This is a genomic window from Klebsiella sp. HMSC16A12 (genome assembly GCF_001808265.1).
Taxonomy (GTDB): domain Bacteria; phylum Pseudomonadota; class Gammaproteobacteria; order Enterobacterales; family Enterobacteriaceae; genus Klebsiella; species Klebsiella pneumoniae.
Genome location: NZ_KV792561.1, coordinates 57672 through 103131, shown reverse-complemented (window position 1 = coordinate 103131; position 45460 = coordinate 57672). Strand labels below are relative to the sequence as shown.

The window sequence follows — 45460 nt, the reverse complement described above, 5'->3', positions numbered from 1 at the left end:
AGGCCGACCGGGTCAATCTGCCAGCCCCAGTCCGACTTTTTGACGTACGGGTTGGAGACCAGGCTGGTGGTTTCATCATAATCAAGCAAGGGGTTGTCTTCGGTGGCTTTGGTAGCGAACGACATATAGTAGCTAAAGCCAATGTAGTCGACACAGCCCTCGGTTAACGCCTGACGATCGGCTTCGGTGATATCCAGAGTAAAGCCGCGGCGGGCAAAATAGTTGAGCAGATGCTGCGGATAGCGACCGCGCACGTGGACGTCGGTAAACCAGTAACGGCGGTGCATGGCGTTCATCGCCATCATCATATCGTCCGGGGCGCAGGTCAGCGGATAGATGGGGCACATAGCGATCATGCAGCCAATCTGCAGCGCCGGGTTGATCTCGCGCGCCGCTTTCACCGCCAGGGCGCTGGCCACCAGCTCATAGTGCGCGGCCTGGTACATCACCGGTTCCCGGTCTTCATCCGGCAAATATTTCAAACCGGAGTTGGTGAAGGGGGCAAAGTCCTCATGGAAGTTGGCCTGGTTGTTGATCTCGTTAAAGGTCATCCAGTACTTCACTTTATGTTGATAGCGGGTGAAGACGACCCTGGCAAAGCGCACGAAAAAGTCGATTAGCTTGCGGTTGCGCCAGCCGCCGTACTCGGTGACCAGGTGATAAGGCATTTCAAAATGCGACAGCGTAATGACTGGCTCAATGCCGTGTTTCAGGCATTCGTCGAACAGATCATCATAAAACTGCAGGCCAGCCTCGTTGGGCTCCAGCTCATCGCCCTGCGGGAAAATACGCGTCCAGGCAATCGAGGTGCGAAAACATTTGAAGCCCATCTCGGCAAACAGCGCCAGGTCTTGTGGATAACGATGATAAAAATCGATCGCCTCATGGTTCGGGTAGTTTTTCCCGGCCACCACGCCGTCGGTAATTTCCCGCGGCACGCCGTGGGCGCCGGCGGTCATCACATCCGCCACGCTGATCCCCTTGCCGCCCTCCTGCCAGCCGCCCTCTAACTGATGCGCTGCGACCGCGCCGCCCCACAGAAAACCTGCTTTAAATCCGGACATAGTCTCTCCCTAATGTCGATCGTCGTCTGGCGAACGATACAGCTGATTAAAATGGTAAACCGCGCCAATCAGGCCGGCATCGTTACCGTGACTGACGGTATCGAGATAGTCGGCAATGCCGAACCAGGCCAGATGCTGGCGCAGTAGCGTCAGAAATCCTGGGCGTTCCACAACGCCGCCACCGATAAAAATGGTCTGCGGATCGAAGATATGGACGAGGTTATAAAGGCCATGGCCCAGGCCATTGAAGAACTCGGCGACCAGACGCTGACAAACCGGGTCGCCGGCGTCACAGCGGTCGAAAATCAGTTCGCCTGTCACGCTATCCAGCGGCGCGCCAATATGTTGCGCATAGCGATGGCGCAGCACCCGCAGAGTGCAGTTCTCATTCATTGAATAGCGACGAGGATCGCGTCCGCCGGGACGGTCGGTAAGCATGTAGCCGAATTCGCCGGCACGAAAACGCGCCCCGTTGATCAGCTGGTGTTGGCAGAAAATCGCCCCACCGATGCCAGTACCGATAGTGAGCACCAGAAAATTGGCCATCTCCGCCGCTTTGCCCTGCCAGCGCTCGGCCAGCAGCACACAGTTGGCGTCGTTTTCCACCGAGACCGGCAGCCCGGTTCGCGTCTCGAGCCACGATTTCATGGCGAAGTTATCAAATCGACGGATAGCGCCGCCCATGGTGATAAAACCGCTGTGCGGATCGATGTAGCCCGGCGCGCTGATGGCTATTCCTTCACACGACGGATGGGCCGCCAGCCACGACAGCATTGCCTGTAAGATCCGATCGCCATCGCTGTCATTGATTGACTGCCTGGCGGTTTCCAGCAGCCTGCCGTCGCGGGCCATCACGCCCATCTTTAACGCGGTGCCACCGATATCAAATGCCGCAATCTTCATTCATCCCTCTCCTGACCCGCGTCAATCACCGACAAAATGCGTGGCAAACCAACACGGAAACCGGTTTCAGTCGTATAATGGGGATTCCTTTACGTAGAGGCAAGCACCAGACTGTACCCGGTTTCATTTTCGTGAGCAGTATCAAATTTAACCATTCATCAGCGGTTTTACGCCAACTGTAAAGCAGGCTCGCAAACGTTTGCTTTCCCTGTTAGAATTGCGCCGATTTTTCTTGCTTACCGCAAACGCGTGGAGACTTCGCAGTGACCGATAAAACCTCTCTCAGCTATAAAGATGCCGGCGTGGATATTGATGCAGGCAACGCTCTCGTCGACCGTATTAAGGGCGTGGTGAAGAAAACCCGTCGCCCGGAAGTGATGGGGGGACTGGGCGGATTCGGCGCGCTGTGCGCACTGCCGCAGAAATACCGCGAGCCGGTACTGGTCTCCGGCACCGACGGCGTCGGTACCAAGCTGCGTCTGGCAATGGATCTGAAGCGTCACGACACCATCGGTATCGACCTGGTCGCCATGTGCGTGAACGACCTGGTGGTTCAGGGCGCTGAGCCGCTGTTTTTCCTGGATTATTACGCCACCGGTAAACTGGACGTCGATACCGCAGCCAGCGTCATCAACGGCATCGCCGAAGGCTGCCTGCAGTCCGGTTGCGCGCTGGTCGGTGGTGAAACCGCAGAGATGCCCGGGATGTACCACGGCGAAGATTACGACGTGGCGGGTTTCTGCGTCGGGGTAGTGGAAAAATCAGAAATCATCGACGGCAGCAAAGTGACCGATGGCGACGTGCTGGTGGCGCTGGCGTCCAGCGGCCCGCACTCTAACGGCTATTCGCTGGTGCGTAAGATCATTGAGGTTAGCGGCGTTGACCCACAAACTACCGACCTTGACGGTAAACCGCTGGCCGACCATCTGCTGGCGCCAACCCGCATCTATGTGAAATCGGTGCTTGATCTGATCGCCAGCGTTGACGTCCACGCTATTGCCCACCTGACCGGCGGCGGCTTCTGGGAAAACATTCCGCGCGTGCTGCCGGATAACACCCAGGCGATCATCGATGAGTCCTCCTGGCAGTGGCCATCCGTCTTCAACTGGCTGCAAACCGCCGGTAACGTCAGCCAGCATGAAATGTACCGTACCTTTAACTGCGGCGTAGGGATGATTATCGCCCTGCCGGCAGCGGAAGCGGACAAAGCGATTGCCCTGCTGAATGACAAAGGTGAAAACGCGTGGAAAATCGGGTATATCAAAGCCTCCGATTCCGAACAGCGTGTGGTCATTGCATGAAAAACATCGTGGTGCTGATTTCCGGTAGCGGCAGCAATTTGCAGGCGATCATCGACGCCTGCGGCCGGAAACAGATAAACGGCACCCTGCGTGCGGTATTCAGTAACAAGGCTGATGCGTTCGGCCTTGAGCGCGCGCGCCTGGCCGGCATCCCGGCCCATGCGCTGGCGCAAAGTCAGTTTGCCGACCGGGAAGCGTTCGATCGTCAGCTGATGCATGAAATCGACGCCTACGCCCCGGATCTGGTGGTGCTGGCAGGCTATATGCGTATCCTTAGCCCGGCGTTCGTCAGCCACTATCAGGGACGTCTGCTGAACATCCATCCCTCGCTACTGCCGAAGTATCCTGGCCTGCATACTCATCGTCAGGTGCTGGAGAACGGTGACGAGGAGCACGGTACCTCGGTGCACTTCGTCACCGATGAGCTGGACGGTGGGCCGGTTATCCTGCAGGCCAAGGTGCCGGTCTTCGCTGGCGACAGCGAGGAGGAAATCACGGCGCGGGTTCAGGCCCAGGAACATGCCATTTATCCGCTGGTCATCAGCTGGTTCGTCGATGGACGTCTGCGCATGGCAGGCAACCACGCCTGGCTGGATGAGCGACAGCTTCCCCCGCAGGGCTATGCCGCCGACGAATGAACAACCAGCCCCGCATGAGCACATCGCGGGGCTTTTTTTTAATTAAAAGTGTTTACTAATCAAACATCTCACAGAAATAATTCTTCTTACTGTCATATTGTTGTGACACAGTAAATCGCTATGCAGAAAAATTCGTCATAATAGTCTACGTCCTGTGAGTAAAACGGAGTGTGAGCGGTAATGGGCCAGGAAAAGCTATACATCGAAAAAGAACTCAGCTGGTTGTCTTTTAACGAACGCGTGCTGCAGGAAGCGGCGGACAAGAGTAACCCGCTGATTGAGCGCATGCGCTTCTTAGGGATTTACTCCAACAACCTGGATGAGTTTTACAAAGTGCGCTTCGCTGAGCTGAAGCGCCGGATTATTATCAGTGAAGAACAAGGCAGTACCGCCCATTCTCGCCACCTGTTAGGCAAAATTCAGGCCCGCGTTCTGAAGGCCGATCAGGAATTCGATAGTCTGTATAATGAACTGTTGCTGGAGATGGCGCGTAACCAGATCTTCCTGATCAACGAGCGCCAGCTGTCCGTCAATCAGCAGGCCTGGCTGCGCAACTACTTCAAGCAGTATTTACGCCAGCATATCTCGCCGATCCTGATCAACCGCGAAACGGACCTCGTGCAGTTCCTGAAAGATGATTACACCTATCTGGCGGTAGAGATTATCCGCGGGGAAAACATCAACTATGCTCTGCTGGAAATACCGTCGGATAAAGTGCCGCGCTTCGTGAACCTGCCGCCGGAAGCGCCGCGTCGCCGCAAGCCAATGATCCTCCTGGATAACATCCTGCGCTATTGCCTGGACGATATTTTTAAAGGCTTCTTTGATTACGATGCGCTGAACGCCTACTCGATGAAGATGACCCGTGACGCCGAGTACGATCTGGTGCATGAGATGGAGTCGAGCCTGATGGAGCTGATGTCCTCCAGCCTCAAGCAGCGCCTGACCGCCGAGCCGGTTCGCTTCGTCTACCAGCGCGATATGCCGGATGCGATGGTCGAAATGCTGCGCGATAAGCTCTCCATTTCCAACTACGACTCAATGCTGCCGGGCGGCCGCTATCACAACTTTAAAGACTTTATCGGCTTCCCGAACGTCGGTAAGGCCAATCTGGTCAATAAACCCATGCCGCGCCTGCGTCATCTGTGGTTTGATAAATTCCGCAACGGCTTCGACGCCATTCGCGAACGCGACGTGCTGCTCTACTATCCCTATCACACCTTTGAGCACGTGCTGGAGCTGCTGCGTCAGGCCTCCTTCGACCCCAGCGTATTGGCGATCAAAATCAACATTTACCGCGTGGCCAAGGATTCGCGCATTATTGACGCGATGATCCACGCCGCCCACAACGGTAAGAAAGTCACCGTAGTGGTGGAGCTGCAGGCGCGCTTCGATGAAGAGGCTAACATTCACTGGGCGAAACGCCTGACGGAAGCGGGAGTCCACGTTATCTTCTCTGCGCCAGGTCTGAAGATCCACGCCAAGCTGTTCCTTATCTCGCGTAAAGAAGGCGATGAGGTGGTGCGCTACGCCCACATCGGCACCGGTAACTTTAACGAGAAGACGGCGCGGATCTACACCGACTATTCGCTGTTAACCGCCGATGCGCGCATTACCAATGAAGTCCGCCGGGTGTTTAACTTTATCGAGAACCCCTATCGTCCGGTTAGCTTCGACTACCTGTTGGTGTCGCCGCAGAACTCGCGTCGTCTGCTGTATGAGATGATCGATCGCGAGATCGCCAATGCGCAAAACGGGCAACCGTCCGGGATTACGCTGAAGCTGAACAACCTGGTGGATAAAGGTCTGGTGGACCGACTGTATGCCGCCTCCAGCTCCGGCGTGCCGGTTAATCTGCTGATCCGCGGCATGTGCTCGCTGATCCCGGGTCTGGAAGGTATCAGCGAAAATATCCGCGTCATCAGTATTGTGGACCGTTTCCTCGAGCACGACCGGGTCTACTGTTTTGAAAACGGTGGCGATAAACAGGTCTGGCTCTCCTCTGCCGACTGGATGACGCGTAACATCGATTATCGCATCGAAGTTGCCGCTCCGCTGCTCGATCCGCGTCTGAAGCAGCGGGTGCTGGATATTTTTGATATCCTGTTCAACGATACGGTAAAAGCGCGCTATCTTGATAAAGAACTGAGTAACCGCTATGTGCCGCGCGGCAATCGCCGTAAAGTGCGCGCGCAAATGGCGATTTACGATTATCTCAAATCACTCGAACAACCCGACTAACCTATGCCAATAAACGATAACACCCCTCGGCCGCAGGAGTTCGCTGCGGTTGACCTTGGTTCGAACAGTTTTCATATGGTGATCGCCCGTGTCGTCGACGGCGCCATGCAGATCATCGGACGCCTGAAACAGCGCGTACATCTGGCCGATGGCCTTGATGAAAACTCGGTGTTGAGCGAAGAAGCCATGACCCGTGGGCTGAACTGCCTGTCGCTTTTTGCCGAACGCCTGCAGGGGTTCTCCCCCTCCAGCGTCTGTATCGTCGGGACGCATACGCTGCGTCAGGCGACCAACGCGGCGGAGTTTCTTAAACGCGCGGAAAAAGTGATCCCCTACCCGATCGAGATCATCTCCGGTAATGAAGAAGCGCGCCTGATTTTTATGGGCGTTGAGCACACGCAGCCGGAGCGCGGCCGCAAGCTGGTGATTGATATCGGCGGCGGTTCAACCGAGCTGGTCATTGGCGAAGATTTTGAGCCCCGCCTGGTGGAAAGCCGCCGCATGGGCTGCGTGAGCTTCTCGCAGGCCTATTTCCCTGGCGGCGTTATCAATAAAGAGAACTTCCAGCGCGCGCGCCTGGCGGCGGTGCAGAAACTGGAGACGCTGGCCTGGCAGTTCCGTATTCAGGGATGGACCGTAGCGCTGGGCGCCTCCGGCACCATTAAAGCCGCCCAGGAAGTGCTGGTGGCGATGGGCGAGAAGGACGGATTTATTACGCCGGAGCGCCTCGAGATGCTGGTAAATGAGCTGTTGAAGCATAAAAACTTCGACGCGCTCAGTCTGCCCGGTCTCTCAGAAGACCGTAAAGCGGTCTTTGCGCCTGGGCTGGCGATCCTCTGCGGTGTGTTTGACGCGCTGGCCATCAAAGAACTTCGTCTGTCCGATGGCGCGCTGCGCGAAGGTGTCCTGTACGAGATGGAAGGCCGCTTCCGCCACCAGGATATTCGTAGCCGCACGGCACAGAGTCTGGCAAATCAGTACAACATCGATCGCGAACAGGCGCGCCGGGTACTGGAAACTACCACCCAGATGCTGGAGCAGTGGCAGGAGCAGAATCCCAAGCTGGCCAATCCGCACCTCGCGGCGCTGTTGAAATGGGCGGTGATGCTCCATGAGGTAGGGCTGAATATCAACCACAGCGGCATGCATCGTCACTCGGCCTACATTCTCCAAAATAGCGACCTGCCGGGCTTCAATCAGGAGCAGCAGATGCTGATGGCCACCCTCGTACGCTATCATCGCAAAGCGATCAAGCTCGACGATCTGCCGCGCTTTACGCTATTCAGGAAAAAGCAGTTTCTGCCGCTAATTCAGCTACTGCGCCTGGGCGTACTGCTGAATAACCAGCGTCAGGCTACCACTACGCCGCCGACGCTGCGCCTGCAGACGGAAGCTCACCACTGGACGCTGACGTTTCCGCACAACTGGTTTAGCCAGAATGCGCTGGTGCTGCTGGATCTGGAAAAAGAGCAACAGTACTGGGAAGGCGTGCCGGAATGGATGCTGAAGATTGCTGAAGAAGAGCCAGACGCCTGATCGTATCTTTGGCTATCAACCGAGCCGGGCGCTTACGCCCGGCTTTTTGCTGTTCAGCCGGTCATCTCCTCCGCCAACTGCGTCAGAGGTACCGGTACCCCGATATCATAGCCCTGCATATAATCGATCCCCAGCGTGATGACCGCCTGACGTATTTCCGGCGACTCCACATATTCGGCCACCACCTGCATGTTCTTCATACGCGCCAGACGACAAATAGAGTCCACGACCTGGTAATCAAGACTGCTGGCAAGCAGATTGCGAATAAAACTGCCGTCGATTTTAAGAATGTCGACGTTCATTGTTTTTAACCGGGCGTAGCTGGCGTAGCCGGTACCAAAATCATCGATCGCCACCCGGCAGCCCAGCGCCCGCAGATGCTCTAAAGTCTGGCAGACCAGCTCGGGATTGCTGAGCGCGTAGTTCTCGGTCAGCTCGAAAATAATCTGCCATGGCTCAATGTTGTAGGCCTGCAGCAGCGCTTCGACCTCCTGAGGAAACTGGCTGCGGCTCAGCGACACCGGAGAAAGATTGATCGCCAGCCGCAGACCGGGCAGCGCCCGCCGGTTGGCGTCCATAAAGGCCAGCGTATGCTCAATAACCCACTGATCCACCCGCGTGGACAGCCCAAACTCGTGCGCCACCGGCAAGAACTCGTTTGGCCCCGTTAGCTCACCCGACTCCCCTTCCATCCTCACCAGCACTTCATGATAGCGATCGCCGCGAATGCCCTGGATAGGCTGCGCCATCAGGACAAAATGGTCATGTTCCAGCGCTTTGAGAATGCGGTTCATCATCACGACTTTATCTTTCAGATCCTGCTGAACATGGCCCGCGCCGCGGCGCTGTAAATTTTCCGGATGGCCGCTGGCTAACGACATGTCGGCAATGGTGTTCAACTCGCCAAGCAGTAAATACAGATGCTTGACCGGCGAGCGAACGCTGCAATAGCTCATGCCGATCCGCGGCTGCAGGGGGACCCCGTCCCAGTGGAAACGGAACTGTCGCAGGGAGCGGTCAATTAAGTGAATGCGCGCCTGGTGCCCTTCGCTATTGAGACGGAACACTAAATCGTGACCGGCAAGATGATATACCGCTTCGTTGGGCTGCAGCAGCGTTCTCAGGTGGTTCGCCAGCATTTGCTTATACTGGATTCGCAAAAGTACCCCATAGTGGCGCCCCAGCAGTTCAAGCTCAGGAATGCGCAGAAAACAGAGCGTCGACCAGCTCGTGCCGTTGAGCGCCCGGCTCAGCGCCCGCAAGTTCGGCATATGAACCACCGGGTCGAGGAAGGCCATCTGCCGGACGCGAGCGTAGATCAGCCGCTGCTGTGTCGCCAGCATCGCCGTATAGGCGACAATAAACGAGAATACCAGATAGCTTGATGACGTGATCGCCAACTGGGTGTTATAGCTTGGGTAAATTGGTAAGTAACGGTAATGAAAATGGATCACGGCAATCAGCACCGGCGTCCAGATCAGTGAGATAAAGCGATAGCCAAAACGCATGGCACCCCAGAGCATCACCGGCATCAGCAATGACAACGTATAATTCGTACTAAATATGGTGCTGCTATCATTAAGCGGCATCAATAATAGCCACAGTAGCAGAATTAATACCGTCGCCCAGCAAATAATTTCAATTTTTTTTATTTTTGGATCAATTTGTAAGCGAACCTGAGAAATAAAGCCGCGTAAATGAAAAGGATTACGAATGACCCGTAACACAAAATAACACAGCGGCATGCCGGTCAGGCACCCTACCATTAGCGCCTGAAAGGTGATTAATGAACGTAAACTAAATGGCGTAACGCCGGTCATTTCCGTTGTGCGCGGATGGAGTCCAAGATATTCGGCAATCTGTGACAAAATCAGAAAAATGACCGAGGGGAGCAGCATTTGCCAGAACAGACGATGCGGCATCAGTCGGACGTTGCCGTGTGAGACCTGCTGACGCTGGGGGACAAAAATGCGGTAGCCGCCCCAGCAGAGCACGCAGGGGATAAGGAAATGGAACAGTACACCGATGGATTGCTCAAGCATCATGCCGTGGGCCAGAGTTAACAGCAGGCCAATAATAATGCCAGGGATCGCCGCCCAACCAAAAAACATCATCAGGCTGAGCACCAGCGCCAGGGGAAGATAATACAAAAATACCATATGACCATTGAGCATGGTGTAGGTATTCGCCCATCTGGCGACCGGTAATAACAGCGCAGGCAGAACGAGCGGTAAAGCCCACCACTTGTCGCGATATTGTTGATAGTATTTTAATAAATTCATAGGTGCTCTACAGAGTGCCTCTGCTCCCGCGAGGCATATTCAGGCAGGCATCCAACCACCCATGCTGACCGCGTAAATAATAACGACACGGTAACGTCCGCTGATTTTAGTGGCCAAGAGAAGGAGACTATTGATATAAATCAACAAATGCTGACACCAACATTAATAAATCTTATTTTTCCCGACATTTCACGGCTAATAAAGTGAGCATGTAAATACGACGATTATCTTATATAACATTAATTAATGTTTTCACTGCCGCACTTTTACATCTGCATCAATTGACCCCATCTCGTTCCTGTGCCTTAATACCCCCATCGCCCATCTTCGGGTATACTTCAAGGATCCTTTTGTGAGTCAGGCACCCAGTATGCGTAAACGACATCGATTTAACCGTCGCATGACCCGTATCGTACTGCTTATCAGCTTTCTCTTCTTCTTTGGACGCTTTGTCTACTCCTCCATCGGCGCCTGGTACCATCATCAGGATAAAAAAGCGTCGCAGGAGTCATCGCTCACCGTCGAACCCTCCCCCCGCGAGTAATCTTTTGATTCTAATACTGCAAGCGCCACACTCCGCAGGCAGAGCCGCTCGCTGCTGAAGTACTGTCTTTGATGCGGTAATTTTGCCGTCGGCGATTTATAAGCGCACGGTATGCAGCAGGCGCAGCATTTCAGCGATACCTTTTGTCACAATTTTGTCCTGACGCATGACTACCGCCAGCTGTCGGTATAGCCGCGGCGCCAGCGAGTGTACGCGTAATCCGTCGCGATCCTCCACCCGCTCCACCGCCATGCGGGGCACGATGCTGTAGCCCAGCCCTGCCCGCACCATGCGCTTAATCGCCTCGATGCTCCCCAACTGCATTACCGGCGTCACCGCCAGTCCCGCCGAGCGGAACCAGCGGTCAATCAGATCCCGCGTGCCGCTACCCGCCTCGAAGGCAATGAGCGGCTGCGCCTGCAGCTCGGCGGGAGTATAAACCGCCGGCATCTCCGTCTCGCGGCTGGCATAGATGGTCACGAACTCCTCATCTAACATCGCAGTCACCGCCAGACTGCGCCCCTGCACGGGCAGCGTGACCAGCCCGAGATCGAGCCGGTTTTCTTCCACCGCGCGGACGATATCCAGCGTGTTGCCGGTGGTCACCCCCACCGTCAGCAGCGGGTGCTGCTGACGAAGATGCTGCAGCAGCGGTGGAAGAAGATGAATGCAGGCCGTCGCGCCAGTCCCCAGCGTCAACGATCCATTAACCTCCTGACTGAATGCGCTGACCGACTGCACCGCGCTATTCACCGCCCGATCGATCTGCTCGCTGTGGGCCAGCAATGCCATTCCCGCCGCCGTCGCCTTGATCCCACGTCCGGTTCGCTCCAGCAGCCTGGTCTGTAAAAACTGCTCCAGCTGACGTACCTGCAGGCTGACGGCAGGTTGGGAGATCCCCAGCGCGTCGGCGGCGGCAGAAAAGCTGCCGCGCTGTACGACCAGCCGGAAGGTCGCCAGATTTCCCAGGTTCAGTGTTGTCATAAAAGTTTCTCTTATACCGCGCATAAGGTAGCCGCTCTGCCAGAACAATAGCCTGCCGGGTATGCTCAGGACAACTGTCTTAACGGAATGAAAAACCATGGAAATAAACGCTATTCCCCGACGCCTTGCCTTCACCGCGGGCGGTCAGCAACTCATCAACTGGGGGATCTCTTTTTATATGCCCGGCACCTTTGCCGGGGCTATCGCCGCCGACAAAGGATGGTCCTTGCCGCAGATCTATCTCGGCCTGACGCTTGCGATGCTGATGATGGCCGCTGTCTCCCCGTTCGTTGCCAGGCTGCTGGCTCGCTTTGGCGGAAGGCTGGTGGTCACCAGCGGTACCTTACTGATAGCCGCCAGCTGCGCCATGATGGCCTGGCGCCCTTCGCTGGCCGGCTGGTACGGCGCCTGGCTGCTGACCGGCATCGGCATGCGGCTCTCACTGTATGATGCGCTGTTCGCCGCAGTGGTGAATCTGTACGGTCAGCAGGCGCGGAAAACTATCTCTCATATCACTCTCGCTGGCGGTCTGGCCTCTGCCCTCTTCTGGCCGCTGGGCGAGGCGTTATTAACCATCATGCCCTGGCAGAATGCCCTGCGGATCTATGCGCTGTTTGGCCTGCTGAGCGCATGGCTGAGTTATCAACTGCCTCGCCAGCGGCTCAGTTCAGCGGCGAAATCACCAGCCTCGCCAGCGACAGCAGAGGGCGACCGGCGTAACGGGGCGCGTTACGCGATCTTTATTGCGCTGATCACCTTCATCTCTAACGGTACCTCTACCCATCTGCCGGAGTTTATCAGCCACTTTGGTCTGCCGGTTGCCGTCGGTATGCTGTGGGGATTCGGCCAGACCGGCGCCCGGCTGGGGGAAGTGCTGGCCGGTCCCCGGGTCACCTCACTCACGCTAACGCGTTTTACTGCGCTCGCCATGCCGCTCTGTTTTCTCCTTGGATTGAGCAGCACGACCTTTGCCGGATGCGCAGCCGGGTTTGTGCTGGGCTATGGCGCGATTAACGGGCTGGTGACGATTGTCAAAGCGACGCTGCCGCTGGCGCTGTTTAGCGCAGAAAGCTACGCCAGCCGCACGGGTCTCCTGCTGATCCCCGGGCAACTGATGGCAGCTGTTTCACCCTTTGCCTACGCATGGCTGAACCACCGGCTGGGCATTATCGGCGGAATGTGGGTGTCCACCGGGTTAACGTTGATCGTTGCCGGACTGGCGCTGGCGATGGTGCGCGAGGCGGGTAAGGCGCAGGATGAACGTAATGTAGAATATCCGGCAGCGGCCGTTGACCAACCGATAGCCAAAAACAACCTTGCTGAAGAGTAAACGTGGATCACTACGCCGTTGATAATTTACGCCTGCCCTTATAGCCATATGGCAGGCATTATTCATACTATAAATTTTTAATGAAAATACATTCACCAAATCAATGATGAAATTTTTAAGAGAATAGCAGGGCATGCTGTCACCTGCGAAAAATAACGATACCGCCTGTATTTTTCGCTTGCATAATGATCCAAAAAATAAAGCCAGTCGCCATCGGTAACATTAGCCACACCTCCGGTAACACAATTAGCTTTACTATCTTCCTCATCGAAACCGTTCGAGCATAGCAAAGAATGAGCGCTAATTTTAATACCGTAGCAAAACCCGGCGGCAATCGATGCAATCTGGCCTGTCGGTATTGCTTTTATCTGGAAAACGAGGTTCCGCGTCCAGGGTATGCCACCATGGACGACCTCACGCTGGAAGCGTACATTCACAACACCATTTCATCGACCCCCTCGCAAAACGTCGAGTTTTGCTGGCAGGGCGGTGAGCCTACCTTATGCGGGCTGGATTTTTTTGCAAAGGTGGTCGAGCTCCAGCAGCGTTACCGTGGTAACAAAATCATCGCCAACAGCCTGCAAACCAACGGCATCTTGCTGAACGATAAATGGGCTCGTTTTTTGCGTCGTCATGGATTTCTGGTCGGATTATCCATTGATGGCCCTGCGTCACTCCACGACACCTGGCGTACGACGGGCTGCGGAAAACCCACCTGGGAAAAAGTTGTGCAGGCCATACGCTGCCTGCAGCAGCATGACGTTCCGGTGAATGCCATGGTGGTGGTCAGCCGCCAGTCTGCAAGCCAGGGGAAAAGTCTCTATCGCTGCCTGAGCCGCGAGCTAAACCTTCACCATCTCCAGTTTATTCCTCTCGTTGACTCCCCTGCTCCCTGGTCAGTTACCCCTGAGGGCTGGGGCAAATTTTTGTGCAGTGTTTTCGACGACTGGCTGGAAAATGATGTTGGCAGGGTGTTTATCCAGTACTTTGATAATCTGCTCGGCGTATGGGCCGGCCAGCCCGCCACGCTCTGCACCATGCAGCCTGTCTGTGGGCAGAGTTTACTGGTGGAGCAAAACGGCGATGTCTACAGCTGCGATCACTTTGTCTCAGCGGAATATAAGCTGGGTAATCTGAAGCAAGATGCTATGGCAGCGATGGCGAGCTCGCCATTTCAGCAACAGTTCGGGAAGCAAAAGGGCCAACTCTCTGCCCGCTGTCAGAGCTGCCACTGGCGCTTTGCCTGCCATGGGGGATGCCCTAAACACCGTTTTACCATCCATGACGACGAAGCACAGAATTACCTGTGCAGCGGCTATTTAACTTTTTTCGGCCATATCACGCCCTATATGAACGTCATGCGAAGGCTTTTTTTAAATTGCCAGCCGCCCGCGCTCATTATGAGTCTTATCCCGGAGATTCGGCAAAATATATTACAATTAACGGAGTCTGAAGATGAAAGAACCAAATAAAATAGATGGAAATCGCCGCGATCTCCTCAAAGGTCTGGGGATTGCCGCTGTCGTGAGCCTGTTACCAGAGACGGGAAACGCCGCACAAAATAATGCCGCCCCGAAAGCGGCATGGGATATTCCTTTCACCGGCGAAATCCCTGACACACTGCCCGAAGGCTACAATATTTTACTCATAACCTGCGATCAGGAACGTTATTTCGAGCGGTATCCCTTTCCGGTGCCGGGCCGGGAACGCCTGATGAAAACGGGTATCACTTTTACCAATCATCAGAACACGGCCAACGTTTGTACGCCATCGCGCTCTGTCATGTACACCGGGCTCCATATGCCGCACACCCGGATGTTTGATAATCTTGGCTTCCCCTGGATGAATTACGATCTGGACCCGGAATTACGTACCGTGGGCCATATGATGCGTGAACTGGGTTATTACACGGCGTATAAAGGTAAATGGCATCTTACCCGGGAGATCGATCAGCCGGTCGCTGGTAAATCGGTAGAAGAAATGGACCTGGGCGAGATCCCGACGCCGCGACTGCATGAAATTATGGAAAAGTATGGTTTCTCTGATTATCACGGCATTGGCGATGTCATCGGGAAAAGTAAGGGCGGCTATTTCTTTGATTCAGTCACCACGGGGCAGACCATTAGTTGGCTACGTAACACCGGCCGCCCGCTGAATGATGAAAATAAACCCTGGTTCGCGGCAGTAAACCTGGTTAACCCCCACGATGTCATGTTTATCGACACCGATGAGCATGGTGAGCAGGTGCAGTGGAAAGGGCCAATGGATAAAGAAAACCACACCCTGCTGCCAACCCAACCCCCGCACAACCAAATCTATCAGCAAAGCTGGCCAGACTATCCGCTGCCTGCAAACCGCCATCAGCCGCTCGATGAGCCTGGCAGACCTGCCGCCCATAAAGAGTACCAGAATGCCAGGGCGGTGATGGAGGGACAGTTCCCCGATGAAGACCGGCGCTGGCGCAAATTACTGGATTATTATTTCAACTGTATTCGCGATAATGACCAGCATCTTGAGGCGATTCTCAATGAACTTGATAATCTTCAACTGACGCAAAATACGATTATCGTCTTTACCGCCGACCATGGGGAACTCGGAGGCTCCCACCAGATGCATGGTAAAGGTTCCTCGGTGTACAAAGAGCAGATCCATGTGCCGATGATCATTCGCCATCCGGCGTATCCGGGAAATATCCGCTGCAACAGTTTGACCAATCATCTGGATTTAGTACCGACCCTGATTGGTCTGACTGGACGCGATCGCTCGCTGCGAGAGAAAGTCCTGGAGGGCAGAAAAGGCCGGGATATGAGCCCATTACTGGCGCATCCTGAGCAAGCGGGCTTAAATGCGCTGCGTCCGGGTTCGCTTTATTGTTACGGCATGATCCTGTATATGGATGCGCAATACACGGCAAAATTCAGAAAGCTGGCTGGAGAAAAACTCCCGCACGATCAATTTAAAAAAGCAATCGCGTCACTCCATCCTGATTTTTCCCATCGCTCAGGGATCCGTATGATCAACGATGGACACTATAAATTTGCCCGCTACTTTTCGCTCAAGCAGCATCATATTCCTGCTTCCCTGGCCGAGCTGCTGGAGAATAATGATGTTGAACTTTTCGATCTGGTTAACGACCCCGAAGAAAATCATAACCTCGCCCGGGAGCCAGAGAAATACCGGGATCTGTTAATGACAATGAACGATAAACTCAATCAGCTCACTGCCGCTGAGATTGGCGAAGATGATGGCAGCTATATGCCCCCGTTTGAAGGAAGCCAGTGGGATCTGACGGCGGCCCAGATGCATCAATATATGCGCGATTAGCGCTTGCCGTCAGGTGGGAGACCTTAATGTAGCAGCTATAAAAAAACCCTCTGTAAACACAGAGGGTTTCGTTTTACTCAGCTAACGCCGGGGATTACTCCCACTCAATCGTTGCTGGCGGCTTGCCGCTGATGTCATACACCACGCGGGAGATACCGTTCACTTCATTGATGATACGGTTGGAGACGCGGCCGAGGAAATCGTACGGCAGGTGTGCCCAGTGCGCGGTCATGAAGTCGATGGTTTCCACCGCACGCAGGGAAACCACCCAGTCGTATTTACGGCCATCGCCCATCACGCCGACGGAACGAACCGGCAGGAACACAGTGAACGCCTGGCTGACTTTGTTATACAGATCAGCTTTGTGCAGCTCTTCGATGAAGATAGCGTCCGCACGACGCAGCAGGTCGCAGTACTCTTTCTTCACTTCGCCCAGCACGCGCACGCCAAGGCCGGGGCCCGGGAACGGGTGACGGTAGAGCATGTCGTACGGCAGGCCAAGTTCCAGGCCGATCTTACGCACTTCGTCTTTAAACAGCTCACGCAGCGGCTCAACCAGGCCCATCTTCATCTCTTTCGGCAGGCCGCCCACGTTGTGGTGAGATTTGATGACGTGCGCTTTACCGGTGGCGGAAGCGGCAGACTCGATAACGTCAGGGTAGATAGTACCCTGCGCCAGCCATTTGACGTCGTCCAGCTTCAGCGCTTCTTCGTCGAACACTTCCACGAAAACGCGACCGATAATTTTACGCTTCGCTTCCGGATCGCTTTCACCCGCCAGCGCGTCGAGGAAACGCTGCTCGCCTTCAACGTGAACAATGTTCAGGCCAAAGTGGTCGCCGAACATCTCCATCACCTGCTGCGCTTCGTTCAGGCGCAGCAGACCGTTGTCCACGAATACGCAGGTCAGGTTTTTGCCGATAGCGCGGTGCAGCAGCATCGCGGTCACCGAAGAGTCCACACCGCCGGAGAGGCCGAGGATCACTTTGTCGTCGCCAACCTGCTGACGGATACGCTCAACGGCGTCGTCAATGATTTTCGCCGGGGTCCACAGCGCTTCGCACTGGCAGATGTCGCGCACGAAGCGCTCCAGCATACGCATCCCCTGACGGGTGTGGGTCACTTCCGGGTGGAACTGCACGCCGTAGAAGCGTTTTTCTTCGTTGGCCATAATGGCGAACGGGCAGTTGTCGGTGCTGGCGACGGTCACGAAGTCCGCTGGGATGGCGATCACTTTGTCGCCGTGGCTCATCCACACGTCCAGCAGTGGTTTGCCGTCTGCGGTCAGGGAATCTTCGATACCGCGCACCAGCGCGCTGTCGTTAACCACTTCAACCTGTGCGTAACCAAACTCACGCTCGTTAGAACCTTCTACATGGCCGCCCAGCTGCATCGCCATGGTCTGCATGCCGTAGCAGACGCCAAATACCGGCACGCCGGCTTCGAACACATACTGCGGCGCGCGCGGGCTGTTCTCTTCGGTGGTGCTTTCCGGGCCGCCGGAAAGAATGATGCCGCTTGGATTAAATTCGCGGATCTGTGCTTCCGTGACATCCCATGCCCACAGCTCACAGTAGACGCCCAGCTCACGCACGCGACGCGCCACCAGCTGAGTATACTGAGACCCGAAGTCGAGGATGAGGATGCGATGTTTATGAATGTTTTCCGTCATTGACGCTAATTCCGAGGCAAGTGAAACAGAGTAAATAAATCGCCCGACGCAAGGTCGGGCGAAGAAATCAGGAGCCCAGACGGTAGTTCGGGGACTCTTTGGTGATGGTCACGTCGTGAACGTGGCTTTCCTGAATGCCCGCACCGCTGATGCGTACGAATTCAGCTTTGGTACGCAGCAGGTCAATGGTACCACAGCCGGTCAGACCCATACAGGAACGCAGACCGCCCATCTGCTGGTGAATGATCTCTTTCAGGCGGCCTTTATAGGCCACGCGGCCTTCGATACCTTCCGGCACCAGTTTGTCAGCGGCGTTATCGCTCTGGAAATAGCGATCAGAGGAGCCTTTGGACATCGCGCCAAGGGAGCCCATCCCGCGGTAGGATTTGTAAGAGCGACCCTGATAGAGTTCGATTTCACCCGGGGACTCTTCGGTACCCGCCAGCATGGAGCCAACCATCACCGCCGCCGCACCGGCGGCGATCGCTTTGGCGATATCGCCGGAGAAACGGATACCGCCGTCAGCGATAACCGGAATACCGGTCCCTTCCAGCGCTTCCACCGCGTCGGAAACAGCAGTGATCTGCGGCACACCCACGCCGGTGACGATACGGGTAGTACAGATGGAGCCCGGGCCGATGCCCACTTTCACCGCGCTGCAGCCGGCTTCCGCCAGCGCGCGCGCGCCTGCTCCAGTGGCGACGTTGCCGCCGATGATCTGCAGGTCAGGATATTTCGCGCGCGTTTCACGGATACGCTGCAGAACGCCTTCTGAGTGACCGTGCGAGGAGTCGATCAGCAGAACGTCAACGCCTGCCGCTACCAACGCGTCTACGCGCTCTTCGTTGCCGGCACCAGCGCCGACCGCCGCGCCTACGCGCAGACGGCCCTGCTCATCTTTACAGGCGTTCGGTTTACGTTCTGCTTTCTGGAAGTCTTTGACGGTGATCATGCCGCGCAGGTGGAAGCTCTCATCCACGACCAGCGCTTTCTCAACGCGTTTTTCGTGCATCTTAGCGAATACCACTTCACGGCTTTCGCCTTCACGAACGGTGACCAGACGCTCTTTCGGCGTCATGTAGACGCTGACCGGCTGGTTCAGATCGGTGACGAAACGCACGTCGCGGCCGGTGATGATGCCGACCAGCTCGTTTTCTTCGGTAACCACCGGGTAGCCGGCGAAACCGTTGCGCTCGGTCAGCTCTTTCACTTCACGCAGAGTGGTCGTCGGCAGAACAGTCTGCGGGTCGGTGACCACGCCGGACTCATGTTTCTTCACGCGACGAACTTCTTCCGCCTGGCGCTCGATGGACATGTTTTTGTGAATAAAGCCGATGCCGCCTTCCTGTGCCAGGGCAATAGCCAGACGCGCTTCCGTTACGGTATCCATGGCTGCGGAGAGCATAGGAATATTCAGACGAATGGTTTTCGTCAGCTGAGTGCTGAGATCGGCAGTATTCGGCAGAACGGTAGAATGAGCGGGAACGAGGAGGACGTCGTCAAACGTCAGGGCTTCTTTAGCGATACGTAGCATGGGCAATATCTCGACCAGGGTGGATAAATATTGCCGTGGCATTATACAGAGCGTAACCGATTGCATCTACCCTTTTTTGCAAATAATACTTGCCATCCCCTCTGAGCGCGTTACTATCGACTGAATAACCTGCTGATTTAAAGTTTGATCTTGCTCACATGTTACCCTCTCAATCCCCCGCAATTTTTACCGTAAGCCGCCTCAATCAGACGGTGCGTCTGCTGCTTGAGCGCGAAATGGGTCAGGTTTGGATCAGCGGCGAGATCTCTAACTTCAGCCAGCCCTCCTCCGGCCACTGGTACTTCACCTTAAAAGACGATAACGCCCAGGTGCGCTGCGCGATGTTCCGCAACAGCAACCGCCGGGTCACGTTCCGCCCGCAGCACGGGCAGCAGGTGCTGGTTCGCGCCAACATCACGCTGTATGAGCCGCGCGGCGACTACCAGATTATCGTCGAAAGCATGCAGCCCGCCGGCGAAGGGTTGCTGCAGCAGAAGTATGAGCAGCTGAAAGCGCAGTTAACGGCGGAAGGACTGTTCGAGCAAAAACATAAGCAGGCGCTCCCCTCTCCCGCCCACTGCGTCGGCGTCATCACCTCGAAAACCGGTGCCGCGCTGCACGATATTCTCCATGTCCTCAGGCGCCGCGATCCCGGGCTGCCGGTGATCATCTACCCAACCGCGGTCCAGGGTGACGACGCCCCCGGGCAGATTGTGCGCGCCATCGCGCTGGCCAACGCGCGCCAGGAGTGTGACGTACTGATTGTCGGACGCGGCGGCGGTTCGCTGGAGGATCTGTGGAGTTTTAACGATGAGCGGGTGGCGCGGGCTATTTTCGCCAGCCAGATCCCTATCGTCAGCGCCGTCGGCCATGAAACCGACGTCACGATCGCTGATTTTGTTGCCGACCTGCGGGCACCGACTCCCTCAGCCGCCGCGGAAATCGTCAGCCGCAACCAGCAGGAGCTGCTGCGCCAGCTGCAGTCCGGACAGCAGCGGCTGGAAATGGCGATGGACTATTTCCTCGCCAGTCGCCAGCGCCGTTTTACCCAGCTGTTCCATCGCCTGCAGCAACAGCATCCACAGCTGCGCTTGGCCCGCCAGCAGACCGCCCTGGAACGCCTGCGCCAGCGGATGCGTATCGCCGTGGAGTCACAGCTTAAGCGCGCAGAACAGCGGCAAAAGCGCACCGTTCAGCGTCTGAATCACTACAACCCGCAGCCGCGGATCCACCGCGCGCAGTCGCGGATCCAGCAGCTGGAATACCGGCTGGCGGAAATTATGCGTGGCCGCCTCAGCGAGCGGCGTGAACGGTTTGGCAACGCGGTGACCCATCTGGAGGCGGTGAGCCCCTTAGCCACCCTGGCGCGGGGCTACAGCGTCACCTCGGTGAGCGACGGTACGGTGCTGAAGCAGACAAAACAGGTCAAAACCGGCGATCTGCTCACCACCCGCCTGAAAGACGGCTGGGTCGAAAGCGAAGTGAAGCAGATCGCGACGGTGAAAAAAACGCGGGCCAGAAAGCCTTCGCCCACTAAACCAGCGGAATAAATTCCACCCGTTTTTTCGAGATAAGGCCATGCCCATGCTGGCAAAAGTAATCCACCGCGCCGCACGCCTTCAGCACATCCAGCGGCTGGTGGCATTCCGGGCAGCGGGCCTCAAGGGTAAATACCCTTTCGCACTGGGCGCAATGCGCGCTACTGCCTTTGACATCTAACGGCGCGTGGCACAGAGGGCAATCAAGTTCCATAACCATTCCTTTCAACGTTTATCTGCACCTATTTTATCATGTTCCGGGTTTAATGCGGGCCGCGTAATTGCTGCTGCAACCTGAGCAGCCATTCCACTTCCTCAAGCCTACGCTGCGTTAGCCCGGCCACGCTATCCGGCGCCCGGATAAACAGATTATCAGCGCCGAGGATCTGCTCATCAAGACAGTGCGTATAGATCGCCCCGGGCCGGGTCCAGCGCTGCACCCGCTCGCCGTCCTGTAGCGTCACCACTTCGCCCTCAGGGGCGCGATCGAAGCTAATTATTCGCCCGTCCCGCAGTCCTATCCGCATTCCCTTTTGCCCGCCCGCGGGACCCGCGTATTTGTTGAGCCAGATATTGAGCGGGATAGTGCCCAGGGTTCCCTGCAGATGCGCCTCCCCCTCGGCAGTGCTCGTATCCCCAGGAGCAATGTCATGGCCGAGGCGGTCTTTCGCCACCCGAAGGGAAAGGCTCAGCGCCGTATCGCCTCCGCTGGCGTGCAGGGTTTCGCGGAGCATCGCCAGGACATGGGTGCCGATATCGAGGATCACCCCATCAGGGTGACGCAGCTGCCGGGTATCCAGCTCCCCGGTGGCAAAATTGAGTGCGACCGGCTCACCAGCGCTGTTAAAGCCGCTTGGCTCCTGCAAATAACCTTCGAGCCAGACGATATCCTGCGCTGACAGGTGCGGCGGAGGCAGGCCGCTGGCCTCCCCTTCCGCCCGCCACTGCGGGCCAGGAGCGTTCAGCGCAACGCCTCGCGCCATCCAGTGGTCAAGAGCCAGCACCCGCGCGGCCTGCTCAGGCGGCGCCAGCAGCGCCCGCAGCCGGGCGGCCTGCTCAAGGTTGGCCACGATCGGCTTTTCCACCACGATGCGGGAAATGCCGCTGGCTAACGCCCTCTCCAGTACGGGCAGATGCTGAAGTGATGAGGTGGTAATGAAGAGCGTATCCAGGGGTTCGGCCAGCAGCGCCGACAGCGAACTACAGCGCTGGATCCCCGGCAGCGCTCTACTGCAGTCCAGGTCATAGCCCTGGCAGCGGTCGATGACGTCCCCCAGGCGACGCAGCGCCGGTAAATAGGCGGTTTCCACCACCGCGCCGAGGCCGATAAAACCAATCTGCATAGTAAGTCCACCTTTGAGCCGCTCTGTTCCCGGCGAAGTATCGCGGGATTATGGCGGAAGGTTTTGACATTTACCGGCATGGCGGCCACAAAAAACCCGCCGAAGCGGGTTTAATGATTATTTGCTTTTCTTGATGTGCTTGATCAAGCGCTTACGTTTACGCATCTGGTTCGGCGTCAGGGTGTTACGCTTGTTAGCGAACGGGTTTTCCCCTTCCTTGAACTGGATCCGGATTGGCGTGCCCATCACGTCCAGGGATTTACGGAAGTAGTTCATCAGGTAGCGCTTGTAGGAATCCGGCAGATCCTTGACCTGGTTACCGTGGATCACCACGATAGGCGGGTTGTAGCCCCCGGCGTGGGCGTATTTCAGCTTCACGCGACGGCCACGCACCAGCGGTGGCTGATGATCTTCCGCCGCCATGTTCATGATCCGGGTCAGCATCGCGGTGCTTACGCGGCGCGTAGCGCTGTCGTAGGCTTCGCGTACCGATTCAAACAGGTTGCCGACGCCGCTGCCGTGCAGGGCGGAGATGAAGTGCACCCGGGCAAAGTCGATAAAGCCCAGACGATAGTCGAGGGTCTCCTTCACCTGCTCCTTCACTTCCTGACTCAGGCCATCCCACTTGTTAACGACGATCACCAGCGAACGGCCGCTGTTAAGAATAAAGCCCAGCAGCGAGAGGTCCTGGTCGGAGATCCCTTCGCGAGCATCGATCACCAGCAGCACGACGTTGGCGTCTTCAATCGCCTGCAGCGTTTTGATCACCGAGAACTTTTCCACTACGTCGGTGATTTTCCCGCGCTTGCGCACCCCGGCGGTATCGATGAGCACGTATTCGCGCTCGTCACGCTGCATCGGGATATAAATGCTGTCACGGGTGGTGCCCGGCATATCGTAGACCACCACGCGATCTTCACCGAGGATGCGATTGGTGAGGGTTGATTTACCGACATTAGGACGCCCGACAATCGCCAGCTTGATCGGCAGATCCTGCGGATTGAAGTCGTCTTCCAGCTCTTCTTCCGCTTCGCCATTCTGCTCGGCTTCGAATTTCGCCCAGTATTCGGCGTCTTCATCCACTTCTTCCTGCGGATTAACCTCATCTACCCATGGCAGCAGGGCCTGCTCCAGCAGGCTGGTCACGCCGCGGCCGTGCGAAGCGGCAATCGGATAGATATCGCCCAGGCCGAGCGACCAGAAGTCCGCCATCGCCTGGTCGACGTCGATGCCGTCGGTTTTGTTAGCCACCAGGAAGGTGGGCTTTTCACGAGAGCGCAGGTGTTTAGCGATCGCGATGTCCGCCGGCATCAGGCCCGCGCGCGCATCGACCATAAACAGCACCACATCGGCCTCTTCGATTGCCAGCAGCGACTGCTCCGCCATCCGGGTTTCCACGCCCTCTTCCGTACCATCAATACCACCGGTATCGATACAGATGAATTCGCGGCCTTCGACTTCGGCCCGACCGTACTTACGGTCACGAGTCAGCCCCGGGAAATCCGCAACCAGCGCATCACGAGTGCGCGTCAGGCGGTTAAAGAGCGTGGATTTTCCAACGTTAGGGCGCCCGACAAGCGCGACCACAGGTATCATGTTAAATGCCTCATACAATCACTAAGCAACATCGTCTTAACGACGTTTTTAAAAAAGTCAAAACGGCCCCTGTCTGCCAGGGGCCGTTTCTTAATCACTCACGACAGCGGTAATTAACGCGTAATCGCGTACAGCGTACCGTCTTTCGCCTGGATCAGCAGTCGACCATCGGCAACCACCGGGTCGGTCAGGAAGCCGGAGCTGTCCACTTTCTGCTGCGCCACAAAATGGCCATCTTCCGGATTAACCCAGTGCATGTAGCCTTCGCTATCGCCGACGACCAGATTGCCATTATACAACACCGGCGCGGTCAGCAAACGGTGCAGCAGATCGCTTTGCGTCCACAGGGTTACACCGCCGTCGGTGGTCAGCGCCAGCAGGCGATCGTTCTGGTCAACCAGGTAGATACGGTTACCATCGACGATGAAATCATTCACCGAACCCAGCTCGCGTTTCCACATAATCTGGCCGCTACGCAGGTCCAGCGCGGTCAGGTTGCCGTTATAAGCCAGCGCATAAACCACACCGTTAACGATGATCGGCGTCGTGTCGACGTCGTTCAGGCGGTCAATTTCCGTCGGGCCGGTGGCCGTAGAAATACGCTGCTGCCAAATCATCTGCCCCTGCTGCATCAATACTGCACTGACGCGGCCGTTGTCGCCGCCGACGATCGCCGCGCCGTAGGCGGTCGCAGGCGCAGACTCGCCGCGCAGGGAGAGCGCCGGCATATCGAGGTTAACGGTCCACTTCACGGCCCCATCGGTCTCGTTTAGCGCCTGCAGCTGGCCGTTGCTGGTATGCACCAGCACCATGCCATCGCTCACCACCGGACGCGACAGCGCCTCGCCGGCGACACGGGTTTGCCAGGCCACGGTACCATCGCTGGTATTCAGCGCATAAAGCTGCGCTTTCTCGCTGCCGATATAAACATGGCCGCCAGAGACGGTCACCCCGCCAGAAAGCAGCGCTGGCGTGCGCGAGAACCAACCATCTTTCTCCGCCAGATTCACCGACCACACCTCTTTGCCGTCGTCGGCGTTCAGCGCTTTGACGGTGCCTTTACGGTCAGCAGCATACACTACGCCGTCGGCAAAGGCCGGATGAAGGTTAGAGTAAAATTCGCCGATACCATCGCCAACCGAGGTGCTCCAGGACGTGGACGGCGTAAACTGGTTTTCTACCGTCGGCAGCGGTGACATTTTCACCACATCTTCTTCGCTATTAAACAGCGAACACCCGCTCAGCAAGGTAACGGAAAGCAGCCCTGGCAACAGTAATTTACGCAATTGCATCGAGTCCCTCTCAGATGGACAAATTATTCATTTTCATACGCATCATTTCGCTGAGCGCAGGAGAAGCATCGCTTTTCACGCCAGCTTCCCACGCCGCACGGGCCCCTTGCTTATCGCCTTTGCTCAACAGAATTTCGCCGCGCAAATCGGCCACAATGGCGGTCCAGCCCTCACCTTTGATGCTGTCGAGGGTTTTCAGCGCCGCATCAGCCTGTTTCATTTGCAGCTGAACGCGGGCCAGACGCATACTGATAACCGATTTCAGATTATCATCAGATGCGGCCGCCAGCCCCTGCTGCAGCTGCTTTTCAGCGTTCGGCAGATCGTTCTGTTCAACAAAATGCTGTGCCAGCTCGAGAGAGGCGAAGGCGCCGTAGGTATTTTTATTGTCAGCCGCGAATTTCTCTGCCCCTGACAGCACTTCTGGCGTATTCGATTTCAGCGCGGAAGTCGCCTTCTCGTAAGCCAGCGACGCGTCTCTGGCGGTATCCTGCTGATGGGAGGTCCAGTAGCGCCAGCCTACCAGCGCGCCAATCCCTAAAATCACCCCGACCGCCAGCGCTTTGCCGTTTTCGGCAAAGAAGCGCTTCAGCGCATCGACCTGATCGTTCTCGTTGTTAAAAGTTTCCACGCAGTCCTTCTCCTGACTAATAATTCCCGGGAGATTAACCCAGAAGTGTGCGCAAATGCGCGGCAACGCTCTCCTGCGTTACGGTAGTTTGCTCACCTGAGCGTAAATCCTTCACTACCACGTTTCCGTCAGCAATCTCTGATTCACCGACCACCAGCGCGACGCGCGCCCCCCACTTGTCAGCGCGGGCGAACTGCTTCTTAAAGTTGCCGCCGCCGTGGTTGGTCATCAGCTTCACGCCGGGCAGCGCATCGCGAACCTGCTCAGCCAGACGCATTGCAGCAGACTGAGTATCGGTCCCGGAGGCTACCAGGTATATATCGACAACAGGATCGGCTTTAAATTCCGGATTCACTGCCTGGACCAGTAAAACAAGACGTTCCAGCCCCATGGCAAAACCCACGCCCGGGGTAGCGCGACCGCCCAGCTGCTCAACCAGGCCGTCGTAACGACCGCCGGCGCAGACGGTGCCCTGGGAACCAAGGCTGGTGGTCACCCACTCGAACACGGTGCGGTTATAGTAATCAAGGCCGCGCACCAGGCGCTGGTTGACGGTGTAGCGGATCCCGGCATCGTCAAGCAACGCGCACAGGCCGGCAAAGTGGGCTTTCGACTCTTCGTCAAGATAATCGCCGAGCGCCGGCGCGTCGTTGAGCAGCGCCTGAACGTCCGGGTTTTTGGAGTCCAGCACCCGCAGCGGGTTGGTATACATCCGGCGTTTACTGTCTTCATCCAGTTTATCGGTAAACTGCTCCAGGTATGCCACCAGCGCGTCGCGGTAGTTGGCGCGCGCTTCCAGCGAACCGATGGAGTTCAGCTCCAGGCTGACGTGTTCGGAGATGCCCAGCTCACGCCACCAGCGCGCGGTCAGCATAATCAGCTCCGCGTCGATGTCCGGGCCCTGCAGGCCAAACACTTCGGCGCCGATCTGGTGGAACTGGCGGTAGCGACCTTTCTGCGGGCGCTCGTGACGGAACATTGGCCCGACGTACCACAGACGCTGTTCTTGATTGTACAGCAGACCATGTTCGATGCCGGCACGTACGCAGCCCGCCGTCCCTTCCGGACGCAGCGTCAGGCTGTCGCCATTGCGGTCTTCGAAGGTATACATCTCTTTTTCAACCACGTCGGTCACTTCGCCGATCGCGCGTTTGAATAACGGGGTCTGCTCTACAATCGGCAAACGGATTTCGCTGTAACCGTAGCTACCGAGCACCTGCTTCAGTGAGCCTTCAATGCGCTGCCAGAGAGCGGTTTCGCCCGGCAGATAATCGTTCATGCCACGGATGGCTTGAATGTTCTTTGCCACGTTTATTCTCTTTATATATACAAAAATGAACCCCGGCGCCTCGCGCCCGCAGGTTCAATCATACACGGGAAGCGTATCGCTTCCCAACACGTTATTTTGCTTCAACCTGTTGAACGTCAATCCGACGGGCTTCATCGAGCATCGAGGCTTTGGCGCGGATCCGCGCTTCCAGCTGGTCGATCATGTCGTTGTTGTCCAGGCGATCTTTACGCACGCCGTCTTCATACAGGCCGCTTTTCTTGTTGCCGCCGGTGACGCCAAGGGTGGAGACCAGCGCTTCGCCCGGGCCGTTCACCACGCAACCGATGATCGAAACATCCATCGGGGTGATGATATCTTCCAGACGCTGCTCCAGAGCATTCACCGTACCGATAACGTCAAACTCCTGGCGTGAACAGGTCGGGCAGGCGATAAAGTTAATGCCGCGGGAACGAATACGCAGAGATTTGAGGATATCGAAGCCGACCTTGATCTCTTCCACCGGATCCGCCGCCAGCGAGACGCGCAGCGTATCGCCGATCCCCTCGGACAGCAGTAGTCCCAGACCGATCGCCGATTTTACCGCGCCGCTGCGCGCGCCGCCCGCTTCGGTGATCCCGAGATGCAGCGGCTGATCGATCTGTTTCGCCAGCAGACGATAGGATTCCACCGCCAGGAAGACATCGGAGGCTTTAACGCTGACTTTAAACTGATCGAAGTTCAGACGATCGAGATGATCGACATGACGCATGGCGGATTCGAGCAGCGCCTGCGGCGTCGGCTCGCCATATTTTTCCTGCAGATCTTTTTCCAGCGAGCCGGCGTTGACGCCGATGCGGATCGGGATGTTTTTATCGCGAGCGCAATCTACAACCATGCGGATGCGCTCTTCGTTGCCGATGTTGCCCGGGTTGATACGCAGGCAGTCGACGCCATATTCCGCCACTTTCAGCGCAATACGGTAGTCAAAGTGGATATCGGCGACCAGCGGGACGTTAACCTGCTGTTTGATAAGTTTGAACGCTTCAGCAGCGTCCATCGTCGGAACAGAGACACGGACAATGTCCGCGCCTACGCGCTCTAACGCTTTGATTTGATTTACGGTCGCCGCCACATCGGTGGTGCGCGTATTGGTCATTGACTGAACGGCGATGGGAGCCCCATCGCCAATTGGCACATTACCAACGTAAATACGTTTAGATTTTCTACGTTGAATCGGAGCCTGGTTATGCATGAAAAATCTCCCGCGTTACCCGTCTGTTACTGCGCCGGTGATGATTCGGCATTGAGGGTCAGACGCGCAACCTGGTTAGTTCTGATAAAACGACTTAAATCGACAGGCTTGCCCAGATACTGGATCTGTACCGCGGCCGGGGCGCCAATTTTCAGCTTATACGGCGCCTGACCGCTCAGGTTCAGGTTACCGCCTTTACGCTGCAGGCCGCTGAACAGTTTTTTACCGGTGGCATCGCTCACTTCCAGCCAGCAGTCGGCGGAAAAGTTCATCACCAGATCCTGCGCCGACGCCGCCGGAGTCGTGACGTTCGCCTGATCGGTCGGCAACGGCGAGGCTGGGGTGGTAGCCGGAGCTGCCGGCGTCGTCCCCGCGGTATCGACATTGGCCTGGGAAGGCGCCACGACAGCGTTATTATCTGCTGGCGTCTGGGCCGGCGCGCTGGTGGTCGGTGCGCTGGCGGTATCGGTTGGCGCGCTGTTCGCGGCGCTATCGGCGGTCGGGGCTGCAGGGGCGCTGGTATCCAGCGGCACGTTCTGGCTGTTGGCGTCGCCGCCGTTCAGCTCTGCGGAAGACTGATCGGCCATAGTCGAAATCTCTTCCTGCTGCGCCTTATGGTCTTGCCACCACCAGGCGCCGCTCAGACCGATAACCACAAACAGCACCAGCCAGGTGAAGCTCATCAGCCAGCCGTCGCGCTTTTTGCGGCGCTTGCCTAAAGAGAAACTCTGCATTGGCGCGACTTTCGCCGCGCGGATGGGCGCCTGCTTGGCCATCATCGGCAGCAGCTCGTCTTCTGGAATATGTACGAGGCGAGCGTAGGAGCGGATGTACCCGCGCAGGAAGGTGGAGGCGAGGTCGGCGGGGGCCTTATCGTCTTCAATATCACGAACCGTGGACACCTTCAGGCATAAGCGTTCGGCCACCGCTTGCTGGCTAAGTCCGAGTTGTTCGCGGGCGTGACGCAGACGCGCGCCCGTGGTGTTTGCTTCTTGATGATCTTGAGTGGCTTCAGTATTCATTCGCTACAACTACTGGTACGTGAAATTTAAAGTTCAGCGCGGGAAAAAGCCGGCGCCGCGAGACATCTGTGCTACGTCAGCCTCACAGTATAGGACTGTCAGCCGCGCGATCACAGAGACGAATCAAAATTGAATGCTAAGCGGTTGTTGTGCCGCTACATACTGCCTCAAAGTCGACAAAAACGCACCGTAATTATTAACCGAATCAGCGTATTTCGCCTGGCTATCGGCCATAAATATGACCCGTGCCGCCTGCGCTGCACGGGTCATCATTTGTCAGACCGCTTTTACGTCAATCGCTTCGCCCTGCATCCGCTTACGCAGCGTACGCTTGGTACGGTCAATGACGTCGCCCGCCAGCTGGCCGCAGGCGGCATCGATATCGTCGCCGCGCGTTTTACGCACGATGGTCGTAAAGCCGTACTCCATCAGGACTTTGGAGAAACGGTCGATGCGGCTGTTGGAGCTGCGGCCATACGGCGCGCCCGGGAACGGGTTCCATGGGATCAGGTTGATCTTGCACGGCGTATCTTTCAGCAGCGCCGCCAGTTCATGGGCGTGCTCGGTGCCGTCGTTGACGTGATCCAGCATCACGTACTCGATGGTCACCCGGCCCTGGTTGGCGTTGGACTTCGAAATATAGCCGCGCACCGAGTTGAGGAACGTCTCGATGTTGTACTTTTTGTTGATCGGGACGATTTCGTCGCGAATGGTGTCGTTCGGCGCGTGCAAGGAGATCGCCAGCGCAACGTCGATCATATCGCCGAGTTTATCCAGCGCCGGCACCACGCCGGAGGTAGACAAGGTTACACGACGCTTGGAAAGGCCAAAGCCGAAATCGTCGAGCATGATTTCCATCGCCGGAACGACATTGTTGAGGTTCAGCAGCGGCTCGCCCATGCCCATCATTACTACGTTGGTAATGGGACGCACGCCGGTGGTCTTCACCGCGCCGACGATCTTCGCCGCGCGCCAGACCTGGCCGATAATTTCGGATACCCGCAGGTTGCGGTTAAAGCCCTGCTGGGCGGTGGAGCAGAATTTGCACTCCAGCGCGCAGCCTACCTGGGAGGAGACGCACAGGGTGGCGCGGTCTTCTTCCGGGATATAGACGGTCTCGACGCGCTGATCGCCAACGGCAATCGCCCATTTAATGGTCCCGTCGGTTGAGCGTTGCTCTTCAACCACTTCCGGGGCGCGGATCTCCGCCACTTCTTTCAGTTTACTGCGCAGGACTTTGTTGATGTCGGTCATCTCATCAAAGTCGTCGCAGCAGTAGTGATACATCCATTTCATCACCTGATCGGCGCGGAAAGGCTTCTCGCCCATGTTTTTGAAAAACTCGCGCATCTGCTGACGGTTTAAATCCAGCAGGTTGATTTTGGCATCTTTGTTCGGCACCGTCAGAGCGGCGGTATCAGGCGTGACAATTTGTTCAGACATAATATTTTCCGGCCTCGTTATTACACGTTATGGCCCCAGGTGGGTTGAAAAAGAAACGCCCCGGAGAGCGACTGCTCGTCCAGGGGCGCTATATTCTACAAATTCTGGCGCATCATTGCCACGTTTGCACAAAGCAATGAAAAAAAATCTGTAACTGACTGCTCAATCCTCTAAGGCTTTTCGTTTGTCGCAAGGCGGCAAGCAAGTGACAAATTCGTCGGGAACGAATTTGACCAGCCGTAGGCTGGCCTCCGGTGAGAGGCAGGAGCCTCTCATTAATCCCCGGGAGCATAGATAACTATGTGACCGGGGTGAGCGCGCGCAGCCAACGCCGCGACGGTCGAAAAGACGAGGTTTGTATCTCCAAAGTATTTCAGGTCACAGCGAGACGGCGAGTTCGCAAATCCCCGCGAGCATAGATAACTATGTGACCGGGGTGCGCGAAGGAAGCCAACAATGCTGTGGCGTGAAAGACGCAGGGGATTAGCGAGTGCGCGGGCAAACCTCGCCTTCAGCAAAGAAGAACGCGATTTCGCGGGCAGCGGATTCTACAGAGTCGGAACCGTGGGTGCCGTTCTCGGTGAAGCTGTCAGCGTAGTCAGCGCGCAGGGTACCCGCCAGGGCGTTTGCCGGATTGGTGGCGCCCAGCAGGTCACGGTGACGCTGTACCGCATTTTCGCCTTCCAGAACGGAAACCACGATCGGGCCGGAGGTCATGAACTCAACCAGACCGTCGAAGAACGGGCGACCTTCGTGCTCAGCATAGAAACCACGAGCCTGTTCAACGGTCAGGTGCAGCATTTTGGTGCCGACGATTTTGAACCCTGCAGCTTCAAAGCGGGAAAAGATGCTGCCAATAACGTTTTTTGCCACCGCGTTTGGTTTGATGATGGAAAAAGTACGTTCAATAGCCATGATTACCTCTAATTAAATGTTCTGTTGTTGCACATACGATTGTATGGCCTGGCGCGCATTATAATGAGCATCCCCGCCCCTGCCTACGGATGAAGGTAACATTTTGTTAAAATAAGATGAGTATTGAAAACACAAACCGCCAACAACAAATTCACCCTGGTTATTGCAGGGTGAAGCTGGCGGCCGCCGTCTGACCCGCTTCATCCATCACTACCAACTGCCACTCGCCGGGTTTATCCAGCGTTAGCGTGGTTCTTGCGCCGGCGGCCTCTAACGGTTCGCCATTAATAAACCACCAGCGCCGCCCCTCCCCACCGCTGGTTTGTAGCGGCAACATCACCCGCGCCTCACCCGGGAGACGTTTTATCACCGCCCCATCACGGATGCCGGACAGCACCAGCGGCGCGGTATCCTGAGTCTGTAACGGCGGGCATGACTCCGATGCCGGTCCCAGGCGCGCGCGCCGCCTTTCGCTGGCCGGCAGCCAGGGTTCCAGCGGCAGCGGCCAGACTTCGACCTGGCTTTCCCGAGCGCCGGGACAATCCGCCGCCACCCGTTCGCCGTGTTCATTGCGCCACACCGGGAAGCGGATCCCGCGTACGCTCTCCTGCCCCGGCAGCAGCAGAGTCGGCGGCTGGCTGGCATCCAAAAGCCAGCTGGCCAGGCGACGACGACAGTTGCTGTCGCCCGCCGGCAGATCCTGCCCGCCAGGCCAGCAGATTGTCCCCTGGCTGACCGTTGCCGGGCGCGGATCGCTCGGCAGCCCGCCGCGGCTCATCGCCGGGCGGGCCAGCAGCAGATTATTGACCTGGTTGAGCAGCGGTACGGCGCTGGCGAAGCCAAACTGGCCCACCACCGGCGTACCGTCCGGGCGCCCGGTCCAGATGCCTATCAGATATCGCGCATTGAGGCCGACCGCCCACGCGTCGCGATAGCCGTAGCTGGTGCCGGTTTTCCACGCCAGCGGCACCGCCTGCGGCAGCGAGGCATCGGGAACCGGTTGCGCTTCGCCGGCCAAAATATGCCGGACGATCCATGCCGCCCCGGGCGACATCAGCGCGCGCTCGGTCAATGGATCGCTCGGCTTCAGGCGCAGCCGCGCCGCCTTGCCATGGCGGGCGAAGGCGCTGTACGCCGCGACAATATCTTCCAGCCGCGCCCCGGCGCCGCCGAGGATTAGCGACAGATTCGGCTCTGCGCCAGCGGGCAGCGTCAGGGGCAGCCCGGCGTTGCGTAAATTAGCCGCAAAGCGTTTTGGTCCATAGGCTTCGAGCACCTGCACCGCCGGCAGATTCAGCGACCGAACCAGCGCCTCGCTGGCGCTCACCGGGCCATGAAACCCGCTGTCGAAATTACCGGGGCGATAATCGCTAAAACGCCGTGGCACATCCTGTAATAGCGATGCCGGGTGAATCAGCCCCTCATCCATCGCCATCGCGTAGATAAAGGGTTTCAGCACCGACCCCGGCGAGCGTACCGCCGAGACCATATCAATATGGCCGAAGCGGCTGTCGTCGGTGATATCCGCCGAGCCTACCCAGCCGCGAACTTTCATATCCGTGTGGTCGACGACGACCATCGCCAGCGAACTGCGCGGCGGCAGTCGCGATTTCCAGTTCAGCGCCAGATCTTCCAGTTGCCGCTGCAGTCCGGCATCCAGAGTCGTCACCACCTTTTCATCACGACTGGTCGCCAGCGCCCGGCGTGAAAAAAGCGGCGCCAGCTGCGGCATCTGGCGCGGAAACAGCCATACTGGCTCCTCCATCGCTTCCTTTACCGCCTGCTCCGGCCAGACGCCCTGGCTGACCATTCGCGTAAGCACTTTATCACGCGCCGCCTGGGCCCGCTGCGGCCAGCGGTCCGGACGTAAACGACTGGGCGCCTGGGGAAGTACCGCCAGCAGCGCCGCCTCGCCGTAGCTAAGCCGGGCAGGCGGCTTACCGAGATAGGCCCAGCTGGCCGCGCCGATCCCCTGCAGGGTGCCGCCAAACGGCGCGCGGTTCAAATAGAGGGTTAGAATGTCGCTTTTTGACAGATGCCACTCCAGCTGCAGCGCTCGCCACAGCTGGCGCAGCTTGCCGCCGAAGGTGCGTGGATGGGGATCAAGCAGGCGTGCCACCTGCATGGTAAGCGTGCTGCCGCCCGAGATAACTCGCCCGGAAGTAAGATCCTGCCAGGCGGCGCGCAGCACCGCGAAGGGATTGACCCCCGGATGGCGCCAGAACCAGCGGTCTTCATACTGGATGAGCGCCTGCAGATAGCGCGGCGACACGTCGGCGAGCGTGACCGGATAACGCCAGACGCCCTGCGCGTCGGCAAACCGCCACAACGGCGTCCCGTCTTCCGCCACCACCACACGGGCAGGCGTGACGTCATGCAGCGGCAGCGGCCACAGGCGATCGGCCGCCAGCACCGCCAGCCACAGCAGAAAAATAAACGCCGCCAGCCAGCGCCAGCGGCGTTTTACCCGAGGCAATACGCGCATTTACGGCGTCACGGTGAGCGGACCGCTGGCCGCTCCTGTCGCCCGCCACTGCGGCGCATACATCGATTCCACCTGCGGCTGCGGGACCTGATAAGTGCCCGGCGTCACCGCCCGCGCCAGATAGACCAGCGTCACCGGCTGGCCTTCATTGACAGCAACGGCAGCGACGAAACGGTCATCGCGGAACTCGATATGCTGAATATCCGCCTGCTGCATCTGGTTAAGCAGGTTTTGCACCGCGTCGCCATTCTCCTGCAGGCTGGCGCTGCTGTTGGCCAGATTCTGGTTTTCCAGCTCCAGACCGGCTGGCAACAGATCAACCACCAGCGCGTCAGGCACGTTGCGTTTGGCGGTCACCTCCAGCTTGACGAGCACCAGTTCGCCGCTGCGCAGTGAAGACAGCGATTTCTGCTGCCCCTGGGTATCGAAAATAGTGCGTTCAATCCCCAGGACGTTACCGCCCGGCTGCGGCGCGCTTTGTGGATAGCCGCTGCTGTCGAGACGCAGCCACAACGGCTGACTGCCAGTATTACTCACCTGCAGCGCCGCCAGCCGATCGCCGTCGAGGTTGCGGGTTTGCGCTTTGTCGCCGGCCAGCGGCTCCGCCTGCAGCGAGGTTTTCGCCTGCCAGCTGCCCGGCAGGTCCGCCAGCGTACGTCCGGCAAGGAACAAGGCGTTGGTTTCCTGGGTCGACAGCCAGCGCTGGCCATAGGCCTCTTCCGACAGCGTGCTCAACAGCTGATTTTGCACCTCCGGCAGCAGTTTATTCTCTTCCAGCAGCGCCAGCTTCAGGGCGTTATCGCGCAGCGGGCTACCGTAATCGCCCAGCCAACGATTCTCATCCTGGCGCGGGGTGGCAATCGCCAGCTTCAGGGCGGCGTCGCCGCGCGGCGCATCGCCCATGGTTTTCAGCGCAATGCCGAGCTGCAGCAGCGGCAAGCCGGATCGCGCCTGGTCGTGACGGCTCCAGATTTCACGCAAGGCGCCGAGCGGCGCTTTTTGCTGACGCGCCAGCACCAGCGCGGCATAGGCCTGAGCGGCAAAGCGGCTAGCCTGGGCGTCGTCGCTGTAGCGCACGGTCATCAGGCCCGGCTCCTGCAGATAGCGCAGCAGGCGCTCGTTGCCTTTATTAATGGCGTTGACCGGTACGCTATAGCCCTGCTCGCTGGCGCGCACGAGGAAGTCCATGGCGTAGGCGGTCAGCCAGTACTCTTCCGGCCCCTCTCTATCCCATAGCGCAAAGCCGCCGTTTTCCAGCTGCATCTGCAGCAGGCGTGAAATACCGACATCAATGGCCGCGCGGCGTTTTTCGTCGCTGTCCCCGCTAATGCCCAGCGCCTTTAGCTGCGCCGCGCTGGTATACAGGGACGGGAACAGGCCGCTGGCGGTCTGCTCAAGGCAGCCGTAAGGATAGGCTTTCAGCTCGCGGATATAGCGGGCGAGATTCAACGGTGGTTTACCGCAGAGCAGCAGTTGGCCCTGCAGCGTTTGCGGGGCAAAGCCCTGGCTCTGCGCCGCCGGCGGCTGCCAGCTTTCACCTGGCTGCAGCACTGCGCCGCTGTTGACGGTCTGTGCCGGGTACGCCGGACGCACGCCGATTTTCCACTGTTTTTGCAGCGGGGCGAAGGTTTCGCCCGGCAGGCTCAGGCCGCTGATGGTGGCATTAACCTGACCATCGCCGAAGCCCGCCAGCGCGCTCACTGGTATAAACAGCGTGCTGCGCGCCCCCGGCGCCAGTTGCACCGGCGGCAGTTGACCCTCGGTCAAGGTCACCAGCCCGCTGGCGGTAAGATGAACCTGCAGGGTTTGCGGTTTATCGGTCAGATTGCTGAGATCCAGCGCCAGCCGTGTGGTATCGCCGCTGGCGAGGAAGCGCGGGGTGTTCAGTTCGGCGATGACCGGGGCGGCCACCACCACTTTATCTTCGCTGCTGCCGAAGTCATCCGCCGTCCACGCCTGGGCCATCACCCGCAGCTCGCCGTTAAAATCGCCAATGGGTAACGTCACCGTGCCTTCGCCCTGATCGTTCAATACCACCGGCTGCGCCTGCTGGGCGACGATCGTCACGTGGTTGACCGGCGGTTTGCCGCCGCGTTTTAACTCGTCGCCATCGCCGCCGAAGCGCAGGCTGGCCACCCGCCCCTGCCCTTCGATCACCTGGCCGTAGATGTCATAGATATCTGCGCCGTAACGCTTCTGGCCAAAGAAGGCGTTCCACGGATCCGGGGTAGCGTAATCGGTGATATTCAGTACCCCGCTATCCACCGCCGAGAGCAGGACATTGACCTGTTTCGGCGCCTCGCCCTCTTTGACGCTGGCTTTCACTTTCACCGTCAGCGGCTGGTTGGGGCGTATTTTGTCCGGGGCCTCCAGCGCCAGCGTCAGGCGACGGTTTTCATCGCCCAGCGGCAGATGCAGCAGGCCCACCGCGCGTTTCGGCGTCGCCGAGCGGGATTTATCGCCGGGACGAACCACCAGCGTGCTGAGGTAGAGGTCGTGGCGATTCCAGGTTTTATCCACCGGAATAGACAGATCCATGCCCTCCGCCGGGACGTCAATTTCCTGCCACCACAGCGGCCCTTCGCTGGATTCGACCATCGCGTAGCCTTTACCCGCCGCCGGGGCGGCGATGTGCAGCCTGATGGTATCGCCCGGTTTATAGCCAGGTTTGTCGAGCTTCATCGTTACGCGATCAGGACGCGCCGCGCCGGCGCCTTCGCTGTTATCCTGCCAGCTGTAGCCCGCCCAGAAGCGCACGCTGCTGACCACGTCGTCCGGTCCTTTCACCTCCAGGCGATAGGATCCCCACTCCACCGGGAAGCTCACTTTGCCGATCTGGCCGGCCTGCAGGTCTAGCGACTCCTCGCTCTCCTGCAGATCTTTTTGATCGAACTGCGACTGCCAGCCTTCGCTGTCGGACCAGTTCCAGTAGTAGTCGCGCCGCTCGCGGATCAGCCGCACCTGGAGACCGGAGATCGCTTTTTTCTCGCCTTTGACGTCGGCATAGACGATATCAAACGCGGCGTTACTGTTTTCATCCACCACCGGCTGTTTGACGGTGGTATCGGTGCGGTAATCGTAAACGTCCTTCAGCGTAAATTGCGGGCGGATCCCCGGCAGCGCCTCGGCGGGCCAGATCGGCTGCTTAACCGTACGGGTCACCGGGCGACCGCCGGATTCCAGCAGGCTGGCCTGCAGCACCACCTGCAGCGGCGAATGGCTATCCTGCCACTGGCTTGAGGTGGTCACTTCGCCATGGCCTTTTTCGTCCAGCGTCAGCTGGACTTCATCCAGACTACGGGAGAGGTTTTCTTCCGCAATATCGCCGAACTGGAAGCCCGGCAGCGCAGCGACGGCGTCGCGCAGCGGGCGCAGGAACAGCTTGCCCTGCAGCTGGTTGCCGCTGGCCGGCGCGCCGTAGAGATAAGCGCCGCTAACGCCAAAGGTGACGTCGGCATCCGGCGCGACTGGCGCGGCCTGCGGCGTCAGGTTCAGGGCCATGCGTTCCGGCATAAAGTCTTCAACGTGGAAATCCCATTCGCGCGGTTGATTGTCGCCGGCGCTGGCGCGAATGTGCCACATGCCGGTAGCCGCGCCGCTGTCGAGCGGATAAGTAAACTGGTACAGGCCATTCACTGGTTTGCTCATCACCGAGCGGATCACCTGGCCGTCTGGCTGAACCACCTCCAGTTTCACCGGCTGCTCCGCCAGCGGCTTGCCGTCGCTATCGCGCAACAGCGCATTAAGGATCACCGTTTCGCCGGGACGATAGAGATCGCGCGGGCCAAACATAAAGAACTGTTTGCTAAAGCCTGGCGCCCCTGCGATAGAGAATTCCGCCAGATCCAGCGCCGGCAGCTTGAGGTCGAGCAGCGTGGTCTGCCCCTCTTTGCGCGCCAGCAGCAGCGCGGCTTCTTTATCGGTTTGCAGGGTGACGTGGCCCTGGCTGTCGCTTTTCGCTTCCGCCAGGGTCTGCCCTTTGGCATTGAGCAACTGCACCTCAATGCCCGACTGGACGGCGCCGTTTTCCAGACTCTGGGTAAAAACGTCCAGCCGGTTATGGTAGCGATGCGCCGAGACGCCGATATCGCTGAGGGTAAACAGCGTCGCCGCGTTGCTGTAGCTATAACGGCCCGCCGGGTTCATGACCGCCACGTAGACGCCAGGCTGCTGGAGCGGCTTGATGTCGCTCAGCGGCAGCAGCAGCTTTTCGCGAGTATTACGCGCCGGGTTGAGATCGAAGCGGCCGGTATAGACCAGATCCGCCATCTTCAACAGTTCATCAGATTCCCAGTTGCTTAACGAATTACGGTATTCCCACTGACTGACAAAGGCGGAGAGCGATTCCGGCTTAATGCGGAAGAAATTAACGTCGACATTATCGACGTTCAGCGCCATCACCGGCAGCCCGGCGACCACGTTGCCCGGCAGCAGCGAGCCGCGGCTGGCAAACCCAACGCTCGGTGCGATATCGCGGGTGGTCAGGGTCTTCTCAAACGGTTTGTCGAGCGTCGCCTTGTTCAGGGCGGTCAGCGTCGGGTCGACCGAGACAATCAGCTCGCGCTTTGGCTCAAGGTGACGCAGACGCAGCTCTTTCAGATTCGGCGCCAGCTCCCATGCACCGTCCACCTTACCGCTTTTCTTGTCGACCAGATGCACACTGCGGGAGAAATCCTGGTCCGGCTGCAGCGGGACGGAAAACGTCAGCACCAGGGTCGCGGCGCCATCCAGTTGCACCTCCGAGGCGTCGAGGAGCGTCAGCGCTTTACCCTGGCTTTTTTCCGCCAGCGCCGCCAGCTGGGCGCGGTCCGGTTTTGCCGTCGCGCCTGGGTTGCTATCCGCGGCTGGCGCCGGGGCCGAGGCCTGCGGTGTACCGCTGTCATCACACCCGGTTAATGAAAATGCGGTAAGGAGCGCCAGTGATAGCGCCGCTAAACGAAATGGTTTCATCCTTCTAACCCCTCGGCCGATGAGCCTGATGCAATTTGTCACATTTATTATGCGTTATGGCGGCGCTTCTCAACAGTGACGAAGCGGGTTTCTGCCGATTAATCAGAAAAGTGCCGTGACGCCGTCCCCACTCTGGCGTCCTTAACTTGTCAGCGCCAGCTAAAACGCCGACAATTCAGTCATGAATAATAAAACGGAGGCACCTATGTCCACCTCGTTTTTTGTCGCTGCCGACTGGCTGGCAGAACATATTGATGACCCGGAAATTCAGATTATCGACGCCCGCATGGCGCCCGCCGGGCAGGAGGCCCTGCGGGATATGGCCGCGGAATACCGCGCCGGCCATGTGCCGAACGCGCTGTTTTTCGATATCGAGGCGCTATCCGACCACACCAGTCCGCTGCCGCATATGATGCCGCGGGCCGAAGCGTTTGCCGTCGCCATGCGCGAACTGGGCGTCTGCAGCGATAAGCATCTGGTGGTCTATGACGAAGGCAATCTGTTTTCCGCCCCGCGCGCGTGGTGGATGCTGCGCACCTTTGGCGTAGAGAAGGTGTCAATTCTGGCCGGCGGACTGGAGGGCTGGCGGCGCGACGAACTGCCGCTGGAACAAGGGATGCCGGAGGTGGCCGAAGGGGAATTCGACGTGCGGTTCGATCCTCAGCAAATTAAGCGTCTGACCGACGTCCTGTTGGTCAGCCATGAAGGATCGGCGCAGATTGTCGATGCCCGTCCGGCGGCCCGGTTTAACGGCCAGGCCGACGAACCGCGCCCGGGCCTGCGCCGCGGGCATATCCCCGGCGCGCTGAACGTACCGTGGACGGATCTGGTGATTAACGGCGAACTGAAAACCGTTGACGAGCTGAACGACATCTTTTTACGTCAGGGTGTCGATTTTGAACGGCCGATCATCGCCAGCTGCGGCTCGGGGGTGACGGCGGCGGTGGTCGTGCTGGCGCTCACCACGCTTGGCGTGAACGGCGTCTGCCTGTATGACGGCTCCTGGAGCGAATGGGGCGCGCGGAGCGATCTGCCGATTGAACCGGCCCCTGCCGCTCCGTAAACACGGCGTGACCGCGGGCCTCCCGTTCCGCGGTCACTAAATAATTTCTGATTTTCTCTCCCACTTTCTTCTGCTTCTCGCTAAACCGGTTACTCTGTGCTGCCGCAGGGCTTGTTCCTGCCGAGTTCGCTTTGCCTGATGGGGAGGCAGAGCACTGGTACAGAATTCCTCAGGGCTGATAGCGCATCCAGTCCATCCCAATCTGATGTCACCACAAGGAGTGAAAATGGCATTAGTCTCTAACCCACATTCGGCTTATTCACCGCGCCTTCCCTGGCTGGGAGGTATAGCTGGCCTGCTGGCAGGCGGCGCGATCCTTTATTTTTGGCCGCAATGGAACCGGACATGGCTAAGCCTGGTGCCTGCGCCAGTCTCCGTGTATACCCGCTTTCTCGGGGTCACTCTCGAAGACGTTCCGTTAGTCACCTATTGCCATCAGGCGCTGCTGGGTTTTCTGATGGTGCTGCTCGCGCCCGGTTACGGTAAGTCGACCCTTGCCGCGTGGATGATGCATAACCCAGCGTCAAGCCGTCGCTGGCCCGGCGAGGTATTCCGTGCCTGGGTCACAAAATTTGGCCTGCTGGTCATTGTCTTTTGCAATCTGTTCTTTTTGTCCCGGGTCCCATCCGGGACCCTGGCGTTATATATTTTTATTCTCCAGCACGTCAGCGTTGCCGCGGCGGTGGCGTCAGGGGTGCTGCTCCTGCGTGACGCCCGGCGCCTGGCCCGCACGTTCGACGCTCAGCTGGCGGACCTGCGTCTTCTCATGATACTTACCCTCGGGTTCCAGACGATTTTGCCGGCGCAGATCGCGCTGATGAGCGCCCGGGGCGTGAATACGCCGCTGGGCTGGTACATTGTTATCGCGCAAATGGCAGGGGTGTTACTGGCGTTTATGCTGGTCGGCGGGCTGGTGGCAGCGCTACGTTCTCTGCTGGGCGAAGAGAGGTGCCGGGCCTGGCGCGGGGATATGGCGCTCTTCAACGGCATTGTCACACTGTGCGTGACGGGATTTCTCCTCTATCACATGGTGTCTGCCTATCCGCGAATCTTTGCCGCCCTGCATTAGCTTTTGCCACCCCGCTTTTGTGCCTCGACTGGAAGCAGAAAGAAACAGCGGGGGCTGCCGCCCCCGCTGTCAGATAATGCGGTTCTGCTTAAAATCGCGCAGGAAGCTGCCCCAGCGCTTTTCATAGAACGGCGTGATATGGGCAATCATAAAATGGCTGATGCCCTTCTCGCCTTCCACCACCTGGCAAATATCGATAGGTTCGTCGCCTGGCAAGGTATCGGTGGCCACGCTGCCGGTGGTGTGGATAATGGCTTCAATATCTCCTTCCGCTTCAATCCCGATCAATAAGTTTGCCGGCGCGTCGGCGCGCTCTTTAATCGAGCACAGAAACGCCCGCTTGACGGTCTTCAGCGTTTTGAACAACGTGGTCAGCGAATCGACCATCTGCGCCGGCGGTTCGGCGACTTCAGACAGCAGCAGCGCTTCGCCGCCTTCCAGTACCGTCTGGGTGCTCAGTGGGCTGCCTTCTTCGCCTAACAGATGGCTGATTTCCCGTGGGGTGAACTCTTTGCCGCTCGGCAGCTTCGGGTTGAGGAATAACGATTCGCCCAGCGTCATCGCCATCAGCGTGCGGGCCGGCATCATCACGAAAGCCTGTTCATCCGCCACCGCCTGCTGCAGCGCCTCCAGCGAGGTAAAGAATGGGATCACCGAGGTACCGTCGTCTTTTTCCCAATGCTGCAGATCCAGCGCGCTATCTTCGACAATCTGCTCGCCATCGGCTGCCCTGCCCGGCACCCAGACGGTGGCCTCCAGCAGCGCGCTGAAAAATGCCGGACGATGGGCGGGCTCAGTCGCCGCTTTTTCCAGCAGGGTTTCTAATTCATTTTTTGTATCTGACATAGTTTGGCTACTTCACAATGAATTGCCCGGCGGCCATTCGTCCACGCGGGCATATGGTTTTCCTGGCCGGGTAAGCGCAGCGCCACCCGGCAAGGCCATTACTCAGCTGTCAGCAGGTTAGCAATGGTACGCACGCCAAGCCCGGTGGCGCCCGCCGACCACTGCTCAACGGCAGATTTGCGGTAGGTTGCCGAACAGTCGATATGCAGCCAACCCTGATGGTAGTTTTCCACGAAGTGGGACAGGAAGCCCGCCGCGGTGCTGGCGCCAGCCGGATAGGCCGCGCTACCGGTGTTGTTCAGGTCAGCAAAGTTGGACGGCAGCTGGTTGCGGTGGAACTCGGCCAGCGGCAGACGCCAGAAGGCTTCGTTTTCCGCCTGAGCGCTCGCCAGCAGGCGATTCGCCAGCGCATCGTCAAAGCTGAACAGCGCGTGGTAATCATTGCCCAACGCGGTTTTCGCCGCGCCGGTCAGGGTGGCGGCGTCGATGATCAGCTTTGGCTTCTGCGCCGAGGCGTCAATCAGGCCATCCGCCAGCACCAGGCGGCCTTCCGCGTCAGTGTTCATAACTTCAACGGTTTTGCCGTTGCGATAATGAATAATATCGCCCAGTTTGAAGGCGTTACCGCTGATCAGGTTGTCGGCGCAGCACAGGAACAGCTTCACACGTTTGTTCAGACCGCGGGTAATGGCGAAAGCCAGCGCGCCGGTGATAGTCGCCGCACCGCCCATATCGGATTTCATTGAATCCATAAAGGAGCTCTGTTTAATGCTGTAGCCGCCGGAATCAAAGGTGATGCCTTTGCCCACCAGGCAGGCGTATACCGGCGCCTCTTTATCGCCGGTCGGGTTATAGTCCAGCGCCAGCAGGACCGGCGGGCGCTCGGAGCCGCGGCCCACGGTATGCAGACCAAGATAGCCCTGCTCGCGCAGATCTTCGCCTTTGGTGATGCGATAGCTTATCTTCTCACCCGCCACGCCACACAGCAGGTCGACAGCGCGCTGCGCCAGCTGCTCCGGACCCAGCTCTTCCGCCGGCGCATTGATGGTGTCGCGCACCCAGTCGATGATCGTCAGGCGGTTATCCAGCTCGCTGCGCTGCGCGTCGTCAAGGGATGGCCATTCGACCTGACGCTGACCTTTCGGCCCTTTATAGCCGGCCCAAAAGGCCCAGGCGCGATCGGTGTTCCAGCCTTCGCCGCTCAGGGCGACGTGCTTGATGCCCATGCCGTCAATTTTGCGCGCCGCGCGCTGGATAAGCCCGAGGTCGTCTTTTCCGTTGAGATGTAGAGCGATGCCGTCGTTATTGATGCTCCAGGTCGCTTTTTCTCCCCAGCGTCCATCGGCTGGCTGAGTAGAAAGCGTAATCTTCATAGCTTCGGTCATTATCATTATCCTTCTTAGCAAACGGGCCACCCTATGGCAGCCCGTTAAAATGTTTTCGCTTAACGCGAAATTATTCGGCCTCGTCTAGCCAGACTAGCAGAATCGCCTCGAGAATTTTTTCATTGGATGCGTTTGGATCATCATCAAACTCTTCCAAATCGCAAATCCACTGATGCATGTCGGTAAAGCGAACGGTTTTCGGGTCGAGATCCGGGTAAGCGTCGTACAGCGCTTCGCCGATTTCACGGCTGTCGGTCCATTTCAGTGCCATATTAGTGCTCGCGTGCGTGGTTGATGGTGTAACGCGGGATCTCAACGACCAGATCTTCGTCGGTGACGCGCGCCTGGCAGCTCAGACGGCTGTCAGGTTCCAGCCCCCAGGCTTTATCCAGCATGTCGTCTTCATCTTCGCTACTTTCCGCCAGCGAGTCAAAGCCTTCACGCACGATGCAGTGGCAGGTGGTGCAGGCACAGGATTTTTCGCAGGCGTGTTCAATTTCGATACCGCTACGCAGCGCGGCATCGAGAATGGTTTCACCGGTCTCAGCTTCCACAACGATGCCATCCGGACACAGGTCCTGGTGGGGCAGAAATACAATTTTTGGCATTTTAAACCTCGTCCACGGATTGGCCTTTCAGCGCGATACGGACCGACTGATCCATACGGCGAGCGGCGAATTCCTGGGTTTGTGTGTCGATATTTTTAATCGCTTCTTTAATCGCGTCAGCGTCGTCGCCTGCCGCGGCGGCGCGTACCTGCTCCGCAGCGGCATCGATGGCCTGACGCTCCGCGGCGCTTAACAGCGCGGCGTCGGCGGCCAGCGCGCTTGTCAGGCTCTCCAGTACGCGCGCGGCTTCCACTTTCTGTTCAGCCAGCATGCGCGCCTGAATATCCTGTTCGGCGTAGCTCATCGAATCTTTAATCATGGTGGCGATTTCGCCATCGGTCAGACCGTAAGACGGTTTCACCTGGATGGAGGCTTCCACGCCGGTCGATTTTTCCATCGCCGTAACGCTCAGCAGGCCATCGGCATCCACCTGGAAGGTAACGCGAATATGCGCCCCGCCCGCCGGCAGCGCCGGGATACCGCGCAGCGCAAAGCGCGCCAGCGAACGGCAATCCTGGACCAGCTCACGCTCGCCCTGCATCACGTGAATGGACATCGCCGTCTGGCCATCTTTGAAGGTGGTAAACTCCTGCGCGCGGGCCACCGGAATGGTGGTATTACGCGGGATCACTTTCTCCACCAGGCCGCCCATGGTTTCCAGGCCTAACGACAGCGGGATAACGTCGAGCAGCAGCAGTTCGCTGTCCGGCTTGTTGCCCACCAGGATATCGGCCTGGATCGCCGCGCCGATGGCGACAACTTTGTCCGGGTCAATGGAGGTCAGCGGAGTGCGACCAAAGAACTCGCCAACGCGCTCACGCACCAGCGGCACGCGGGTCGAACCGCCGACCATCACCACTTCCAGCACTTCTTGCGCTTCAACGCCAGCGTCTTTTAGCGCCCGACGGCAGGCCATCAGGGTACGTTTTACCAGCGGGGCAATCAGATCGTTAAACTGGCTGCGGGTGATATCGCCCTGCCAGCCGCCGACCTCGACGTGCGCTGCCTCGGCATCGCTCAAGGCGATTTTCGCCGCGATGGCGGCATCCAGCAGCTCACGCTGCAGACGGTTATCGCTGCGGTCGCTGAAGCCCGCCTGCTCGCGCAGGTAGTCAGCCAGCAGGTGATCGAAATCATCGCCGCCGAGAGCCGAGTCGCCGCCGGTGGCCAGCACTTCAAACACCCCGCGGCTTAAACGCAGAATGGAGATATCAAAGGTGCCGCCGCCGAGATCGTAGACCGCAATCACCCCTTCCTGGCCGGAGTCGAGGCCGTAGGCAATAGCCGCCGCGGTCGGCTCATTGAGCAGGCGCAGTACGTGCAGGCCCGCCAGACGCGCCGCGTCTTTGGTTCCCTGGCGTTGAGCGTCATCGAAGTAAGCGGGAACGGTAATGACCAC

General features: G+C 58.1%; 34 protein-coding genes (1 of these 34 running past the window's edge). 11 read left to right on the top strand and 23 right to left on the bottom strand.

The genetic code is table 11. The features are described 5' to 3' along the window. Together HMPREF3140_RS06870 and bglK are read right to left on the bottom strand one after the other, a co-directional pair. Positions 1 to 1064: 6-phospho-beta-glucosidase (locus tag HMPREF3140_RS06870; RefSeq protein ID WP_049118296.1), on the bottom strand; the 1064-nt coding region annotated here is incomplete at its 3' end. Positions 1065 to 1073: 9 nt separating this feature from the next. Then, positions 1074 to 1967 carry a beta-glucoside kinase BglK gene (bglK, locus tag HMPREF3140_RS06865; protein WP_032423573.1) on the bottom strand — a complete coding sequence of 298 codons (894 nt, stop codon included), beginning with the start codon at positions 1965 to 1967 and terminating at the stop codon, positions 1074 to 1076. A gap of 263 nt (positions 1968 to 2230) precedes the next feature. Here bglK and purM point away from each other — a divergent pair, with 263 nt between their 5' ends. From purM to ppx, 4 genes are all read left to right on the top strand, one after another. Continuing rightward, positions 2231 to 3268, top strand: a complete 1038-nt coding sequence (gene purM, locus HMPREF3140_RS06860) for a phosphoribosylformylglycinamidine cyclo-ligase (RefSeq protein ID WP_002913836.1) — start codon at positions 2231 to 2233, stop codon at positions 3266 to 3268. After that, positions 3265 to 3906, top strand: coding sequence for a phosphoribosylglycinamide formyltransferase (purN, locus tag HMPREF3140_RS06855; RefSeq protein WP_004145656.1), 642 nt, complete (start codon positions 3265 to 3267; stop codon positions 3904 to 3906). The genes purM and purN overlap by 4 nt, the downstream gene beginning before the upstream one ends. Positions 3907 to 4086: 180 nt before the next feature. Beyond that, positions 4087 to 6147 carry a polyphosphate kinase 1 gene (ppk1, locus tag HMPREF3140_RS06850; RefSeq protein ID WP_002913838.1) on the top strand — a complete coding sequence of 687 codons (2061 nt, stop codon included), beginning with the start codon at positions 4087 to 4089 and terminating at the stop codon, positions 6145 to 6147. A 3-nt stretch (positions 6148 to 6150) separates the two neighbouring features. Continuing rightward, positions 6151 to 7683, top strand: coding sequence for an exopolyphosphatase (gene ppx, locus HMPREF3140_RS06845; RefSeq protein WP_002913839.1), 1533 nt, complete (start codon positions 6151 to 6153; stop codon positions 7681 to 7683). Positions 7684 to 7736: 53 nt separating this feature from the next. On the opposite strand, the gene HMPREF3140_RS06840 is transcribed toward ppx, so the two are convergent. Continuing rightward, positions 7737 to 9965 carry a sensor domain-containing phosphodiesterase gene (locus tag HMPREF3140_RS06840; protein WP_016530313.1) on the bottom strand — a complete coding sequence of 743 codons (2229 nt, stop codon included), beginning with the start codon at positions 9963 to 9965 and terminating at the stop codon, positions 7737 to 7739. A gap of 370 nt (positions 9966 to 10335) precedes the next feature. On the opposite strand from HMPREF3140_RS06840, the gene HMPREF3140_RS06835 reads away from it, so the two are divergent. Beyond that, positions 10336 to 10509, top strand: a complete 174-nt coding sequence (locus HMPREF3140_RS06835; protein ID WP_004174861.1) for a YfgG family protein — start codon at positions 10336 to 10338, stop codon at positions 10507 to 10509. A gap of 96 nt (positions 10510 to 10605) precedes the next feature. Here the strand turns inward: HMPREF3140_RS06835 and HMPREF3140_RS06830 are convergent, their stop codons facing one another. Continuing rightward, positions 10606 to 11517 carry a LysR family transcriptional regulator gene (locus tag HMPREF3140_RS06830; protein ID WP_004221278.1) on the bottom strand — a complete coding sequence of 304 codons (912 nt, stop codon included), beginning with the start codon at positions 11515 to 11517 and terminating at the stop codon, positions 10606 to 10608. A 73-nt stretch (positions 11518 to 11590) separates the two neighbouring features. Between HMPREF3140_RS06830 and HMPREF3140_RS06825 the strand changes: the two genes are divergently transcribed. The 3 genes from HMPREF3140_RS06825 to HMPREF3140_RS06815 all read left to right on the top strand — a co-directional run bounded on the left by HMPREF3140_RS06825 (position 11591) and on the right by HMPREF3140_RS06815 (position 16147). Beyond that, on the top strand, positions 11591 to 12823 hold the full coding sequence (locus HMPREF3140_RS06825; protein ID WP_002913847.1) for an MFS transporter: 1233 nt from the start codon (positions 11591 to 11593) through the stop codon (positions 12821 to 12823). Between the two features lie 293 nt (positions 12824 to 13116). Next, positions 13117 to 14295 carry an anaerobic sulfatase maturase gene (locus tag HMPREF3140_RS06820; RefSeq protein ID WP_032412141.1) on the top strand — a complete coding sequence of 393 codons (1179 nt, stop codon included), beginning with the start codon at positions 13117 to 13119 and terminating at the stop codon, positions 14293 to 14295. Beyond that, complete coding sequence (locus tag HMPREF3140_RS06815) at positions 14279 to 16147, top strand: sulfatase-like hydrolase/transferase (RefSeq protein WP_038808475.1); 1869 nt, start codon at positions 14279 to 14281, stop codon at positions 16145 to 16147. Before HMPREF3140_RS06820 ends, HMPREF3140_RS06815 begins: the two co-directional genes overlap by 17 nt. A 94-nt stretch (positions 16148 to 16241) precedes the next feature. On the opposite strand, the gene guaA is transcribed toward HMPREF3140_RS06815, so the two are convergent. After that, positions 16242 to 17819: a glutamine-hydrolyzing GMP synthase gene (guaA, locus tag HMPREF3140_RS06810; protein WP_070552892.1), complete on the bottom strand. Its 1578-nt coding sequence runs from the start codon at positions 17817 to 17819 to the stop codon at positions 16242 to 16244. A 67-nt stretch (positions 17820 to 17886) separates the two neighbouring features. Further along, positions 17887 to 19353, bottom strand: coding sequence for an IMP dehydrogenase (gene guaB, locus HMPREF3140_RS06805; RefSeq protein WP_004151980.1), 1467 nt, complete (start codon positions 19351 to 19353; stop codon positions 17887 to 17889). A gap of 158 nt (positions 19354 to 19511) precedes the next feature. Between guaB and xseA the strand changes: the two genes are divergently transcribed. Next, on the top strand, positions 19512 to 20903 hold the full coding sequence (gene xseA / locus HMPREF3140_RS06800; protein ID WP_004174856.1) for an exodeoxyribonuclease VII large subunit: 1392 nt from the start codon (positions 19512 to 19514) through the stop codon (positions 20901 to 20903). Here xseA and HMPREF3140_RS06795 read toward each other — a convergent pair. The 12 genes from HMPREF3140_RS06795 to HMPREF3140_RS06740 form a co-directional block, all read right to left on the bottom strand. After that, positions 20887 to 21105, bottom strand: coding sequence for a zinc ribbon domain-containing protein (locus HMPREF3140_RS06795; RefSeq protein ID WP_032412146.1), 219 nt, complete (start codon positions 21103 to 21105; stop codon positions 20887 to 20889). The two genes, xseA and HMPREF3140_RS06795, sit on opposite strands and share 17 nt — an antisense overlap. A 49-nt stretch (positions 21106 to 21154) precedes the next feature. Continuing rightward, the gene (locus tag HMPREF3140_RS06790) at positions 21155 to 22234 is read right to left on the bottom strand and encodes a Gfo/Idh/MocA family oxidoreductase (protein WP_032412149.1); all 1080 of its coding nucleotides are present in this window, start codon (positions 22232 to 22234) and stop codon (positions 21155 to 21157) included. Between the two features lie 117 nt (positions 22235 to 22351). Next, the gene (gene der / locus HMPREF3140_RS06785; protein WP_023285455.1) at positions 22352 to 23830 is read right to left on the bottom strand and encodes a ribosome biogenesis GTPase Der; all 1479 of its coding nucleotides are present in this window, start codon (positions 23828 to 23830) and stop codon (positions 22352 to 22354) included. A 113-nt stretch (positions 23831 to 23943) separates the two neighbouring features. Continuing rightward, positions 23944 to 25122, bottom strand: a complete 1179-nt coding sequence (gene bamB / locus HMPREF3140_RS06780; protein WP_002913889.1) for an outer membrane protein assembly factor BamB — start codon at positions 25120 to 25122, stop codon at positions 23944 to 23946. A 10-nt stretch (positions 25123 to 25132) separates the two neighbouring features. Next, the gene (locus tag HMPREF3140_RS06775; protein ID WP_002913890.1) at positions 25133 to 25753 is read right to left on the bottom strand and encodes a YfgM family protein; all 621 of its coding nucleotides are present in this window, start codon (positions 25751 to 25753) and stop codon (positions 25133 to 25135) included. 34 nt (positions 25754 to 25787) lie between these two features. Beyond that, the gene (gene hisS / locus HMPREF3140_RS06770) at positions 25788 to 27062 is read right to left on the bottom strand and encodes a histidine--tRNA ligase (protein WP_004149335.1); all 1275 of its coding nucleotides are present in this window, start codon (positions 27060 to 27062) and stop codon (positions 25788 to 25790) included. Positions 27063 to 27153: 91 nt separating this feature from the next. Next, on the bottom strand, positions 27154 to 28275 hold the full coding sequence (ispG, locus tag HMPREF3140_RS06765; protein ID WP_002913892.1) for a flavodoxin-dependent (E)-4-hydroxy-3-methylbut-2-enyl-diphosphate synthase: 1122 nt from the start codon (positions 28273 to 28275) through the stop codon (positions 27154 to 27156). Positions 28276 to 28301: 26 nt separating this feature from the next. Beyond that, complete coding sequence (gene rodZ / locus HMPREF3140_RS06760; protein ID WP_004149336.1) at positions 28302 to 29297, bottom strand: cytoskeleton protein RodZ; 996 nt, start codon at positions 29295 to 29297, stop codon at positions 28302 to 28304. A 276-nt stretch (positions 29298 to 29573) separates the two neighbouring features. Continuing rightward, positions 29574 to 30740 carry a dual-specificity RNA methyltransferase RlmN gene (locus tag HMPREF3140_RS06755; RefSeq protein ID WP_002913894.1) on the bottom strand — a complete coding sequence of 389 codons (1167 nt, stop codon included), beginning with the start codon at positions 30738 to 30740 and terminating at the stop codon, positions 29574 to 29576. A 483-nt stretch (positions 30741 to 31223) separates the two neighbouring features. Then, complete coding sequence (ndk, locus tag HMPREF3140_RS06750; protein ID WP_004144312.1) at positions 31224 to 31655, bottom strand: nucleoside-diphosphate kinase; 432 nt, start codon at positions 31653 to 31655, stop codon at positions 31224 to 31226. Positions 31656 to 31815: 160 nt separating this feature from the next. Further along, positions 31816 to 34140: a peptidoglycan glycosyltransferase PbpC gene (gene pbpC, locus HMPREF3140_RS06745; RefSeq protein WP_023285456.1), complete on the bottom strand. Its 2325-nt coding sequence runs from the start codon at positions 34138 to 34140 to the stop codon at positions 31816 to 31818. Beyond that, positions 34141 to 39090 (bottom strand): alpha-2-macroglobulin family protein, encoded by a 4950-nt coding sequence (locus HMPREF3140_RS06740; protein WP_032412151.1) that lies wholly within the window; start codon positions 39088 to 39090, stop codon positions 34141 to 34143. A gap of 205 nt (positions 39091 to 39295) precedes the next feature. Here HMPREF3140_RS06740 and sseA point away from each other — a divergent pair, with 205 nt between their 5' ends. Beyond that, the gene (gene sseA, locus HMPREF3140_RS06735) at positions 39296 to 40153 is read left to right on the top strand and encodes a 3-mercaptopyruvate sulfurtransferase (protein ID WP_002913950.1); all 858 of its coding nucleotides are present in this window, start codon (positions 39296 to 39298) and stop codon (positions 40151 to 40153) included. A 226-nt stretch (positions 40154 to 40379) separates the two neighbouring features. Continuing rightward, complete coding sequence (locus HMPREF3140_RS06730; RefSeq protein WP_023285458.1) at positions 40380 to 41222, top strand: hypothetical protein; 843 nt, start codon at positions 40380 to 40382, stop codon at positions 41220 to 41222. Between the two features lie 69 nt (positions 41223 to 41291). Here the strand turns inward: HMPREF3140_RS06730 and sseB are convergent, their stop codons facing one another. The 5 genes from sseB to hscA all read right to left on the bottom strand — a co-directional run. Next, the gene (gene sseB / locus HMPREF3140_RS06725) at positions 41292 to 42068 is read right to left on the bottom strand and encodes an enhanced serine sensitivity protein SseB (protein WP_023285459.1); all 777 of its coding nucleotides are present in this window, start codon (positions 42066 to 42068) and stop codon (positions 41292 to 41294) included. Between the two features lie 98 nt (positions 42069 to 42166). Beyond that, the gene (gene pepB, locus HMPREF3140_RS06720; protein WP_032412153.1) at positions 42167 to 43453 is read right to left on the bottom strand and encodes an aminopeptidase PepB; all 1287 of its coding nucleotides are present in this window, start codon (positions 43451 to 43453) and stop codon (positions 42167 to 42169) included. Between the two features lie 70 nt (positions 43454 to 43523). Continuing rightward, entirely contained in the window at positions 43524 to 43724 is a 201-nt protein-coding gene (gene iscX / locus HMPREF3140_RS06715) for a Fe-S cluster assembly protein IscX (protein WP_002913954.1), read from the bottom strand. 1 nt (position 43725) lies between these two features. Continuing rightward, on the bottom strand, positions 43726 to 44061 hold the full coding sequence (gene fdx, locus HMPREF3140_RS06710) for an ISC system 2Fe-2S type ferredoxin (RefSeq protein ID WP_002913956.1): 336 nt from the start codon (positions 44059 to 44061) through the stop codon (positions 43726 to 43728). A gap of 1 nt (position 44062) precedes the next feature. Then, positions 44063 to 45460, bottom strand: the 3' portion of a protein-coding gene (hscA, locus tag HMPREF3140_RS06705) for a Fe-S protein assembly chaperone HscA (RefSeq protein WP_004149343.1). The gene runs 453 nt beyond the window's last position; the window shows 1398 of its 1851 coding nt (coding positions 454–1851); its start codon lies beyond the right edge, outside the window; the stop codon is at positions 44063 to 44065.

Coding starts and splice junctions, on each gene's coding strand:
- bglK (WP_032423573.1), bottom strand. CDS start 1,967: ATGAAGATTGCGGCATTTGATATCGGTGGCACCGCGTTAAAGATGGGC.
- purN (WP_004145656.1), top strand. CDS start 3,265: ATGAAAAACATCGTGGTGCTGATTTCCGGTAGCGGCAGCAATTTGCAG.
- ppk1 (WP_002913838.1), top strand. CDS start 4,087: ATGGGCCAGGAAAAGCTATACATCGAAAAAGAACTCAGCTGGTTGTCT.
- ppx (WP_002913839.1), top strand. CDS start 6,151: ATGCCAATAAACGATAACACCCCTCGGCCGCAGGAGTTCGCTGCGGTT.
- HMPREF3140_RS06840 (WP_016530313.1), bottom strand. CDS start 9,965: ATGAATTTATTAAAATACTATCAACAATATCGCGACAAGTGGTGGGCT.
- HMPREF3140_RS06835 (WP_004174861.1), top strand. CDS start 10,336: ATGCGTAAACGACATCGATTTAACCGTCGCATGACCCGTATCGTACTG.
- HMPREF3140_RS06830 (WP_004221278.1), bottom strand. CDS start 11,517: ATGCGCGGTATAAGAGAAACTTTTATGACAACACTGAACCTGGGAAAT.
- HMPREF3140_RS06825 (WP_002913847.1), top strand. CDS start 11,591: ATGGAAATAAACGCTATTCCCCGACGCCTTGCCTTCACCGCGGGCGGT.
- HMPREF3140_RS06820 (WP_032412141.1), top strand. CDS start 13,117: ATGAGCGCTAATTTTAATACCGTAGCAAAACCCGGCGGCAATCGATGC.
- HMPREF3140_RS06815 (WP_038808475.1), top strand. CDS start 14,279: ATGAAAGAACCAAATAAAATAGATGGAAATCGCCGCGATCTCCTCAAA.
- guaA (WP_070552892.1), bottom strand. CDS start 17,819: ATGACGGAAAACATTCATAAACATCGCATCCTCATCCTCGACTTCGGG.
- guaB (WP_004151980.1), bottom strand. CDS start 19,353: ATGCTACGTATCGCTAAAGAAGCCCTGACGTTTGACGACGTCCTCCTC.
- xseA (WP_004174856.1), top strand. CDS start 19,512: ATGTTACCCTCTCAATCCCCCGCAATTTTTACCGTAAGCCGCCTCAAT.
- HMPREF3140_RS06795 (WP_032412146.1), bottom strand. CDS start 21,105: ATGGAACTTGATTGCCCTCTGTGCCACGCGCCGTTAGATGTCAAAGGC.
- HMPREF3140_RS06790 (WP_032412149.1), bottom strand. CDS start 22,234: ATGCAGATTGGTTTTATCGGCCTCGGCGCGGTGGTGGAAACCGCCTAT.
- der (WP_023285455.1), bottom strand. CDS start 23,830: ATGATACCTGTGGTCGCGCTTGTCGGGCGCCCTAACGTTGGAAAATCC.
- bamB (WP_002913889.1), bottom strand. CDS start 25,122: ATGCAATTGCGTAAATTACTGTTGCCAGGGCTGCTTTCCGTTACCTTG.
- ispG (WP_002913892.1), bottom strand. CDS start 28,275: ATGCATAACCAGGCTCCGATTCAACGTAGAAAATCTAAACGTATTTAC.
- rodZ (WP_004149336.1), bottom strand. CDS start 29,297: ATGAATACTGAAGCCACTCAAGATCATCAAGAAGCAAACACCACGGGC.
- HMPREF3140_RS06755 (WP_002913894.1), bottom strand. CDS start 30,740: ATGTCTGAACAAATTGTCACGCCTGATACCGCCGCTCTGACGGTGCCG.
- ndk (WP_004144312.1), bottom strand. CDS start 31,655: ATGGCTATTGAACGTACTTTTTCCATCATCAAACCAAACGCGGTGGCA.
- pbpC (WP_023285456.1), bottom strand. CDS start 34,140: ATGCGCGTATTGCCTCGGGTAAAACGCCGCTGGCGCTGGCTGGCGGCG.
- HMPREF3140_RS06740 (WP_032412151.1), bottom strand. CDS start 39,090: ATGAAACCATTTCGTTTAGCGGCGCTATCACTGGCGCTCCTTACCGCA.
- sseA (WP_002913950.1), top strand. CDS start 39,296: ATGTCCACCTCGTTTTTTGTCGCTGCCGACTGGCTGGCAGAACATATT.
- HMPREF3140_RS06730 (WP_023285458.1), top strand. CDS start 40,380: ATGGCATTAGTCTCTAACCCACATTCGGCTTATTCACCGCGCCTTCCC.
- sseB (WP_023285459.1), bottom strand. CDS start 42,068: ATGTCAGATACAAAAAATGAATTAGAAACCCTGCTGGAAAAAGCGGCG.
- pepB (WP_032412153.1), bottom strand. CDS start 43,453: ATGACCGAAGCTATGAAGATTACGCTTTCTACTCAGCCAGCCGATGGA.
- iscX (WP_002913954.1), bottom strand. CDS start 43,724: ATGGCACTGAAATGGACCGACAGCCGTGAAATCGGCGAAGCGCTGTAC.
- fdx (WP_002913956.1), bottom strand. CDS start 44,061: ATGCCAAAAATTGTATTTCTGCCCCACCAGGACCTGTGTCCGGATGGC.